Below are 57,671 nucleotides of genomic sequence, written 5' to 3'. Positions count from 1 at the left end.
TGGTTGATCGAAAGCCACCGCCGGTATCGCAGCGCCGTGTTTCCTCACCCCAACCAAGAGGCGTTCTACTAGGTCAACATCAATGAACGGTCGAGCGCCATCGTGAATTAACACGGTCGAAATCATGCCAGTGGCGATGTCGTTGGCGAGGGCCGCTAACCCAGCTTGTTCCGAGTCGGTACGAGTTTGGCCCCCATGAACCACGGTAGTTCGGGCCTGTATCTGGGCAGTTTCGATGGCCTCTTCGGCATTGGTCTCATCGCCGGGTCGAATTACCAAAACCAAGCGGTCAACAGCCGGATGGCTGGCCAAAGTCGCCAACGACCAAGCGATGATGGGGCGACCTGCGAGCTCCAGATAGACCTTGTTTAGGTTATCGTGTCGTTCGAGCCGCGTCCCTGAACCGCCAGCAAGAATAATGGCGGCTGCCGGTGCCGCGGTAGAATTTTGTTCTACTGAAACGCTTTCAACCACCGTGGCACCCTAGCTAGGAACGAAGTTGGATTCAGCATCATCGCAGGAATGGCAATCACCTTATATCGATCTCAATTACTCGTCGTTGCCAACCGTTCGGCAGTTGAAGCTGGCACTGGCGCAGCCAGCGGTCGCCGGTCAACTGCCCGCAAGCGATGCTCGCCAAGAAAAACTTTCACACCAAACCTACGGCGATCGGCTCGACAGTGCCATCGCCGGACAAAATGGCAGCGCCACCACCAGCCTTGAAAGCGGCGTAGATGCCTGGGTGACCCTAGAACCGGTTAACGACGCCGTCCATGAATTCAACGACGACGGTATCGCGGTTTCTATCGTCAATCGTGAAACCCTGGCGTATCTTGGTTTTCCTCAAAGGCTTGAACGACAGGCTTTGGCCGCTGTGCTGGTCGAGCGTGACGAAGCTGAACTGGTGAACCCGGCGCTTGAAATTTTGAAGAGCGGGGGAGTAGTCCGGCGCTTGTCATAGCCCCAGGTTGGACAGTTGGCCAAGCTGGCATACATACTCAGATTTTCGCTTACTTAACGAAGCTTGCCTAGCCACCCTGGGAACACCATGATCACCCACGCCCTCGACAAACTTGGCGGATGGAGTGAGATTTTCAACTCACTAGTCCAGCTAGAAGGCTTGAGCTTTGCTCAAAGCGCAGCGGCCATGGCTGAAATTTTGAGTGGAAACGCTTCGGACGCTCGCATTGCGGGCTTTATCGTTGCCCTGCGCATTAAAGGCGAAACCGTAGAGGAAGTGAACGGCATGGTCGATGCCATGCTTGCAGCTTCCGAGCTACTTGAGCTTGGCGTTGACGCTGTGGACTTGGTTGGTACCGGTGGTTCCCCAGCTCGGCGTTTAGGGGCCTTGAACGTTTCAACCATGGCGTCATTTGTGGTTTCCGGCGCCGGAGTTCCGGTTTGTAAACACGGAAATCGTCGTGCTTCGTCAACCTCGGGTTCATTCGACCTCTTAGAGGCCTTGGGGGTAGAGATAGAACTTTCGGGCGAGTCGGTGGCGCGCTGTGTGAAAGAAGTTGGTATCGGATTCGCATTTGCCCGTTCTTTCCATCCCGCCATGCGATTCGCGGGTCCGGTACGTGCTGACCTTGGCATTCCCACCGTTTTCAACGTGTTAGGACCGCTGTCGCATCCTTCTAAGATCGATCGTCAAGTGATCGGGGTTGGTGACCCGCGTTCCATTGAACTTACGGCCGGGGTCTTGGCATCACGCCGCCTGCCTCGCTCTTTGGTGGTGCACGGCTCGGATGGCTTAGATGAAATCACCCTTACTGGTCCTACGACCGTTTACGAGATTCGAGAGGGCGAGCTTTCAAAATGGCAGCTTGACCCGACTGAATATGGCTTCGCGTTACGTCGTGGCGATGAGCTGCGTGGCGGAGACCCCCTGGACAACGCCGAGATCGCGAAACGTGTTTTTGCGGGCGAAGCAAGTGCTGCTCGAGACATTGTGGTTTTGAATGCCGCCGCCGGTTTATACGTGGGTGGTGCTGTTGATTCCATCGAAGAAGGAGTCGGTCTGGCGCAAGCATCGATTGACGATGGCAAAGCTGCGGAAACCCTAGAGCGACTTGTAGAGCTAACCTTGGAACTGTCACAAGCCGAAGCAAGCCAGGTTTGAGGCGACTTTAAAGCTCTTGAAGTGCGTGGATGACGGCTTCGGCTCTATGAAACTTTAAGCGGTGAATCCTTAAACGGTGAAACGTCAAGCAGTAGTACCCGAAACACAAGCCGTTATCGATCGGGCTCGAATGGCCGGCCTCGACGTGGCTGGAGTCGCACCAGCCACGGCCTTTGTGCACACCCGTCAACATCTAGAGGATCGCAAAGCCTCGGGCTTGAACGCTTCGATGGAGTTCACTTATCGCCGGCCAGAGCGTTCCACTGACCCCCGGTTTACCCTGCCAAGTGCCGAAGCCCTGGTGGTTGGGGCCTTGGGCTACAACCGAGGTTCACCTGAGCCTGCTACCGAAGGACTAGCAGCCCGCATTGCGCGCTATTCGTGGAGTGACCATTACGAGATTCTGCGGGACGCCTTACGTGAGGTGGCCACCTGGTTGAAATCCGAAGGCTGGAAAGCTGTGGTAGTGGCCGACGATAACGCGTTGGTTGATCGTGAAGCCGCTTATCAGGCTGGCCTGGGCTGGTATGGCAAAAACGCCAACCTGCTCTTACCAGGCCAGGGTTCTTGGTTCGTCTTGGGTTCCATCATCACCAATGCTCCGCTAGAACCAACTGGTCCGCCGATGCAAAACGCTTGCGGTAGCTGTGTGCGTTGTATTGACGCCTGTCCAACCTCAGCCATTGTGGCACCTGGGGTTGTTGACGCCCGACGGTGCTTGGCTTGGCTGATTCAAGCTCCGGGAGTTTTTCCGCTGGAACACCGGGTGGCACTAGCGGACCGAATTTATGGTTGCGATGATTGTCAAGAAGTCTGTCCGCCAAACCGCACCGCGGAACGAAAGGGCAAAGGCCAGGCCAACGAGGTAGTGCGAGGGCAAATTGCCACACCCTGGGCTGATTTGTTGCACCTGTTGGCGCTCGATGATGAAACCTTATTGGCAACCTATGGTCGGTGGTACATCAACAGCCGTAACCCGGCTTATCTACGGCGAAATGCGCTGGTGGCCTTAGGCAACGTGGCCTCGCCCCATGACACTCAAGTACAAGAAGCCTTGGAACAGGCGGCATCACATCCCGATTCGCTGGTGGCGGCCCACGCAGTTTGGGCGGCGAAACGCTTGGGTCTCTTAGAGCGAATTAGACACTTATTGCCCTGCTCAGATGAGCTAGTGAGAAGTGAACTAAGCTACGACGTCGCGATCCGAGATGACCTGATTTGAGACACCTCCTCGTCACCAACGATTTTCCGCCCAAATTGGGTGGTATTCAAAGCTATTTGTGGGAACTGTGGCGACGGCTACCGCCGGAGTCGTTCGTCGTTTTCACCACCCCCTATGCCAAGGCTGATGAGTGGGACCGTCAAGTGGCATTTCGAGTGGTGCGGTCCCGCCAAATGGTCTTGTTGCCAACGCCAGCACTAATAAAGCAGGTAAACCACCTGGTTAAGGAATACCAGGTTGACCTGGTAATACTAGATCCGGCGCTGCCGGTGGGGGCCATCGGGCCATTTCTAGACGTTCCCTATGGGCTTGTTCTGCACGGAGCCGAAGTGACCGTACCAGGCCGGCTTCCCGCCTCGCGTGCGCTTTTGGGCCGAACCTTGCGGGGCGCGAATCGCATTATCGCAGCCGGTGGTTATCCCGCCGCGGAAGCCGAGTTAGCTGCCGGTACAAAATTGCCAATCACAATCGTGCCGCCGGGGGTTGACACCCAACGCTTTGTGCCCCTTAGCGAAGCCGAGCGGACGGCTGCCCGTGCGGCGTTCGATTTCACCGCCGACGATTTTGTTGTCTTGGGCTTAAGCCGTTTGGTGCCCCGAAAAGGTTTCGATATTTTGATCGAAGCGGCTGCAAGGCTTCGTCTAGCGTATCCGCAGCTAGTAGTAGCCATTGGCGGTTCCGGTCGGGACCGTGACCGCCTCGAGCGTTTGGCCCGTTCCAGCGGTGCCCGCACCCGGTTCTTGGGTCGGGTACCCGACGACCACATGCCCGGGCTTTACGGCAGCGCCGATTTGTTTGTGATGATGTGTCGCGGTGACCGTTGGGCCGGTTTGGAACAAGAGGGTTTCGGCATTGTGTTCTTGGAAGCTGCTGCCAGCGGTGTGGCCCAGATTGCGGGCCGAAGTGGGGGCGCGCACGAAGCAGTAGCCAACGAGATGAGCGGTCTGGTGATTGATGATCCCCGCGATGTTGACGGCTTGGCCCAGGCTATCACGACCTTGATCGAAGATTCTGAGAAACGTTTGGCCATGGGGAGCTTGGCCCGAGAGCGAGCAGAAACCGAATTTACTTATGATTTATTAGCGGGTCGTCTAGCGTTGGCTCTTGAGATAGACCAAGAAGAAGAGCCAGCGGAAACGGAGCTGCCTAATGGCTAAAAAACGCCCCCCTCGCCATGGTGTAACTCGGGGCTCTAGCTCTGCTCCCACTAATTCTGGCTCTGATCCCTCCGACGCTGCAGCGAGTGAGCGGCCTGCGAAGCTTCCCGACCGAGAACGTCCGGTTGGTCGCCAAGCTTCCCGACCTAAGAACCCCGGAAAACAAAATCTCGGCGAAGGTTTGGCCAAATCATTTAAAGACCAGGGCAAAGAGCTAGTTTGGGCCACCTGGGCGGGAACCGCCCTGTTGGTAGTGGTCTCGGTGTTGGGTTTGGTGGCGATCGACGCTTTTGCTCCGGTAGTGGTCGGCGTTTCGGGTGTCATGTTCTTGGCGGGTTCAGCGCTATTTTTTGTGGCTTATGCGAAAGCTATTGGACGAAGCCGTTTCGAGTTGATTGGCATCGGGGGGTTGTATTTTCTCTCTGGTAATACCGCTCCAAAACATATCCGAACTTCGATGATGTGGTCGTTTGGTCTCGAAGTGGCCCTAGTAATTGGGCTGATTGTGGCGAAGCCGTTTAGCTCAATGGTCTTCACCGCTCTAGCGCCGGTTTATCCGATTGGCTTGGCGGGTATGTGGGCGGCCTTATACGGCCAGTTTCCAGCGCGCCCGGCCAAATAGCTGCGCCAACACGTATCTGCAGCTGGCGACAAGTACACTGGCGACTGGCGCAACTTCGCCCAATCAATCTCATAGCCAGCCCCTACAAGCTGCCCTACAATTAAGACCCAAGGAGGCGTCGGTCGATGTCAGAGCAGGCAACCGAGCGTACGACAATAAATGCAGGTGCACTGCGGTGCTATGAAGTAGCAGCCGACATCGAACGCTATCCGGAATGGGCTGAAGATATTAAGGAGGCTCAGGTTCTCTCGCGTGACGACGAAAATCGGCCCCTTGAAGTGGCGTTTCGCACGGCGGCGATGGGTCGAAGCACCAATTACACTTTGAAATATGATTACGCTCAGGCCCCAAAACAGCTTTCCTGGTCGCTAGTTGAGGGCGATTTGACCGAGCGTCTCGACGGTACCTATACCTTTAACGACCGCGACACCACACCGGAAACCACCGAGGTTACTTACACCCTTGAAGTGGGTTTGGTGGTGCCGCTGCCGGGCTTCGTCAAGCGTCGCGCTGAAGCCAAAATCCTTCGCACGGCTTTGCCTGAGCTCAAGGCGCGAGTCGAGGCGTTGGATAGTTGAACCTTCAGCAGACTCTCTAAATCTGACAGGATTCTGAGACACGAAATGCGAGTTATCGCTTTAAGAATTGGTGATCAACAAGTTGACTTGCACCCTGGGGTGACGGTCTTAACCGGTCTGGTACCAGCTCAACAAAACTATGTGGTGGCTTCGCTGGCTCGAATGTTGAATGGCGATGGTAAGGCCGTGGAAGGGCAATTTGAATGCCATCAACTAATTGGCGATATTACCCCGGAAAACGTTGATGCTTTGGCGCTGCCTAGCGGTTTGGCAGTTGTGGTACGAGCCGAAGAGCTACCCGGGTCGTCCTTGGGTCAGTACGAACCGGCCTTTGAAGTTCGCATTAATGAGCTAAGAGCTGCTCTCGATGCTGCCTATCACGAATCTAGCGAGCTTGACCTGCGCGGCGACCAGGCGCGACAACTCACCCAATCAGCCAGCGCCGAGTTAGAGGCGGCTTTGGCTCAACTCGATACCGCAGCTCCAGCAAATATGGCCGAAGCTCAGGCTCGTCTTGAAGCCTTGATGACCGAGCGGGAACGCCAAGCCAGAGCTCAGGCAGGAGTGTCGACTACCAATGTCGATGAGGTTGAATCAGCCTTGGAAAAATTGGTGGAGCGGGTCGAGGCACTCAATGTAACGCTAGAACACGATCGTCTAGCGCTGTTGGAACAGTTTGAATCGTTGGAAGATAAGCAGCGATTGCTCGACGACTTGTTACTGCCCGACTTGTCATTGGACGACTTATCACTACCGTTAGACACCTCTGATTCCAATTCGAGCAAAGACGAGACTCAAAGCGCAGAGCTTGTGGAAACGGTCAAGTCCGACCTCGAACCACCCACGGCGTCTGAGCTTGATCAAAATCATGAGCCAGAAGAAATCACGGCGTGGTTAGGTACCGGTGTACTTAACGATGGTGCCGTAGTCGCGGGTCGATTCACTGAAGAAGAACTTGAAGAACTGGAAGGTTTGGTCGATGCGGCCGAAGGCTACGCACCCAGCGTTGATATGGTGCCGAACCCCGAGGCAGCGGCTTTAGCCGATCGATGGGATCATCTGGAGCGGGCCCAGGCCAAGCTAAGAGTGGAGCTCAAGTCGCAGGGGCTAGACCTGGGTGACCTTGAAGCCCAAATAGCCGACGCCCAGACCCGAATTGAAGCGATTGATAAGCAGACCAGGCGAACGCAGGTGCCGCCCGAGTTGGAAGCCGAAATTGAGCGGCTGTATGAAGCAATCGACGATACGCAGGGTCGGCGGTTTGGCCGTAGATCAAAGCGGAATAGCCAGCAAGCTAGGGAAGAGCTCGACGCGGCGTTAGCGCAAGCCGGTTTTCCCACCTACGCCGCCTATGTGATGGGACGGGTAGCACCAACGATTAACCATGCGGCCTTAGAGCGGTTGGCCGCAGCGCAAGAGCAGCTGGAAAAACTGCAGAGCGAGCGCGATGAAATTGCTGCTCAACTTGAACAGGATCAAAGAGTACAGGCCTTGCGAGCCGATCACGCCGAGATTCGAAGAGCCGCATGTGAACTGTTGTCCGAGCCTGAAGTTGACCATGCCATCGCCACTGACAGCCTGACCGCAACCTTGCGGGCACTGCTAATAGAGAATCCACTGGCAGCCAAAGAGCCCAACCCGGTCGATGTGCTGAAGCAGCGTTTGGTGGAGCTGAACGTAGATTTCGACACTGAATCGCCTGAGACCAAGACATTGCTTTTGGCTGCGAACCAAGCCATCAACGCGGCACGGATGGAGAAGTTGGCTTCGCTTGCCAAGAAGTCTCCAGCCCAAGAGCCATCGGCTGTCAAGTCCCCAGCCCAAGAGCCTCCGCCTAAAGAGCCTCTGGCCAGACAATCATCGGCCAAGAACGCACCAGAATTAATAGTGAAGAACCCACAAGTCGCTGCGCTACAAGCTGAAATTGATCAGCTACAAAACGAGATCATTGTGGCCGACGCCGACTTAGTGGCTAATGAAGAGCTCCAAGATGAACTGCTCGAAGAGATTGCGAAGGCGGAAGCCGAACTCGATGAGCTTCGCCAAAACGGTGATCCGGCGGCCGGTCTGGTGGTGAAATTGTGGGACGATGACGTGGCGGTGCAACAGGCTATGAACGAGCTAAGTCGTGCCAAGGCTCGGCTTGAGACTCACGAAGCAGCCAAAGCCAACATGCAAGAGGCCGAAGACCGACTGCAACAAGCTCGTCGGGCTGAAAGTATGAACCTTACGGTGAAGCGAAGTGCCGATGAGAAGCGACAGCGCCTAGAGCGTGAGCTCGACGAGGTTTTAGAACGGGCACCTCTGCCGACAGTGGTGTGGCACAACGACGGCAATCTGCCTGGTGAAATTGAGTGGTATTTGTTGGGCAAGGTTTCAGCGCTGCGCAAAGCCTCTTTCGTCGGGTCGATTCCTCTAGTAATAAACGATGCTTTTCGAGGCCTTGATAAAGCAACTGTTGATCAGCTCGGAGCTGCGTTGAACAAGGTCAGCGATACCTCACAGGTGATTTATGTTGGTAACTCACCTGAGGTTGTGGCGTGGGCGGCGGCACAACCCATCGAGTCGGCTGCTCTAGTCGAAGTGTAAATACAAAAGCACATGTCCCAAGAAGCGGTTAAGTCAGCCGAAGCGCGGAAGCCACAAACAAACGGGTTAACAACAATTGGCCTCGACTTGGGTGGTACCAAGATTTTGGCCTTGGCTGTGGAATTGCCATCCGGAGAAATCGTGGCACGGCGGAAAGTGGCGACGCCGCGCCACGCTGCTGCCACTGTCGAGACTCTCTATGAGGCCGCCATGGTGGTGGCCACCGACCTTGGGTACCTGCCCAATGCGGTCGGCGTCGGGGCCGCGGGTTTGATCGATATTGACGGTTTCATCCGAACCAGTCCCAACCTTCCCGATATCGACAACCTGTCTCTGCGTGAACCGTTCGCGGCGCGCCTGGGCGTGCCAGTAGCACTCGAAAACGACGCTACGGCCGCAGCTGTTGCCGAAGCCCGTCTAGGAGCGGCTAAAGATAGCCGAAACAGTTTGTATGTAGCGTTTGGAACTGGGATCGGTGGTGGCCTAGTGATAAACGGCCAGGTTTATCGCGGTGCCCACGGTTTTGCGGCCGAAGTGGGTCACATGGTCATTGACCCCAACGGACCGGTCTGCGGTTGCGGGCAAAAAGGCTGTTGGGAGCAGCTTGCGTCTGGCAATGCCCTTGGACGCTTGGGCCAACAAGCGTTTCTCGAGGGTCGTCTGAAACTTGCTGGCGGAAGTGACCGGCTGACGAACGCTGAGGTCACCGGCGAACTAGTGGGCCGCGAAGCTTTGGCAGGCAACACCACCGCCCTCGGACTGCTAGACATCTTCAGCGCCGAGATTGCTCGTGGCTTGGCTAATCTCACCAATGTCTTTGACCCCGAAATCATTGTGGTCGGCGGGGGAGTGATGGAACTTGGAGAGATCTTGCTATCGCCAGTCCGAAACCATTTCCAGAATCTTCCCATGGGGGCGCAGCATCGACCCCGGGTGCCGATCATGCACGCCCATTTTGGTGAAGACGCCGGTGCTATTGGGGCGGCGTTGTTGGCTGCGGAGTTGTGCGAACTCGCCTGAGCGCATCTAACCAAATCTGATGGGCAGCGTTGGCTGAAGCTTGAGACTGGACTGGGAGTGCCGTGAAGTCGTTTTCGGCTAATGCGCTCAATTGGGCCAAGGAATCCCAAACTCCTTCGGCAAGCCCGGCCAGGAACACTGCGCCACGAACCGTAGTTTCGGTGTGGGTAGCTCGGGTGACCGAAACTCGCAGTTGGTCGGCTTGCATTTGGATCAGGGTGTTCATCACCGAAGCACCACCATCAACCCGAAGCTCATGTATTGGCATTCCAGTAGCCAAGGTCATGGCATCCACCACGTCGCGAGTTTGAAAGACCATCGATTCGATGGTGGCACGAGCTAGTTGTGCTTTGGAAGTACCTCTGGTTAAGCCAAAGAGCGCGCCTCTAGCATCAGGGTCCCACCATGGGCTACCAAGGCCTGCAAAGGCTGGCACTAGCACCACGCCATGGGTGTGTTCACACTTCAAGGCCAGCGACTCTAGCTCTTCGGCTGAATCAATAATTTCTAAACCATCGCGGAGCCATTGCACGGCGGCACCGGTTGCAAAAATAGAGCCTTCTAGGGCGTAGCTAGTTGTGATGCGCCCCTCGCTTTGGAGCAACGACCAGGCCACCGTAGTTAATAGCCCCTCAGCCGGTACGGGCCGCTTTTCGCCCACGTTCATCAACACGAAAGAGCCAGTGCCATAAGTATTCTTGGTGAGACCCGGATAGAAACACGCTTGACCAAATAGGGCCGCTTGTTGATCACCTGCGATACCGCTTATCGGCACCCCTGCGCCCAAGGCAGTGGTATTGGCCGTCACGCCCACTCGCTCATTGTTGGCAACTATCTTGGCCAAGGTTTCAGATGGAACTTCAAAAAGCTCGAGCAGCTCATCGTCCCAGGCCAAGCTATCGAGGTTGAAAAGCATGGTTCTAGAAGCATTAGTTACATCGGTGACATGGGTTTTGCCCGCAGTGAGGCAAAAAATGAGCCAAGAATCGATTGTGCCTACCCGAAGGTTGCGATTGGACCTAATTTGATCATCTCGAAGAAGCCATTGCAGTTTGGTAGCAGAAAAATAAGGGTCCAAAACCAGGCCAGTCTTGGTTCGAATTGTGTCCAAAAGGCCAGCTTGGCGTAGCTCAACACAAATTTGGCTAGTGCGCCGATCTTGCCAAACAATGGCTGGTGCTAAAGGACTACCAGTTTCAGAGTCCCAAACTACGATCGTCTCTCTTTGATTGGTGATCCCAATTCCAGCCACCGGCTCAACAATGTGTTGCGAGACCGACGCCAAGGTTTCTAATGTTGCGCTCCAGATTTCACGGGCGTCATGTTCCACCCAACCGGGCCTGGGAAAATATTGGGGGAACTCACGGTAGGCAGAGGCTAACATCCGGCCGTCTTCGTCAATTAGAACCGATCGCACCCCTGTGGTGCCCGCATCAATACCAACCAAGACTGCCATGCCACCCGAGCCTAGGCGGCCCGCTAGTGTGGATGAAGATTATCGAGTCTGTTCACCGGCGAAGAGGAGGAAACGTTGCGGGTTGGAATTCTTACCGGTGGCGGCGATTGCCCAGGTCTAAACGCTGTTATCCGTGCCATCGTACGCAAAGGCATTGTTCACTACGGAGACAGCATCGTAGGTTTTTACGATGGTTATCGAGGCATTCTAGAGAACGATTGGATCGAGCTAGACGTCGAGAGCTGCCGCGGAATTCTGCCTCGCGGTGGAACCATCTTGGGTACAAGTCGTATTCAACCGTATGCCTTTTCCGATGGGGTAGAACGGGTGAAGTTACGACTTTCTGAGATGGGCGTTGATGCGCTGATCGCGATTGGTGGCGATGGATCACTAGGCGCTGCTCGTGATCTACATGATGATGGGGTGAAGATTGTCGGGGTGCCCAAAACTATTGACAACGACATTTCGGCCACTGAAATGACTTTCGGGTTCGATACCGCCGTACAGATCGCGACCGATGCCATCGACCGCCTGCACAGCACCGCCGAGTCTCATCATCGCGTCATGGTGGTGGAGGTAATGGGCCGACATACCGGCCACATTGCCATCCGTTCTGGTCTGGCTGGGGGTGCGAGCCTCACCTTGATTCCTGAATATCCATTCGACATTGAAGCTGTGTGCAATTCGGTCAATCGTCGTCACCGTGAAGCCAAAAAATACGCCACAATAATCGTGGTAGCCGAAGGGGCAGTGCCCAAAGAAGGCACGCTGAAGTTACCCGATGCCGAAATCGACGAGTTTGGTCACGTACGTTTGGGCGGTATCGGCCAGCGAATTGCCGATGAGGTGCATGCTCGTACCGGTTATGAGACCAGGGTGACCATTTTGGGTCACGTGCAGCGAGGTGGCACGCCAACGTCCTTCGATCGAGTGTTGGCTTCTAGATATGGAGTGGCCGCAATTGACGCCGTACACCACGGTAAATTTGGTGAGATGGTGGCTCTTGATGCTGACCAAATTGTTTCGGTGCCGCTACACGAGGCCACTGGCAAACTGAAGCTGGTTGATACTGAGCTGTACGACGCTGCCAGCCAGTTTTTCTCGTAGCTCTTCGAACCCCTATCTACGGGTCGGGTGGAAGTTGCGGCTCGGGCATTGGTGGTAACAACTGCTCGACCACACTGGTAGTGGTGTTTGCCGAGCGACCATTGTCCGGCGGGGCAGGGCAAAAGCCTTGCGGATAGAACTGACGAAAATCGCAAGCAGTAACCGGTTCGCGGGTGTCGTTACCTTCTTCACCAGCGGGAACACTTTGCACTTTGTCGTCGATTAAGAAACGTACTTTTTGAATTTCTGAACTGAGATGGGTGGCAGTGACTACCAGCTGGGCCACCGCACGAGTCAACTCGGTGCCTTCCACCGCATAAAGCTGATTGTCGGCCAATTGGATGGAAAGCACACCGTCACTCGAAAGTTCAGTGCCCACCACCGAGACATCAGGTGGCACCGAGTTTCGCAGGTCACTTTTTGGGCCTTCTGTTAATGCGTTTAGAACCTCGGCCAGGCTCGTTGATACGGGCAGTTCACGAGGTTCTGGAATCAGCACGTCAGAACTAAAGAAATACAACTGCCAGGTGTTGGTATCACCCACCACAGTGGTGGTTGTGGTAGCGGGCTCTTGGGTTAGGTCATCGACACGATCATTTCGAAACACTCGGGCGTTGTTGTCACTTGGCAATGAGCAAGCCGAGATCATCATGGCCGCCAAAACCAAAACACTGAGTATCCAGCGGTTGGTATTGGTCATGTATCGAGCCCTTCTGGGTAGTCACTTTCGGCAATTTCGCGCACGGGAAGAACAACGACAAAGCGCGCCCCGGTCACAACCGCAGCCTCGGTGTCCAACGCAGAGTCAACATCAGCGTCAACCGCAGGTTTCACCTCATTGTCCCGCTCAGCAGGATTACTGGCGGTATTCATACGGTTCTCAACCCGAACGCGGCCACCATGCAGTCGTACGTGCTCAGACACTAAGGCTAAACCGAGACCAGAACCGCCATCGCTACCGCGTGCCCCGGCGCTCCTTCCTCGGGCGAAGCGTTCAAAGATTAGTGTCTGCTCGGCGGGGTCGACACCTGGGCCTTCATCCTCAACTATCACATCGACTTCGGCTTCATCGGGTCGGTATTGCACCACTACTGCGCTGGCACCGTTGGCATAGCGTGCTGCATTGTTCAAAAGGTTCGCTACTACCTGTGCCATACGGCGTTTGTCGATAGCCACCACTAAATCATCGCTGTTGGGAGACGAAATTACCGGTACGTGACGATGGGAGGTGTGCCTAACCGCTTGGCGCAGGAACTCACTTAACACCACTGGCTCTAGCTGAAGATCAGCAGCACCAGAATCGAAGCGTGAAATCTCTAGCAGATCGGAAACGAGTTCTTGGAAGCGCTCGACATCTTCAATTAGAAGGTCGAGAGCTGAACGCGACCGTTCAGGCAGCTCTTCACGGCGAGTATGAAGAACCTCGGCAGAAGCGGCCAGGGTCATTAGCGGCGAGCGCAGCTCATGGCTTACATCGGATGCAAAGCGAGCATCGCGTTCAACTCTTTGCTGTAGTGCCTGCGCCATCTCGTTGAACGATGACACCAATATGGCAAGATCGGGGTCATGTTCGGCTTCTAGACGGGTGTCTAGGAAGCCACCGGCAATAGCTTCGGCGGCTTCGCTGACTTCGCGTAACGGTGCCAGAGTACGGCGACTAGCCCACCAACCCACGCTTGCACCGGCAGCTGAAGCCAAGACGGTGGCCGTGGTTAGGTAAACCGCCAAACGCTCGAGCGAATGTTCCAACTCGGCCAAATCAAGAATTTCATAATATTCAGCGTCGACGGAAGGTATTGGGATACCTATCCCCAGGTAGGGAACATCATCGGCTCGAAAATGCATTTTGGCAGCTGAACCAGCGCCTACCGTTGATCGAAGAGACTCGGGCAGATCCTCAAATGGACCAACTGCAGGGTTGGAAGAGGTGGTCGGAGGTTCGGGCGAAGTGGAAACTTGTTCTCGCACCACGCTACTTAGGGCACCGGTAGGTAGCGCCGCCAGAAAGTCACGCATCTTTTCAGGGCGTGAGCCGCCGGTCAGGGTGCCTCGCACCACACGGGCGTTGCGAACAGCGGTGTTCATCTGGTCGCCTTCACGCTGTTTTAGCTGGGTTTGACGTGTAAATGCCCAAGTGGAGGTGGAAAGAGCCACCGAGATTAAAAGTGCCCCCAACCCAAAAGCCAAGGTCATTCGTGCCCGTAGCCCCAGGCGGTACCGCGGCAGAGCCGAATTCACGGTTGCAGTTTGTAACCTAACCCACGCACCGTTATCACGTGACGTGGATTTGCCGGGTCATCTTCAATTTTGGTGCGGAGTCGCCGGATATGAACATCGACTAAGCGGCCGTCACCAAAGTATCCGTAACCCCAAATTCGCTCGAGTAACACTTCACGGCTGAAGACTCGGCCCATGCTGGAAGCCAATTCAACCAAGAGGCGAAATTCAGTTTTGGTCACGTGCACCTGTTCGCCGCGTTTGGTGACCAAGCCATCATCGGGCGTGATCTCAAGATCACCAATTCGAATGTGTGGGCTGGCCGGATCGGCGGTACGTACGCGACGTAAAAGGGCTCTGATACGAGCTGATAGCTCTTTGGGTGCAAACGGTTTGGTTAAATAGTCGTCGGCACCAGCTTCAAGCCCTGCTACTACATCATGGGTGTCGGCCCTGGCTGTGACCATAACAATTGGCACATCGGAGGTTCTGCGAATCGAGCGGCACACCTCGAAACCATCGATTCCAGGCAGCATAATGTCGATCAAAACGACATCTGATGGGTTGGCCCCGAAGCGTTCAAGAGCTTCTTCACCAGTGGCAGCTTCGTCGACGATCCAGCCTTCGTCTTCTAAGGCCAGCTTTACTGCACTTCGTATTCTTTCATCGTCTTCGACGGTTAAAATTCTGGTGCCCACAGGGAAAATGCTGCCTTAGCTCCAACGTCTACAATTAATACTTGAACAGGTTAGCTCTAAAGCCATTCCTTAGTTGCTTTCATTTGAGGTCACATTCAACAATTGACGTAATGGCCCAAACAATTCCGGCGGCGCGGCAATAATATATTCGCCCTCGGGCCACTCATGATCGGAATCGAAAGTCCAGCTTCCGGCTAACCCGCCAACGCTCAAGCCAGCTTCGCTGGCAATAATCGCTCCACCTGCCATGTCCCATGGGGCTAAGCCAAACTCAAAGTAAGCGTCGACACGCCCGCACGCCGCTGAACATAGGTCTAAAGCTGCCGAACCCATTCGTCGAATATCGCGGACTTGGGGGAGTAGTGAATTAATTATGTGGGCTTGTTCTGCTCGTCGTTGTGCAGAATACGAGAAACCTGTGGCTACCAAGGCCAACTCAAGTGACGAGACTTGTGACGGCCTGGCAACTTGCCCATTCCGGTATGCACCCTCACCACGCTTCGCCGAAAAAATGTCGCCGTGGAGTGGGTCGTGAACCACCCCGACGCTTGGAACATTGTCGATTGAAATCCCTATAGAAACCGCGAAGCCCGGATGGCCATAGACGAAATTGGTGGTGCCATCGAGCGGATCGATCACCCAGTCAATGCCGGAGCTTCCCTGCACGCTGGTGCCTTCTTCTCCCAAAATTCCATCGTCGGGGCGTTTCGATAAGATGGCTTCGCGCAGGAACTCCTCAGCGGCCCGATCAACTTGGGTCACAAGGTCGGTAGCGGAACTTTTTGTCTCAATTTCAAGCCCAACCTGATGTGTTCCTGATCTTTTATGTGCTTCTAACAAAATTGCTGCGGCACCGCCAGAAGCCCACAAGGCAAGTTCTTGCAGCTCGCGATGCAAGCGCGTCCGGTCGGGGCTATTGAAGTTGTCGGTCACCGTTGGGGGTTTGATCGTGTGTCACGTTTACGTTGCAAAGCACGTTCTCGTTCTTCAAGAGTATGCCACTCGGTCATAGCCCGTAATGCCAAAACCGACACCACGGCAACTCCGGTAGCTGCACCTAAGGCCCCTACGACACCGCCGATACCAGCAGCCACGCCGCCGTCGCCGGATACCTGTAAATCGGTTACCGCGTAGCCAATAAGGCCGCCGCACAAACCCGCCACCAGGATGGCCAGGAAGGCTAGCGCCCGAGCGAACCGTGATGGCAAAGCCGCTTCCACGGTCATTTGGCTTTGGTTCTCGCCTTTGGGGCGCTCATCAATGGAACTCATTAACCACCATGCTAGGCGGAATCGCCCTAGAGTTGGCAGCGTGCGCGCCCTCATTATTTTGCCGACCTACAATGAAGTAGAAAACATTGTTGAAGTCCTCGAAGCGGCGCGTGAAAACCTGCCTCAAGCCGACATCTTGGTGGTCGATGATAACAGCCCTGACGGCACGGCTGATCTAGCCGAGGCCACCGGCCAAATCCTGCAACAAATCACGGTTATGCGGCGCAGCACGAAGGCCGGTTTAGGTTCGGCTTATCGAGCCGGATTCCGTTATGGGTTGGAAAATGGCTATGAGGTCATGTTTGAGATGGATTCCGACTTCAGTCATCCTCCAGCGGCGCTACCCGAGCTCTACGGTGCCATTGAATCTGGTGCCGACTTGGTTATTGGCTCGCGCTACGTACCAGGAGGGTCAATTCCCAACTGGTCGTTCCACCGTTTGCTGTTGTCACGTTGGGCCAATAAATACGCTTCCTGGGCATTAAAAATTCCGGTGCAAGATCTCACCGCTGGCTACCGTGCCTACCGGGCGAGCCTCCTGCGCGAAATCAACTTGGACACGATCAGTGCTGAAGGTTATGCCTTCCAGGTTGAGATGACCTACGCCGCGGTTCGTAACGGTGGAGACGTGGTGGAAGTTCCGATTGCCTTCACTGATCGTCTCCGGGGCGTATCAAAAATGTCGGGAACCATTGTTGTGGAAGCCATGCGGTTGGTCACCTGGTGGGGTATTCGTGATCGCTTTAGGGTTGGGCGGCGCACCGCTTCGCCTGAGACATGAAAGAATGGTGTTATGCGTGAATGGCTGGTAGGTGGTGCCATCATCATGAGCTCGCAAGGGCTGTTGTTGGTACACAACAAACGTCGAAACGGTCGATCTGATTGGAGCCCGCCGGGGGGAGTAATCGATGAAGGTGAGAACCTAATCGAGGGTCTCGCTCGTGAAGTCTTTGAAGAGACGGGCCTTACGGTCAATAACTGGCTGGGCCCGCTGTATAGGCTTGAGACGGTGGCGCCGGACATGGGTTGGCGAATGCGCTTTGAAGCCCACCTAGCCATTGGTTATGAAGGTGACCTCCGTATCGATGATCCCGATGGAATTGTCATTGACGCTGATTGGGTGCATGTTGAGGCTTGTAGCGCACGTTTGGCCACCAACCACCCGTGGGTTCGTGAGCCCTTAGAGGCCTGGTTGGAAGAGCGATGGGATGACGGTCGCTGGTTTAATTACCACGTACATGGCGCTCACCCTGGCGAAACTGTGGTCAAGAGAATGTGAATCGTTCGATGCCTGAGAGCCCTCGGGTCATTTTGCATGTGGACATGGACGCGTTCTACGTCTCAGTAGAGCTGCTGCGTCGGCCAGAACTCATAGGTTTACCAGTGGTGGTGGGCGGAACCGGCGCCAGGGGTGTAGTAGCGGCAGCTTCCTATGAGGCACGCAAATACGGCGTATTTTCGGCAATGCCATCGGCGCGTGCCAAGAAGCTCTGCCCTCAGGCGGTGTTTCTGGCCGGCGACCACGCTTTGTACCAGCAGGTTTCCAAACGATTGTTGGCCATCTACCGGAGCTATTCCCCTTTGGTAGAACCACTGGCGCTCGACGAGGCTTTTATCGATGTGAGCGGAGCGGAACGCTTGCACGGCAATGGTCATCAGATCGCCACCAAAATACGAGAACGTATTTTTGCTGAGGAAGGTCTTCAGGCCTCGGTTGGCGTGGCCTCATCGAAATTTGTAGCGAAGCTGGCCTCGGTGTCCGCTAAACCAAAAGTGAATCACCACCAGGTAACGCCAGGGCTTGGGGTTAAGGTGCTTGCCCCGAGTGAAGAACTTGGCTTCGTGCAGGCCCTGCCAGTTGAACGGCTGTGGGGGGTTGGACCAGCGACCTTGGCCAAACTGCGGGTATTGCACATCACGACCGTTGGTGATTTGGCGGCTGTTCCGCTAGTCCGTTTGACGGCTGCGGTTGGCCGAGGGGTGGCTGAACAGCTTAATCGACTGGCCCACGCCATCGATGACCGTGAGGTCGTTCCCGACGCCCCTGCCAAATCGGTGAGCCATGAAGAAACCTTCGCCACTGATATCCACGATTTTGATGAGCTTCGACGGGAGGTCTTGCGCCAAAGCGATGCCGTGGCAAGGCGTTTGCGCAAGAGCGATCTAGTGGGTCGGACGGTGCAGCTAAAGCTGCGCTACGGCGATTTTGAGACCTTGACCCGCTCTCAAACCATTAAAGAGGGAACTAATTCGGCTCGTGAAATAGCCCAGGTGGCCCAACAATTACTGCGTCGAATTTATCCGGAGCGTGGGGTAAGGCTTTTGGGGGTCGGTGTTTCGAATTTGTTGTCGGCCAAAGCACCGATGAATAGCCAACTGTCGTTTTTTGACGATAGTTTTGCTTTGAATCCACCTATCCTTGCGACCGGGCAACCCAATCTGGCCGACACCGACCAAGTGTTAGATGCCATTCGAGATCGTTTTGGGGAAGACGCCATAGGCTCGGCCGCAACCATCACAGATGAAGGTCTGAGGCCTATTCGAAGAGGCTCACAACAGTGGGGTCCCAATGAAAAATAGGGTTTGGCCATCTGGTGCGTTGTGAATTGATCACTCGTGTGCGAGACTGAAGCTCAGAGATGTAGGGGCAATCGTGCCTCGGGTAAAGGGAGTAACCGTGCCGCTTTCAGAAGAGGAGCAACGCATCCTCAAGCAAATTGAGGCGCAACTCTATGAGAGTGATCCTGCTTTAGCTCACGAAGTTGCTACCACCACTCTCTACACGCATGCCTTTCGCAACCTCAAAATCGCTACGGTGGCGTTTGTTGCTGGCGTAGTGGCCATGGTGCTGACCTTGTCAATTTCGTTCTGGTTCGCGTTCTTGGGCTTCCTAGTCATGCTGACCTCGGCACTGTTCTTTGAACGCAACGCCCGCAAGCTGGGCCGCGCTGGCCTAGAGCAAGTTACCGGTGCGGTGAGAAACGCTGGCGTGCGAGATTACTTTGGTAACACCAGTCAACGGATGCGGGAACGCTTCCGAGGCGAAGATAACGACCGCTAATCGCTGCGCTGCGATCACCTAAAGTCACACGCGGTGGTGAGCCCTCCGAACTACGGCGAATCATCCCCATAAAGCGCGTTAAATATTTCGGCTAATTGAGCCGAGGTCGTGCCGCGTCTAGCAAGCGCTCTGGCCAGCTTCGGCGGTGTCGTAACTCGCGAACTTCTTCATCCGAAAGTCGCTGCATAAGCGCCACATCGCTGCCTTCGGGTGCTAGCGGGGCAAAATGGGCCTCTGTCGCCAAATTGGCCAAGGCTTCTAATCGTGGCTGTGGCCTACGCTGATCACTAGCAATCCGGTTGGCAAACTCGGCATAGGTTTCTGATTGGTCGCGATGACTATCGCGGCGGGCATAGCTGCGTTCCACCCGTTGCCAGGCACGAAGAATTTTTGCTTTGGCGGTACGGTCTTGGCGGTCTTGCCACCATCGATGCAAACGCCGCACACCGCTTGTGGCGATTACCCAACCCACAACCGTCGCCAACACCATGGCCAACAATCGCAGGCCACTATTAGTCGTTGATCTTTGTGCGTCGTCGGGGGTGTTTACCGCTCCGGTTTCAAATTCGGGAAAAATGTCTTCGGGAAGAAAGAAATCATCGGAGGGCAGCGCTGGCGGTGTTTCGACCTCGGTATTGATGGCCTCGTTCTCTTCTTCGGCCACTTCAGCACTTAGCGCGGTCCAAGCTTCGCTTCCAGGAGAGTAACGTCCGGGCGTAGGTTCAAAAGGTACCCAACCGATTGACGGAAAATAGACTTCGGGCCACGCATGTGAATGTTTGCCGCGCACTATGAACTGCGTAGGGTCGGTGGGCGACTGGTCACCCTCGGTGAAGCCCACCGCTACCCGAGCTGCCAGGCCAATACTTCTTGCCATGGCAGCGTAGGAAGCTGCAAATTGTTCGCAATATCCCCGGCGGTCTTCAAAGAGAAACTGAGTTAGCGCGGTTTCGCCGGAGCCAGAGTCAATATCGATATCGTAGGCAAACTCGGTTCTGAAGAAATTCTGTAGTGCTAACGCAGCATCGTAGGGTGTGGCCGATTCTTGGGTGAGTTCGGTGGCCAGTTCGTAGATTCGAGGATCAAGTTCGGGTAGTTGCAAATAGCGTTCCGCTAAAGCGCCGGGCAGATCGGTTGGGGCGGTCCGTAAAGTTTCAGAATCGAAGGTGGGTAGTACCGAGTTCACCACGTACTCGAAGCCAGCTTCGGTGCGATGTTCTAACAGCAAAGCGGTCGAATGGTCGTCAAAAGCCACTTGGCGGTTGGCGGTGAATACGGCTACCGGTCGAGCAGCGGCGGGTAGGTAATCAGAACTGAGCGTTTCAATGCGTACCTGTTGCATAAGCTCGTCGCCGCGTTCTAGAGCCAGGTCGAAGCGTCCGTTGACACTGCGAAATCTCGAGGTTGCTTGCCAGGTTTGTCCGTCGAATTGGTCAAGTGCCATGAGCCGCCAGTACGCGCCCTGGGGTGATTCTACGGTGAAGGCAATCTCTCGAGATTGGTTTACTAGGCGACCCTGTATGTCCACTAGAGGACTGATTATTTGTCGGTCTCCCTCGGCTCCCAAGCTGGCGTTTGGTTCGTGCCAGCTCCACCAGGCGCGTTCTAAGGTGTCGGGCAGTGCGGGACCGACGACTGCGATTACTGCCAGGGTGATGGTGGCTAAGATTACGCCGCTTCGTAGCAGGGTGGAGTTAGTTTCATCGGCACTGTGGTTTACCCAACGAGTTCGTTTGACATCGAACAACGACCGGTTGTAGCCGAGGAAAAACATGGTGGCCGAGGCCACGAACATGAGGGTGAAGAAAGTGGCATTACGTCCATTTCCCAACACCGAGGTCAAGCCAAACAAGGTGACCATTGGAATGATGGCCTGTAGTGGCGTGAAGATGGTGAAGGTGCCAATTTCAGCCATCAATCCGACTACTACCACACCCACAATGGTGGCTAATACGAATCCATCGGTGGCTTCAATTGGTGCCCGCGCCTGGGTGTATTGATGTGCAGCTTGGTTCAATAGTTCGCCGAAACGATGGAAGGTGTTGGCGCTTGGTAGCCAGAACCTCATGGTTTCAGGTGCTAAAAGCCATGCGGCGGCGGTCGTAGTCCCAACCAGAACGGCCGCTATCTGGATAGATGTAGGTGCGGGGATGTTACGCCAGGTGGCCGAAACCCAGTGGGTTAAAACGGCCGTGATTATTAGGGGCCATAACCAATCTCCGCCCACGAAGATTCGGCTGAAGCTGAATATGACCGTCAAAGACATGCATAACAGCCCCATTTCTGCCAAAAAGGTGTATTGCGCGCGGGTGGTCACAATCTCACCCACCCATAATTCGACCAGAGCGGGAACGCGCTAAGGTCTGCGCCCAAAGCTGGGGAAAATTGGCACCTGGCGGCACGAGCACCATGGCAGCACCATAAGTTTTATTATCCTGCGTCGAGCCTGGTAGTTCCGGGTCTTGCGCCATCAGATAGGTAATGCTGGCGAATTGATGGGCCATGGCTTGAATCCGAGTGCGGTCGTGGCTGACAAGGCGGCTGGAAACTATAACCAAGGCACCACCGGCACCCTGAACCGAAATGGTGTTAAGAATTGTGCCCAGGTTGGTGTTCCGGCCTAATTCAACCGTAGCCAAATAATCTAAAATCGCGTTGTGCGAAACACGGTCCGAAATGAAACCCGAATCGGTGCCGTCCGTGGCGACTAGCCGTACCGGCATACCCCGTGCTTCGGCTGCGGCACAGATGGAGGCCGCGAAACCCACGGCTCGGTCGAGAGAGCTTGCGCTTTGCGATTCATTTCGAAGATCGAGAAGCACGGTTATCAGCTCTTGGCTCGGCATATCGCTTTGGCGTACGTGAAGCTCATCGAAACGGGCTGTGGAAGGCCAATGTACCCGGCGCATTTCGTCACCAATTTCGAAAGGTCGCAAGGCATAGAATTCTTCACCCCCGCTGGCTGCTGAAGAACGACCACTGCTCGTTGCTTCTAGGTTTCTACCCGTCGCCACGGGCAGTCCGGCCAATCGTTCAATCTTCGGGTAGACCACCACCTCACTAAGCACGTCGAGAGTCCGGCTGGCTTGAGTTAGGACAAAGGGATCAAGCGCCGTGACCTGAAGTGGTCCAATAACAATTCGCCCGCGCTGATGAGTCGAGAGCTGATAGGGAATAGTCAGCGACGTTCGAGGCCTGACCAGAGGTATCCCAAAGGTAATGGGGGTCGAACCTTCCATCTGATCAGTTACGCGCAAAGGTGGGGTTTTACGACGGGTGTGATTGGTAAGGGTTAATTCCACTCGACACGGTGCCCCCTGGAAAATTCTCTGTGGCGTAACGACTCGGTTGGCGTCTAAGCGCAGACGGTTCGTTAGCGCGCGCACGATCGAAAGCACCAACAAGATCAAGGTGGCGGCACCTAAAAGCATCAGTTCTAGTGCGCCCAATGCACGGCCGATTAGGAATAAAACCAATGAAGCTAGACCCAGCATCCACCCTTGGCGGGTGAGAGCGAATCGTTTGGACAACTTTTAACCAGCCCAAACTGGAGTTGCTACCTGCGCCAGGACTTCGTCGATAATCTGACTCTCATTTCGGTTCTGTAGTTGTGCTTCTGGGGTGAGGATAATTCGGTGGGTGAGAATCGGGTGGGCCAGCGCTTTTACATCTTCGGGAATAACAAAATTACGTCCCGCCAGAGCAGCTACGGCTTTGGCCCCCCGCTGCCACAACAACAAGGCGCGAGGTGAAACACCAAGGGCGAGATGGGGATGATGGCGAGTGGTGTTAGCCAGGTTCACCAAATAGCTGGCTATTTCCGGTGCCACGTGGATATCGCGGACTTCATTGATCAGCTGAATCATCTCGGCGGGCCCAATCACTGGCGCCAGGTCGTCGAGGGCGCTGTGTTGGCCATGGGTGCGCAACATCATGATCTCGCCGTCAGGGGAAGGATAACCCACCGAAATTCGCATTAAGAAGCGGTCAAGTTGGCTTTCGGGCAGCGGGTAAGTGCCTTCATATTCAATTGGGTTCTGGGTCGCAATCACCATGAACGGATGGTGCAGCGGATAGGTCTTGCCGTCGACGGTGGCTTGTTCCTCAGCCATGGCTTCCAGCAGGGCGGCCTGGGTCTTGGGCGACGCTCGGTTTATTTCGTCACCTAAGACGATGCCGTTGAAGATAGGTCCGGGCCGAAATTCAAACGAGTTGTCGTTGCGGTTCCAAATACTGATTCCGACGACGTCTGAGGGCAGTAAATCGGGGGTGAATTGGATGCGCCCGAAAGGTAAATCGATCGATTTGGCCAGGGCCTTGGCCAAGCTGGTTTTACCGACCCCGGGCACATCTTCCAAGAGCACATGGCCTTGTGCCAAGATAGCGACCATGATCATTTCGATCACGTGACGCTTGTCTTGTATGACTTGTTCAATATTCGAAATTACGGCCTCTGCCATGGCCACGAGGCCTGACAGATCTTCTTTTGGTGAATTGCTCACTATGTTGCACTACCCCTCTGGCGCTCTGGTGCCCACCTCGGCCACCCTCCGTGGCTTTAAGCAATAAACCACAGAATAGAGGGTTTCCTTCCCAAAGACGGGCCGCTTAGTGGCTCGTGTCTACGCTCTCTTGGCTTGTGCGGGCCTAAGATAACTTCGGTGGAACCCCATTCAACAGCACAGAGAGGATCTTGGCTCGCCTCGGTAAAGGCGGTCTTGTCGCGACCGGATTTATGGCTCAGCTCGTTGCGGTTGATGTGGTCACTGGTGCCCAATCGATGGTGGGCGAAAGCTCCGTTCTTGCCACTGCCCGACCGATCTTACTGGCGTTTTAGGGCCGTGACCGCCTACGGCGACTCAGCTCGAGCTCCTTCGGCCAGAGACACGGTTACTTATATAAGCTGGTGCCGCGATTGGTACCGCACCAAGCGGTAATAATGACTAGCTTGACGCCAGAATCAAGGTGTAAAAGGACTCATCCATGCCGTTTCCGCCACGGCTGATTTCCACTATGCCATTGCATTTTAGGTTAATAGCAAGGCTGCTTTGGCCATGGCTGCTATCGGATCGGCTGCCATGAGGAATGACCGTGGCTTCAACAACGGGACGTTCGAGGGTTTCGAAGAATTTCTTAGTGGCAATCACAGCCGGTTTGTCTCGGTTGAGGTTTTGAAACTTGATGTACCAATGGTGCGCCCGCAAGAAGCCGCCCACGGCACGCAGCCGATTCGCCAGTCGATCTTGTTGCGGATTCGTGATGTCGCCGGACGGATTGGGATTGGGGAGTGTATGGCGCTCGCAGCGCCGACCTATACCAGTGAGTGGCGCGATGGTGCTTGGGCGGTTTTGAACCAGTGGCTGGTGCCACAACTCTTGGAGCATCAGGTCCTACCTAATCAGAATGTCACCGGGCACCCAATGGCGTTGGCCGCGATCGAGATGGCCTTGGCCGACCTTTACACCCAGACCCATGCCGTGTCTGTGGCAAAACTGGTGGGGTCAAGCACCAGGTCAATTGTGCCGCGGGCCGTAGTGGGGGTTGGTGTTGGCCAAGCTGACCGGGCTCAAAACGAGCGTATCGATGACCTGGTGGATGAAATCGCGCTCCGAAGGGATCGCGGCTATCGAGCCGTCAAGATCAAAATCTCGCCCCAGTGGAGCACCCGGCCTTTGGCGGCATTGCGTTCGGTATGGCCTTCGCTAGACCTAGCCGTAGATGCCAACGGTAGTTTTTCTAATCACGCTGCCGACTTGTTGGAGCTTGAAGAATATTCGCTTAGCTATATTGAGCAACCGTTTAAGGCGCATCAAATTAAACTTCATGGCTTATGGCAAACTCGACTTGAGACAATGTTGGCTCTTGACGAATCGATTTCAAGCCCCGAGATGCTGCAGCTGGTAATAGAACTTGGCATTGGTGGGCTAATTAACATCAAGCCAGCTCGTTTGGGGGGTTTAGTACCCACCATGGACGCCAACCATTTGTTAGGAGAATTTGGCGTCGACGGGTTTTGCGGAGGGATGTACGAACTGGGTTTGGGTCGCCGGTTGGCCTTAGCAGTGGCTGGCCTTGCGAACCTGGCGGGAAGGCCGAGTGATTTAAGTCCTACCGAGGAATACTTAGAAAACGACATCGCTCCGCAGCTGGTTTTGGGGGCAGATGGCACGGTCGCTATACCCGACAGTATTGGGTTAAGTAGCAACCTACTTGACGATGCGATCATCAATTTCACCATCGAACAAGCCGTTTTTCAGGCCCGTTCTTAAACCATTTTGAAACGGCTATGAACTCCGAACCTTCCACTAACGTCAACCCCGACCTTGCTCGGGAATGGAACTTGGCGGTGATTGTTGGAACGGCTGGCGAGCTGCATGGTCGTGAGTTTCCTACCGACGGGGGTCGTTACGCCTGGTTTATGCGGCCCACCGCCAAAGCGTTGGTATTAGGCAGCACTCAAAATGAGAAGCAGCTGAACATGGACGCCATTGAAGCCGACGGGGTGGAGTTGGTGAAACGCCGAAGCGGCGGTGGTGCCGTTTTGGTGCTTCCCGAAGCGGTAACTTGGCTTGACCTTGTGATCCCAGTCGGTGATCCGTGGTGGGTTGATGACGTTGGTCAGGCCATGTACCCAGTGGGGGAGCTGTGGCGTCAGGCCTTAGAGACTCTGGGTGTTTACACCACGGTGCATCGTGGTGCGTTGATGTCGACTGGTTGGTCACGTGAGGTGTGTTTCGCGGGTATTGGTAGTGGCGAGGTACTCGCTGCTGACGGGCGAAAACTGGTGGGTATCTCGCAACGTCGTACTCGCTATGGTGCTCGTTTTCAAACCATCATGTACCACCACGACACGAGTAATGACCTGCTGCGATACTTCAATGCCTCCGCAGATGAGGCCAACTCGCTGATTCAGGTCCTCACCGGTACCACCAGCTACCGCGCGCTGGATCAGAAGCGGCTCGCGGATGCTCTTAAGCATGTCTTGCGACGCTCAGGCGACGGGAATAGGTAAAACCCGCCACTTCCATCCCCAAAATATTTCCTTAAGCAGCTAAAAGCGCTTCTAGCTGGGGAAACATGCTCGAATCTTCTTAGATAGCTCTCCTCCGGCGAGCCTTAAGTGTCTCAGGCTGTCGTTACTCTGGGGCAAAGTGGTGCAAAGTGGGTTGACGTGGGGGGGAATGGGGCATACTGTGTCACCCAGTGGAACGGCAAGGCTTGTCTATTGCCAATCCACGAAACATCCACAGTCAGGCTTTATTCTCCGAAACCAGGTAGGAGCACCGTGTTCGTTGGGACGTTCGAGCATTCGCTCGACGACAAAGGAAGAGCAGTTCTTCCCTCAGCGTTTCGCGGCTACCTCGTCGAAGGGGGAGTAGCAGCCAACCTTGGCGACTGCATTGGCGTGTGGACACCCGATGAGTTCAAGAACATTGCCAACGAATGGAACTCAAGGGTGAAACAAGGTCAGGCCACCCTCAAGTTTTTCCGGGTGTTTATGGCTTCAGCCGCCGAAGTCCGACCCGATAGCCAAGGTCGAATCTCATTGCCCCAACACCTGCGTGATCAGGCGGGACTTGGGAAAGACCTAGTGATTAACGGCCGCTTCGATCGAATTGAAATCTGGGGTGCCGACAACTGGCAGAACCTCACCGAAGATTCGGAAACAAGCCTGGCAGAAGCGGTTTCAGAATTAGGAATTTAAATCAGCGAGTAACGAAACAGTCAATGTAAAAAGAACCCGAATCTCCGCCCATGTATCCCACCACCACCCACACTCGACCCACAGATAGCTCACGAGCAACCTCCCGACCGTTGGGATGGCTTGCCCCTACTCCACCCGCTTCCCATCTTGTTTATTCGGGGAGAAATCCCGAAGAACGTTCGACGGCCGGGGGGTTGCTGGTAAGCGCATCTGATCGAGGAAACCGTGGTGAAACGAACGGCAACAATCACCAAGATCAACCATTGCCTGATTCGGTACCACCAGCCCTAACCAACTCCGAAGACACTGCTGCGGCCTCGCATGAACGTCGAGCGGCCATGGAAAGCTCAGCTTTCAATCATCAACCGGTCATGTTGGACGAAGTGGTTGAACTATTCGCTTCCGTGCCAAGCGGTGTGGTCATTGATGCCACCTTAGGTGGTGGTGGTCATGCTCAAGCCTTACTTGAAGCTCACCCCAACCTGCGTCTCTTAGGTATTGACCAAGATGAGGTGGCCTTAGCAGCGGCGGGTGAACGTCTCGGCAAATTCGGTGATCGCGTTCAAACGGTACACGGTCGTTTCGATCAGCTTGAAGAACTGTTTCACCGCCTCGAACCCTGGCACAACCAGGTGGATGCCGTTGGTGTCCTTTTCGATCTTGGTGTCAGTTCACCACAGCTGGATGTCGCCGAGCGGGGTTTTAGCTACCGCAGTGAAGGCCCCCTCGATATGAGGATGAACCCTTCTCAAAGTCTGAACGCTGAGGTAGTGGTAAACACTTATTCCTTGGGCGAGCTGACCAGCGTTTTGGCTCGTTTTGGCGAAGATCGCCATGCTCGTCGTGTAGCGCAAGCCATTGTGGCCGCCCGGCCAATTACCAGCACCACCGAGCTAGCTGAAATCATCAAGTACGCTATTCCCGCTCCGGCACGGCGACGTGGTGGTCATCCCGCAACTCGCACCTTCCAAGCTATTCGCATTGAAGTCAACGCTGAATTGGATATTTTGGCCAGCTCGCTTCGACAGGCGATTGAGGTGTTGCGAAGCGGTGGTCGTTGCGCGGTGCTGTCGTATCACTCCGGTGAAGACCGCATCGTCAAACGTGAATTTTTAAATGCTGAGTCGGGTGGGTGCCAATGCCCGCCTGGTTTGCCTTGTGTATGTGGTGCCGAACCGGAAGTCCGTATTTTGCGCCGGGGTGGTTGGACTCCGTCGGCCGTAGAACTTGAACGCAATCATCGTGCAGCTAGTGCGCGTTTGCGTGCAGTAGAAAAACTTGAAAGGGGCCACGCGTGAGCGTCGTCATTGATCCCAGATCAGCCCTAGCGGTTGCGCCGTTAGAAGAATTTAACCCGGGTGTGGTGCCAGAACGGCCCACACTGCGCCTGGTTGAGACCGCCCCCCGCAAACAGATCCGGGTTGGCCTCTGGTCCACTCTTTCCCTAGTAGCCATTTTTGCGGGATTGCTGGCTTTAGCCGCCATGCACTCCTTGGTGGTACAAGCGCAGTTCGAACTGGAACATGTTCAACAACAAGTGTCTGAAACCAAGGGGTTGATTGAGGCCCAGCGCGTAGAACTGGCCCGTTTGGAAGCCCCGGTGGCCGTTACTAGTGCGGCTCGCGACCTGGGCATGATCGAACCTGAAGAGCGGCTGTACCTAGCGACTGGTAAATGAGCTTGCGAGGTTGGGGGGACATCGACACAGCCGATGCCCGAAACGTAAACTCAAACGCTGATCGACTGCTTCGCTCCCGGCCTCCATCGCGCCGCCTCGGCGTGTTGCTGCTGACTTTAGCTTTGTTGTTCGCTGGAATTATGGGTCGACTGATTGACCTTCAAGTGATCGATTCGGCGGGTTTAGTGGCGTATGGAGAATCGCAGCGCATGCGCTCGCAAACCTTGCCAGCCAGCCGCGGTTCCATTCTTGACCGCAGCGGTGCCGAGTTGGCTTTGTCGATCCCGGCCTACAGTGTGATTGCTGATCCGCGAACGGTTGACCCCAGTGTCAATCCGGCTGCCAAGCTGGCCTCGGTTTTAGAGCTTGAAACCGATGTGGTGCAGGCAAAACTCGATCGAGATTCAGCATTTGAATATCTGAGTCGCCAGGTCAACCTAGATATCGCCACCCAGGTTCGTTCGTTGAAGCTTGACGGCATTTACGTACAGCCAGAACCAAAACGTATCTATCCGGCGCAAGCCATGGCTCGTTCTATCGTGGGCCAAGCCGACATTGACGGTCTTGGAATTTCCGGCTTAGAAGCACAATTTGATGATGTATTAACTGGCGATCCTGGCGAGCTGTTTTTCGAGCGGAGCTTGGCTGGCGTCGCTATTCCGGTTGGGGAACATGAAAGTAAACCGGCGCGAGCTGGGGATAGTGTTCGTTTGAGTCTTGACCGAGGCATGCAGTTTATGGCCGAAGAGATTCTGCAGGAACGAATCGAGGAAACCGAGGCCCAGGGCGGGACACTAATTGTTATGGTGCCCGGTACCGGTGAGATTTTGGCCATGGCCAATATGTCGCGCAACAAGGAAACGTCTCTGGTCGAGCCTTCTAGCTACAACCGGGCGTTGATCGATACCTTTGCGCCGGGTTCTGTTATGAAGCTGGTTACCTTGTCGGCTTCATTGGAAGAAGGGCTGAGTACACCTGATCGGCTTATTGAAGTGCCGTACGGAATTGAGGTGGGCGGCCATCTCTATCAAGACAGCACTTTGCATGGAACCGAAACCTGGCCGGTGTCTAAAGTCCTGGTTGAGTCTTCCAACGTGGGTGCCATTCGGTTGGGAATGGAGCTTGGACGTTCTCAAGTGGCGCAATATGTAGACAGGTTTGGCTTTGGCAAGTCCAGCGGTTTGAACTTTCCCGGTGAATCGTCGGGCGTGGTACGCCCGGTCGAATCGTGGCACGGGTCGGATATCGCTGGTGTGATCATAGGTACCGGTGTGGGAACCACGGCGCTACAGGTGCTCTCGGCGTACAACGTTATTGCGAATAAAGGTGTCTATGTGGCACCGCGACTAGTCGACGCTCGTATCGATGCCGATGGTCAAAGTATTCCCTTAACTACACCCGAGCCGTATCGGGTTATCTCGGAAGCAACCAGCAGCCAAATGGCCCAAATGTTAGGCCAGGTCGTGACCGAGGGGACCGGAACCTTGGCGGCCGTTCCTGGCTACAACGTGGCCGGCAAGACTGGCACCGCTTGGAAAATGCAATCCAATGGCACCTTTGAAAAGCCTGGTGGTGGGCGAGACTACATGGCCACCTTTGTGGGTTTTGCCCCGCTGGAAGACCCGAGGGTTTCAGTGATTGTGGTGCTGGATGGGCCACGCAACGTGCATTCCGGTGGTTCAGCCGCGGCGCCAGCATTTTCACGAATCACCGAACATGCTTTAACCCAACTAGACATTGCGCCATCGGAAATTGCAGGTAGTAACGATGCCAACACCGTGACAGTTGGTGCGGCATCGTCATCCAGATTGCGAGCCCGGGCTGCTACTGCCAACGCAACTAACACCTCAAGTGTCTCCAGCGGTGGTGACCGCAATGAAGCTGCGGCAGGTTCTACCCTTGGTCGTGACAATGGTTGAGAGCCAGCCTTATCAGGCGCCCTTAAGTGAGTTGGTCGACGCCGTGGCTGCCTTAGATGGCGGAATTTTAACTACTGGCGTTGACCAAGAGGCAGCTCAGCTGGTCGTTGGTGGGATCAGCTACGACTCGCGGAGTACTGGCCCTGGTGACCTGTTCATCTGTGTGGTGGGCGGCGGCCATGACGGGCACGATTTCGCAGAAGCGGCCATAGCAAATGGTGCCGTGGCGCTCGTAGCTGAGCGCCAATTGCCCCTTCCCATTCCGCAAGTTGTGGTAACCGATGCTCGCCGGGCTATGGCAGCGGTGTCCAATATTTTTTATCGGGTGCCCAGCCGTCGCTTGTCGGTGATTGGAGTTACCGGGACCAATGGTAAGACCACGCTGACTCACATGTTGGCCGCTATTTTTCGGGCCGCGGGGAAAAAGGTTGAGGTTTTAGGAACACTATCTGGTCCCCGCACCACTCCGGAAGCCCCAGAGTTGCAGCAACGTTTGGCTAGTTTTGCCGATGCTGGGGTAGAGGTGGCAGCCATTGAGGTTTCATCACATGCTTTGGCGCAACATCGGGTAGATGGCACGTACTTCGATGTGGCGGTCTTTACCAACCTTGGACGCGATCACCTCGACTATCACGAGAATATGAACGACTACTTCAAGGCCAAAGCGCGTCTCTTTGAGCCCGATATGGCTGCGGCGGCGGTGGTTAATCTTGATGATCCATATGGTCGGTTGTTGCGTGACGCTGCGCTAATCCCGACCCACACCTATTCGATGGCCGATATTGGCGAGGTAGAGCTCGCCCCGTCGTCATCATCGTTCAAGTGGCACGATGAGAAGGTATTGGTGCCATTGGGCGGTCGGTTTAACGTGTCAAACGCCCTGGGCGCGGCCACAGCAGCGAAATTAATGGGAGTTGAGAACGCGGCGGTGGTGGCAGGGTTGGCTAATTTGGCTGCGATTCCAGGCCGTTTCGAAACGGTTCCGTTATCAGCGCCGTTTTCGGTCATAGTAGATTTCGCGCACACTCCCGATAGTCTTGCCGGAGTTTTAGAAGCAACCCGAGAGTTGGCCCTCGGACATCAACTGCACGTGGTGTTTGGCTGTGGTGGCGATCGCGATAAAAGTAAGCGGGCCCCGATGGGTCGCATTGCCAGTGAATTGGCCGACAACGTCATCGTGACTAGTGACAATCCTCGTTCCGAGAATCCAGCTGAGATTATGGCCAGTATTGTGGAAGGCACCGTTAATCAAGATTCAGTTACCGCCGAGGTTGATCGCCGCCGCGCTATTGCGTTGGCCTTGAAACGAGCGGCACCCGGTGATGTTATTTTGATCGCCGGTAAGGGCCACGAATCAACTCAGGAAATCAACGGCGAATTTTTCCCATTTCGGGATAGCGCTGTGGTGGAAGAGGAATATCTTCGGCTCGGGAAGGCTAATTGATGGTTAGGTTGTTGCTAGCGGCCGGAATTGCCATGGCAGTTTCACTAGCGGCCAGCCATTTTTTGGTGCGTTGGTTCAAAGCCAAGCACATTGGTCAACCTATCCACGAAGATGTTCCCGACGGGCACATCATTAAAGCTGGCACCCCGACCATGGGTGGCATTGGCATTGTATTAAGCCTGTTGGTGGCCTATTTCTTCACGAACATGGTTCGTGGAACCTACACGCGCACCGGTTTAATCATTGTTTTCACCATTGCTGGTGCCGGATTTGTAGGCTTTTTAGACGACTGGATCAAAGTTCGCAGCGAACGCAATCTAGGTTTGAGCAAGCGGGCCAAGTCGGTTGGTCTTTTGGTCGTTGCGGTTTCCTTCATCGTCTTGATGCTGGCTTTCACTAACGTATCTACCACTTTGTCATTCACCCGCGCCGGTCAATTCGGAATCGATTTGGGTAGCGCTGGTTGGGCGGTGTGGGCGTTGTTGCTCATTGTGGGTAGCACCAATGCCGTGAATCTTACCGACGGGCTTGACGGGCTGGCCGCTGGTTCCGCCATTTTGGGTTTCTTTACCTTTTTAGTAATTGGTTTTTGGGGCTTCAGAAACACCGACTTTTATGGCTATAGCCATGCCCTTGACTTGGCGGTAATCGCGGCGGCCATGGTGGGCGCCTGTACCGGATTCTTGTGGTGGAATGCTGCTCCAGCTCGAATAATTATGGGTGACACTGGTTCACTGGCCATTGGGGCTGCTTTTGCCACTTTGGCGTTGGCTAACAACACTCAACTACTGCTCCCCATAATCGGTGGCCTCTATGTAATGGAGACCGTGTCGGTCATTTTGCAGGTTGGTTCATTCCGTCTCACTGGCAAACGAATCTTTCGAATGTCGCCGATTCACCATCATTTCGAGCTGCTTGGTTGGCCCGAGAGCACCATTTTTGTGCGGTTCTGGATTCTGGCTGGCTTATCATCGGCGTTAGCGCTTGGGTGTTACTACGCCGATTTTCTATCTAGCACCGGGCTTGGTGAATTGGTGGTTGGTTCCTAATGAACTCCACCGAAATTACGACCACCGAAATTACGACCGCTGAAATGAAGCCCGGCAATGCCACCATCGCGAATCTGATCATCGGGCTTGGGGTGACGGGGCGTGCCGTGGCCCATGCATTGCTAGTGCGTGGGTTTGAAGTGACTGCTATCGATGATTTTCCTACCGACGCGGCCCGCAACTTTGCGATCGCTGGTGGTTTTCAGCTCTTGGAAACGCCAACGCCACAAGAGGTAGCCGATTTGGTGGCCCGGAGTGAGCGAATTTTGCCGAGTCCCGGTATCCCCGATGCTCATCCGGCCATGGTGGCTGCACAGCGTCACGGGATACCGATTCGATCTGAATTCGACTTGGCACAGCAATGGGACACGAGACCGGTGGCCGCTATTACCGGTACCAACGGCAAGACTACCGTCACCACTTTAGTGACCGAGATGCTAAACGCGAGCGGAATCGAAGCCGCTGCGGTGGGCAATACTGATGTGCCTTATATCGCGGCTATTGATGACCCAAACTTGAAGGTCTTTGTGGTTGAGGCGTCGTCATTTCGACTTGGACATAGCGCTCATTTTGTCCCGAAGGTGGCTACTTGGCTGAACTTTGCTCCCGACCATTTAGACGTGCACGACTCGCTGGCGGCTTATGAAGAGTCAAAAGCCCAAATCTTTCGTTGGCAAGCGCCTAGCGACATCGCGATTTACAATGCTGCCGACCCTACGGTAAGAAAGCATTTGGGTGCTGCCCAAGCGGTTTCGTTCGATCTGGAACAGGGTGATTTTCACCAAGAAGGCGACTACTTGGTTGATGCGAGCGGCCATGCAATTGTGGCGATTTCAGAACTGCCCCGGCGTTTACCACATGATCTTGCCAATGCTTTGGCGGCGGCCGCCACGGCCCAGGCCATGGGTGCTTCGGCACCGGCAATTGCAGCCACCCTTCGTAACTTTCATGGTCTAGACCACCGGATGCAATTCGTTGCTGAACTGAATCACATCAGGTTCTACAACGACTCGAAAGCTACGGTGCCAGAAGCTGTGCAAACCGCTACTGATGGGCTGGGTACTATCGTGCTGATCGCCGGTGGCAGGAACAAAGGTCTTAGCTATAAGCCAATTGTTACCCATGCCAACCATCTTCGTGCAGCAGTTGCCATTGGTGATGCCGCAGCCGAAGTAACCGAACTGATGGTCGAGCATCAAATTCCGGTGGTCAACGCCACCACTATGGAAGAGGCGGTTAATAAGGCTTTTGCGGCGGCCGAACCCGGTGACGCTGTTTTATTGTCGCCCGGCGGTACCTCACACGATTGGTATCGCAACTACGAAGAGCGAGGCCATGATTTCATCGCCTGTGTGAATGCTCTCATTCATCGACAAACCACCCGAGTTGGTGGAAAAACCAAGCAAGAACGCCACGTCAACAGCAATGAGGATCGGTCATGACCGCCATAGTTGAGTCATCGCCTAGCGCCAGCGTTTGGGCCAGCCTTGGCCTTAGTCGCCCTACCGGTCGGCGAACCGGTTTATTCCTCGGCCTCTTAAGCGTGGTCACACTGTTGTGTGTGATTGGTTTGGTGATGGTGGTCTCGGCCTCGAGCGTGGTGGGGCTTTATCAGTTCGGTTCTACCTGGTATTTCGCCAAACGACAGCTCATCTGGCTGGCCATAAGTTTCGCCGTGATGTTCATCACGATGCGGATTGACTATAGGTTTTGGCGCAAGTTAGCTACTCCCATATTGCTGGGCTCGATTGGGGCTTTGATATTGGTTCTGGTCCCTGGCATCGGGGTCAATGTGTATGGGTCAACCCGTTGGATCGGCGCAGGTCCCATCCAGATCCAGCCAAGCGAGTTCGCCAAGTTCGGATTAATTCTCTTTTGCGCCGACTTGTTGTCACGTCGGGTGCACAAGCTGGGGAACTGGAGGCTTACCCTTCGACCTGTGCTGCTGATGACTGGCGCCGTGGCGTTCTTGTTGATGCTCCAACCCAACCTGGGCACCACATTAGTAACCGGTGCCATCGTGGCCGCCATCTTGTTTGTGTCGGGCATGCCGCTTTTACCATTAGGGGTTACCGCCATGACTGCTGGCGGTTTGGCCACCGTTTTGGCTTTTGCCGCGCCGTATCGGCGGGCGCGAATTGTGGGTTCGTTACGTCCTTGGGATGACCCGCTGGGTGATGGTTATCAAACTATTCAGTCAATGGTGAGCATTGCCTTGGGCGGCTTAAGTGGGGTAGGTCTAGGGGCCAGCCGTGCCAAATGGGGTTTCTTACCTTTTGCTCATACCGACTTCGTCTTTGCCATTATCGCCGAAGAGACTGGCATATACGGTGCCGCTCTTGTGATCCTTTTGTTTGTTTTGCTCTGCGTGGTTGGCATTTTGATTGCGCTTCGTGCACAGGATCGCTTTGGTACCCTGGTAGCGACCGGAATTACCACCTGGTTGGCCGTCCAAGCATTTGTCAATGTTGGTGCTGCCATCGCAATCTTGCCCGTCACCGGAGTCCCTTTGCCTTTTGTTTCTTTCGGCGGGTCCTCAATGGTCTCAACCATGGCCGCCACTGGAGTTTTGCTAAACATCGCTCGCCAGGCCCGTCCGGTTGGTCGTCAAATGGCGGCTGAAGTACCTACCTCGGCCTAAGCGGGCCGGAATAGAACGATGGTGACTACCTCAGAACTCAGGCCTTCCAAGCCAACGGCCGCAATTTGGTGCTTGGTCGCTGGTGGCGGTACCGCAGGCCACATTATTCCGGGTCTGGCAGTGGCCCAAGCGCTAGTAGAGATGGGGCACACCCCAGAGAGCATTCACTTTCTAGGCGCTAGCCGAGGTGCCGAGGGCGACATGGTTCCCGCCGCGGGTTTCGAGGTCACCTTGTTACCGGGGCGCGGGCTGAACGGCCGTAAATTGAATTTCGCCAACTTAAAAGCCGCCTGGGGCATTGTGCGAGCGGTTATTAGCGGCATTCGTTTCGTCGGCCGGATACGACCCAAAGTGATTTTGGCACTTGGTGGCTTTGCCGCGGTACCTGGTGTGGTAGGCGGAATCGTTTGGCGAGTGCCAATTATCGTCACCGAACAAAATGCGAAAGCTTCGCTGGCCAATCGACTGGCCGGTCGCTTCGCTAAACGCTGTGCACTGCCTTTTGAAGGCACCGATTTACCCAACGGCGTGGTCACAGGTAACCCCATCCGCCACGAGATTGTGAAAGCAGCCGAAGTTGCCGATGATCCAACACAACGCCGCAGCCTGCGTAGCGAATTTGGCGTTGGTGATGATGACATTTTGGTGGCTGTACAAAGTGGCTCTTTAGGAGCACGGTCCGTTAATCGAGCGGTGATCGAACTGGCCGAGCGTTGGAGAAGCCGGAGCGACGTCGTTATCTACCACGTCATTGGCAGGCGGGACTGGCAAAGTGAACACGCCCGTGTTCCTCAATTGGACGACACAGGCTTGCGTTACCGCCAGGTGGAATTCGAAGAACAGACCCCCAAACTAATGGCGGCCGCTGATGTTTTCGTGGGCCGGGCCGGGGCTTCTACCGTGGCCGAGCTGGCGGTGGTGGGTTTGCCTTCGGTGTTGGTTCCGCTTCCTATTGCACCCCGCGATGCTCAACGCGCTAATGCCATGGTTCTAGAAGCTGAAGCGGCAGCGGTAATTTTAGATGACCACAATGTTTCTGGTGAAAGCCTCGAGTCTGCTTTGAACCATTTCCTACTTGATGAGAATCACCAGAAGGCTGCCCGCGTAGGCGCACGACGAGTTGGGCACGGTGATGCCGCAGCGCAGGTGGCACGGTTGGTGGAAGAGTATGCCCGTGACTAGTACCGCTGTAGATCTCGATCGTCCAAGTGTCATTCACATAGTGAATGTGGCGGGCAAAGCCATGAGTGCCATGGCGGAAATTCTCTTGGCTATGGGCCATACCGTCTCTGGTTATGATCCTAAAGAATTGCCGGTACTAAATCGTCTCCGTGCCCTAGGTGTCACCATTACCACCGGCGAAGATTTTGTGCTGCCGCCCCAGGTAGAGCTGGTCGGGTATTCAACCGCTACGCCGTTGAACCATCCAATTCTAGATGAGGCCCGTCGTCGTGGGATTCCAATGATCGCCAGGCCAGCCCTCCAGGGTGCAATAGCTCACACGCGGCGAACCATCGCGGTGTCGGGTACCCATGGAAAAACCACAACCACTGCCATGCTGGTTCATATCCTCTTGGCCACAAATCAGAATCCGTCGTACATCGTGGGCGGCGACTTTGGTCGTGATATTGGTGGGGTTGCCTGGTCAGATGGCGAGTGGCTGATTATTGAGGCCGATGAAAGCGATGGCACTTTCTTGGGTTTAGGTGCCGAGCATGTGGTGGTCACAAATGTCGACGACGATCACTTAGATTTCTACGGCAGTCGGCAAGCCTTGAAAGAGGCGTTTGCCACCTTTATTTCCAATGCCCCTGGTACCAAAATCGTAGGGACTAACAGCGATACGGCACGGGAATTGGTGCAGAACCTGGCAGTGCTGAGCTTTGGTACTCGTAGCGATGCCGAGGCACGCATTGAGAATCTACGTCCGAGTGGTGCCTCAATATCTTTTGAGCTGGCGATGCCGGATCGCCAAGTGGTACCGGTAACGATTCCTGAACCTGGCCTGCATAACGCCCTGAATGCTACGGCCGCCATTCTTGCCGCAGGGGTAGTGGGGGTTGACCCAGCCGATGCTGCTAGAGCGCTTGTCACCTATCCCGGGGTGAGTCGCCGTTTCGAACGCAAAGGTACGGTCGGCGGAATCGAGGTGGTCGATGATTACGCCCATAATCCTGGCAAAGTGCAAGCTGTGGTGGAAGCCGCCGCCCAAGGGGACTGGCGCCGGGTGGTAGTGGTTTTCCAGCCCCACCGCTACAGCCGAACCGCCGACTTGGGGCATGAATTTGGCCCGAGCTTTGCGGCCGCCGATGTGGTGGTTGTGACGGCCATTGACCCCGCAGGTGAACCGGTTCGCGAAGGGATCACCGGGGCTTTAGTTGTAGACGCTATTCAAAACTCCAACCCTCAAGTAGAGGTTTATAGTGTTGAAGAGCCTGGGAATGTATTACCAACAGTTATGGGCATCTTGCGCCCAGGTGACGTCTGTTTAACCTTGGGGGCGGGGTCTATTACCTATTTTGGCGATGAGCTTTTGGCGTCGTTAGAAGCCGAGACTCCAAGGCAGTTGCATCATGGCTAATACCAGTGGCGAGAACGAGTTGCGCGAAGTTGGCCGTGAAGCCGATTTGGTGGCCTTAGCAGACGAACTAGGCGAGTTGGCACAAATAGATGTGCCGCTCAGCCCGCGCTGCACCTATCGAGTTGGTGGTTCGGCCAAGGTTCTGGTTGAGGTAACTTCGTGGGACCATATCGAGCTGCTTTTGTCAGTCACGGCCAAATATCGCCCCAAGGTCTTGGCGGTGGGTAAAGGCTCGAATCTCTTGGTCTCTGATGATGGGTTTTTGGGCTTGGCGGTGGTCCTTGGCCACGGATTCGACCACATTGAAATCGAAGGTGATGTCATCCGAGCTGGAGCAGCGGCCGGTTTGCCGGTAGTTGCACGTCGTAGTGCCGGGGCTGGCCTGACCGGATTTGAGTGGGCGGTGGGTGTACCGGGTTCAGTAGGTGGGGCGCTGCGAATGAATGCTGGCGGCCATGGCTCCATGATCTCGAACGTGTTATTCCGGGCAAAGGTGGCCGATTTGTATTTGGGCACGATCAGCGAGTTCACCGTTGATGAACTTGATTTGTCGTACCGTCATTCCAACCTGGAGGCCCACCAGTTGGTGCTTGAAGCCGAGTTCCAGTTGCGGCCTGGCAGTGCCGAAGCCGCTGAAGCCGAGATCCACCAGATCGTTAAATGGCGGCGAGAAAACCAGCCCGGCGGACGCAACGCTGGATCGGTTTTTACCAACCCACCCGGAGCGTCGGCCGGAGCCTTAATTGACGCGGCTGGTGCCAAAGGGTTGCGAGTTGGCAGTGCCGAAGTTTCCACCAAGCATGCCAACTTTATTCAGGTTGACCCGAACGGCTTAGCCGCTGATGTAGTGGCATTGATGAGGTTGGTACGCCAAAAGGTTTATCAGCATGCCGGGGTGGTATTAGAACCGGAGACCCGTTTAATCGGTCTCGAGTTGGGCGAGCTTGAAATCGACGGCAACGCTGAGGCTGATTAGTGGAACCTACGCCTGTAACAACACCAATGCAGCCGGTAGAAGCACCGAGCATGGATGCGCGATTAAGAGCTCGACGAATAGAGGTTTTACGTTCCCAAGGGCGAAAGCGCCTACGACGCTTGGTGGTTGCCTTGGCGCTAACCGTGCTGTTAGTGGCGGCATGGGGTCTCACTCGCAGTCCGTTGCTTGATGTCGACGAGTTTGTGATAAGCGGAGCTACAAGCACCGCTGAGGCTGACATTATTTCTGCCAGCGGTATTAGCTTGGGCGATGCGTTAACCGACGTGAATTTGGAACAAGCCACCCAGGGGGTAGCTGCTTTACCTTGGGTTCAAAACGCCCAGGTTGAACGCAGCTGGTCGGGCAAGATTTTGGTGAATGTTAATGAACGGGTGCCCGCGGCCATCGTGGAAGATGGACGTTCACAAACATGGTTGATTGATGCTTCGGGCCAAGTGCTCGGGTTGGTAAGCGATTATAAAAGCCCTACCAATGCCACCAATGCGGTTGAGCTAGCGGCGCTAACCACAATTTCGGGTATCGAATCACCAACATTGGGCGAGAAGCTGGAAAGCGTACCGGATCAGTTAATTTCATTGGTTACGGCTGTGCCCGATGATCTAGCTGCCATGGTGCATAGGGTTTACCTCGACGCCGCCGGTGAGATTTGGTTCGAATTGGTGGGCGAGTCGAATGACGCTCCACCCGACAACCCGAGCACCGAAGAGTCCGAGACCGCGGTTGCGGGTCGAATTCGTTTCGGTGATGCTCGTAACCCGCATGAACAGCTGCGTTCAGCATCGCTGGTTGTGGCACAGGTTGACCTGGTCGATCTCGATGTAATTGACGTTCGAGTTCCATCCGATCCGGTGGTTACCAGAATCGATTCCAGCATGGCTGGAAGCAGCGGCGAACAAGATTGAAAGTAGTTAGATAACACTAAATGACCTACGCGCATTCCCAGCCCAGAACCTTGGCTAGACTTCCGTGAAACTAATAGAGTCTGATTCAGTACCTGAGGTTGAGGCCCATAGTGGCCTATATTTAAACCTAAGATTTAACCTTCGTTTGATGCTCGGTTGTCGGCCGGTTCAGGCGAGCCAGCTTCGTCCCTGTCCCCATTCTCCGTGGAGGTAGCCCCCGACCATGGCCGATGTTTCCAGTAATTACCTAGCAGTCATAAAGGTCATAGGTGTCGGTGGCGGTGGTGTTAACGCCGTAAACCGCATGATTGACGCCGGTTTGAAAGGTGTCGAATTCATAGCCATCAACACCGATGCCCAGGCCCTCTTGATGAGCGACGCAGATGTCAAACTTGATATCGGACGCGAGCTCACCCGAGGGTTGGGCGCTGGTAGCGACCCCGAAATTGGTCGCCAAGCAGCTGAAGACCATCGTCAAGAAATTGAAGATGTCCTTCAGGGCGCCGACATGGTGTTCATTACCGCCGGTGAAGGTGGTGGTACCGGAACCGGTGCCGCGCCGGTGGTTGCCGAGATAGCGAAATCGCTCAACGCGCTAACCATTGGTGTGGTGACTCGACCCTTCACCTTTGAAGGTCGTCGCCGTTCGGTGCAGGCCGAGGCGGGTATTCAGCGGCTGCGTGAAAAGGTTGACACCCAGATCGTTATTCCCAACGATCGGCTACTCACCATTGCCGACGATAAAACGTCGATGCTCAACGCTTTCAAGATGGCCGACGAGGTGCTCTTGCAAGGTGTGCAAGGTATTACCGACCTGATTACCACCCCGGGCTTGATCAACACCGACTTTGCCGATGTGAAAATGGTGATGAACGACGCCGGTTCGGCTTTGATGGGTATTGGCTACAGCTCGGGTGAAGGGCGAGCTTTGGCCGCCGCCCGAGCCGCGATTTCCTCGCCATTGCTTGAAGCGTCAATCGAAGGTGCCCGCGGAATTCTGTTAAACATCTCGGGTGGCTCCGATCTTGGCTTGTTGGAAGTTAATGAAGCCGCCGAAGTAATCCACGCCGTGGCACATCCCGATGCCAACATCATTTTCGGTGCGGTCATCGACGATGCAATGGGCGACGAAATTAGGGTGACCGTAATTGCCGCCGGTTTCGATCGTTGGGATGAAAAGAAACCAGCAGTTTCTGAATCTCGAACGCCGTCATTTCTAGAACAAACGTCAAGCTCGCCGAATCAGCCCACTGATATTTTCTCGGACGCCGACGATGATGACGACGACTTTGACAGCGATGACGATTTCGACGTGCCGTCGTTCCTGCGCTGATAAAATATAGCTGACCTTTAGCAACGATCTATGCAGTCTTTTGAACCGCGACCGCTAAGCGATGGCCGGTTTGTGCATTTCGGTTTCACTAGCCGCTCCGATGGCGACTTCGCACCATCAAACGATCCAGCCCGCTTGGCGCAGCTTCGTGACCAGGTGTCAGCTGGAGCATGGACGTCGTTAAACCAAGTTCACGGTGCCAATGTGATATGGGTCGAAACCCCCGGCGCAGGTACCGGTGCCGATGCCGATGTCGCGATCACGGCTACCAGCGATGCCACCCTTAGCATCCACACCGCCGATTGTGCGCCGGTCATTTTTGTGGCGGAGGAAGGGCTAATCGGGCTTGCCCACGCCGGATGGCGTGGTATGGATGCGGGTGTGTTGGAAGCCACGGTGGCCGCTATGCGTCACCGGGGTGCAGCTCAAATCACTGCCTATGTTGGTCCTTGTATTCACCAAGAGTGCTACGAGTTTTCAGTTGACGAACTTGATCGTTTGAGCCAAAAGTTTGGCCGCACGGTGGTCGGTAAGACTGCCTGGGGAACCCCGGCCTTAGATGTGCCCGCGGCGCTGAGCGTGGTGTTAGAGCGCTTAGAGGTGACCAGCGACTTTTCGCAGTGTGTTTGTACGGCTTGTGATGAGGGCTGGTATTCACATCGTGCTCGCCAAGATCAGGGTCGGCAGGTTGCTTATGCACGCATCACAACGCATCCATGAGGTGTGAAAGGCAAAATCCCCAATGGCACCTCATGTTTTGGCTAGCCTTTGACATAACCTGATCTGCTACAGCATTGCTGGGCGGTTAAGCTGGTACGAGAGTTTGAGAGGAGCCGTATGTCGAGCATGTGGCGCAAAGCGATGGTCCATTTGGGCCTCGGTGACGACGACGAATACGACGGCTATGACCCAAAGCCACTTAATTCGGGTCCCGCTGGGCCGAGCGCGCCCCGACCTGAACCTCAGCCGTCAAACATCCATCAGGTGAACGTCACGCCGGTCGCTCCTGTGCCAGAGTCTCGCGCAAGTGGTGTCACTCCACTGGGCTCGGCCCGTACGTCCCACGGTGGTTCCGTGCGTTTTCCACAAGATTCAGGTCCACCTAGCCAGCCCACGGTGCGACCTATCTCCGCTGAAGAAGAAGGGGTCCGCACCATTCCAGCACCAACTTCGACTACTAGTTCAGCTAGCGGGGTTCGAACCATTCCACGCCCTAGCGCCAAACCATTAGTGGTTTCTCCCCGGCATTTCCAAGATGCTCAGCTAGTGGGAGATACCTTTAAGTCGAAGCAACCGGTCATCATAAACCTCCAAGGTGTTGATCGTGATTTGTCCCGGCGTTTCGTCGATTTCACTAGCGGACTTTGCTATGGCTTAAGCGGACAAATGGAAAAAGTTGCCTCCGACGTGTTCTTGTTGACCCCAGCTGACGTTGAAGTGTCGCGTGAAGAACGTCAACGTTTGCAGGAAGACGGCTTATATGAGTCGTAGGTTGGCACTTTGAACGATCTGGTATGCACGCTTCTTGGTTACTATCTCATCATCCTCTTAGCCCGGGTTGTGCTGAGCTGGTTTCCGATTTCGCGGGGGTCTTTTCTAGAAGGGGTAGCGTCACTTCTATACGCACTCACCGAACCACTGTTAGGGCCACTGCGCCGAGTGCTGCCGCCAGTTCGACTTGGTGGAATGGGTCTCGACCTGTCACCGCTGATCGTATTTTTTGGCATCAATATTTTGCGCGAAATTTTGTGTTACTGAGGCCGTAGCCGCCTTTCATCTAGTTTGGAACCTTAATCTTATGGATCTCACGCCAGAGCTTTTACGCAATGTCGAGTTTGCCGACGCCCGCAAGGGCGGATATGTGCATGACGATGTTGATCATTTCCTAGATATGGCCGCCGATGCTCTTGCCGAACAGCAACAGCAACGCCAGGTTCTGGAAGCCCGTTTGCGAGCGGCCGAAACACGTTTAGCCAATACGCCAACCACCGTGGCGGCTGAACCTTCTGACACCGAAGAAACACTGCGACGCACCTTGGTTTTGGCGCAACGTACCGCTGATGCCGCGATCGAGGAGGCGAAAGCTGAGGCTGCCAAGCGCATCGCCAACGCCGAGGCCGACGCCAACAAAATCGTTCGTGACGCTGAAGAGGCCGTGGAACGTGATGTTGGTGCAAAACGTGACCAGCTTCGTAGTGAAATCGCCGCCCTTGAAGTGGAGCGTACCGGACTACACGATCGAATCTCACGCTTGCGCAGTTACGTTGAATCCGAGCGTTCACGTCTAAAGGCCCAGCTAGAGTCAGTCGCTCGGGCCATTGAGCAGGAAGATTTCGAGGTTGAACCGGCCAACACCATTGACGAAGTGCCTCTGGTCGACACACCGTCTTCTGCTGTGGCCACCTCGGTATCTGCTCCAACCGATGAGCCTGCAACAAGGGAAGACACCCAAGCAGTTTCCACTCGAGCGGAAGTGAGGCCAGAATCAACGCCTGAAATAACACCCACCGCTTCTGAAAACGACCTTTCGCAGCTTCCACCACCTCCGGAAGAAGAATCTCTAAGCGAAACTGGTAGCAGCGCCAATAATCGTCACGATCGCAACCTTGATGATGCTGGACCGCCAACCGAAGCAACGCCGGTAATTGTGGCGGGTAGCGGTGCGGGGGCACCTCATCTGGACGAGCTGCGCCGTGCTGTTAGCCAAGGCGAAGATGCCTTCGATCAAGACGACGCCGCCATGGCCGCCTTTTTTGATCAGGACGAAGGTGGCGATGAAGACAAACGCCGCTTTGGGCGTCGCCGTTAAATCATCGTGTGGCTACGTCACGGCGCCATTAAACAATGGCGCCGTGAAACCCAGGCGGCGTTAAACCACTTGGGTGGTCATCGTTGGAGCTCACCCTTGGTTGGAAGCCACCGAGAAGGCAATGCTGACCGCCATGTCATCAATTGATCCTGTAGCGGTGGCCGTGGGAGCTTGAGTTCCAGCCATCGCTTCATCCCCGTAGGTGGTGGCGGTCGCTAAAACTTGAGCTGCAATCCAGGCTTCATGCGCCCTCAAGGCTTCCTCAAGTGAGGTATCAGCCTGAATATTCAGCGCAATCCGGTCGGTCACGTTCAGGTCGGCATCTTTGCGAGCCTGTTGCACCAAACGGACGAGGTCGCGTGCCTGGCCTTCGGCCTTAAGCTCGGCTGTGATATGGGTGTCAAGGATAGCTACGGCGTCATTGCTGCGTAGGGCCTGGCCCACGCTGCCTTCTTTGGGCCGTAACGAAAGGTCGAACTCGGTTGAACTTAAGGTGTGGCCCGCCACTTGAACGTCATCACCGACCTTGGTCCATTCACCGTTTCTGGCTGCCGCCATAACCTTTTGCACATCACCGCCCAGTTTTGGTCCCAAGATGCGCCCAATGGGCTTCAACACAAATTCGGCGTGCTCGGCCAAGTTGTCACTCAGCAGCACTTCTTTCACGTTGACTTCGTCTTTGATGAGATCAACATAGGGCGCCAAACGTTCGGCGTTGCGCCCGGCCACCACTAGTGAAGCCAGGGGCAATCGAGTTCGAAGGCCATTTTCTTCTCGTAGGAACAGGGCTGCGGTGCAAACGTCGCGAACCCGGTCCATGTCTTCCACCAAGGAAGTGTTGGCTGGCAGTGTTTCGGCATCGGGCCAGTCGGTTAAATGCACACTTTCTTCACCGGTGAGACCCTTGTAGATTTCCTCGCTGACCAGTGGCAACAGCGGTGCTACTACCCGCATAAGCACCGTTAACACGGTGTAGAGGGTGTCTTGGGCATCGCCAGAACCGGCACCGTTATCGCTGCCCCAGAAACGTTCTCGCGATCGACGGATGTACCAATTGTTGAGCGCATCAATGAAGCTTGAGACGTCTTGGGTGGCGGTGGCCAAATCGAGGTTGTCAAGATGCTTAGTAACCCCAACCACTAGTTCATGGGTCTTGGCCAGAATGTAGCGGTCAAGCACATGGTTCGAGTCGGTACGAAGGCTTGCTCGACGGCCATCGGCGTTAGCGTACAAAGTGAAGAATAAATAAGCATTCCAGATCGGCATCATCACTTGACGCACCACTTCGGCGACGTCTCTACCGTCTTCGGCAATACGTAGGTCGCCGCCCCGCAAGATTGGTGACGACATTAAAAACCAGCGCAGGGCGTCGGCCCCTAGGTCTTCAAATAGGTCTTCTGGGTCGGGATAGTTGCGCTTAGATTTGGAAAGCTTTTTGCCTTCGTGGTCGAGCACCACGCCGTGACATATCACATTCTTGAAGGCCGGGGTGTCGAACAGTGCTGTGGCGAGCACGTGCAACGTGTAGAACCAACCTCGGGTTTGGGCCACATATTCAACAATGAAATCACCGGGGTGATGATTGTCGAACCATTCTTTGTTTTCGAAGGGGTAGTGGACTTGGGCAAATGGCATTGAGCCCGACTCAAACCAGCAGTCCAAAACCTCCGGCACGCGACGCATCATCGATTGACCGGTTGGGTCATCGGGATTGGGCCGAACCAACTCGTCAATAAAAGGCCGATGTAGGTTATCGGGGCGCACCCCAAAGTCACGCTCTAGTTCGTCGAGCGATCCGTACACGTCGACCCTTGGGTAACGCGGGTCATCGCTGCGCCAAATAGGAATAGGAGAGCCCCAGAAGCGGTTGCGACTGATTGACCAATCACGAGCGTTGGCAATCCACTTGCCAAACTGGCCTTCTTTCACGTGATCTGGAATCCAATTGATCTGCTGGTTTAGTTCAACCATGCGGTCACGAAACTTGGTGACCTCCACATACCACGAACTTATAGCGCGGTAGATGATTGGGGTACCGGTGCGCCAACAGTGGGGATAGTTGTGTTCATAAGTTTCGTGTTTAACTACCCGGCCCTGATCTTTTAGGTAGCGGATAATGTCGGGGTTGGCGTCAAAGACATTTACGCCAGCCCATTCCGGCACTTCAGTGGTGAACTTTCCAGAGTCGTCTACTGGCACCACCAGCGGGATACCAGCTTCTTGCGCGATTCTTTGGTCGTCTTCACCGAATCCGGGCGCAATGTGAACCACACCGGTTCCATCGGTGGTATCGATAAAGTCGCCGGCGATTATCTGAAAGGCGTTTTTAGTATCAGCAAAATAAGGGAACAGAGGTTGGTATTTTCTACCCAGCAGCTCGGCACCCATGACCGTGCCCACAGGCTTCGCGTCTTTAAGTTGAGCTTGATACTTCTCGAGGGTTGCCGCCCCTAATATGTAATATTCGCCTGCTTCTTCTAAGATAGTGTATTCAATATCGGGGCCAACGGCCAGAGCCAGGTTTGAAGGTAATGTCCACGGCGTGGTGGTCCAGGCCAGCACTTTGGTGGGGCCAAGGTCACCGGTGTCGGGCACCAATGAGAAAGCCACCGTTAAGGCGGGGTCCTGCCGAGGCCTAGTGGCATCATCCAAACGGATCTCAAAGTTCGAAAGTGGAGTTTCGGCACCCCACGAATACGGCATAACCCGCAGGGCCTCATAGATGAGACCTTTATCCCATAGCTGCTTAAATGCCCACATCACCGATTCCATAAAGGTGATGTCCATCGTTTTGTAATCGTTAGTGAAATCTACCCAGCGTGCCTGACGGGTAACGTAACGCTGCCATTCGTTGGTGTAGCGCATAACCGACGTCTTACAGGCGCTATTAAAGTTCTCGATTCCAAAATTGGTAATCGCATTTCGACCGGAAACATCAAGTTCTTTTTCAACTTCTATTTCTACGGGCAACCCGTGAGTATCCCACCCAAAGCGGCGTTCTACCCGAAGGCCTCGCATGGTCATATAGCGGGGCACCACGTCTTTTACATAACCCGTTAAAAGGTGCCCATAGTGGGGCAGGCCATTAGCAAAGGGTGGACCATCGTAAAACACGTATTCGTTGGATCCGTCGGGGCCAGCGTCTCTACTTTCAACCGAACGTTCAAAGGTTTTGTTCTGCGCCCAGAAATCCAAAATTCGTCGCTCGATAGCAGGAAATGAAGGGCGAGGATCGACGTTTGGATAAGGCTGATTGCTCATGAAAGGGCCTCAGAAAGTAGGAATGAACGACTAGCCAGCATAACGGCTCTGAACTATATAACCCTCATGAGTGCCGCAACTCTGGTTTCGGGGGCTAGTATCCCACAACCATCGCTTTTCGCTTAAAGGCCTTTCTCCAACCTGATCAATATGAACAAAGAAGCTACAGAGTCTCCATTTAGCGCTGAATTCTTGGAACGGCAGCACGAAGTACTGCTTGAAGAACGCGCTCGTTACCTACGTCAATCCACCATGTTGCGTGAAGAAGCAAACGCCATGATGGAAGACGCTGATCCCGGTGATGTTCAATTCGACGAAGAGTCGGGTGAAGGCACCAACTTGGCTGTTGAACGTGACCGCGACCTGGCCCTTAGTGCTCAGGCGATGGACATTGTAGATGCCATTGATGCCGCTCTTGAACGCTGGGAATCGGGCACCTACGGTATTTGTGTGGTCTCGGGGAAACCCATTCCCGAAGAGCGTTTAGAGGCAATACCCTGGGCCGCTGAACGTGTGGAGTACAAAGTTGGGGGTTTTGGACCGCGGTGAGCAGTGCTCCATCAGCCACCCGGCGATGGGTATACATCACATCGGTAGTACTGATCTGGGTGGTTTTCGATCAAACCACTAAGGCATGGGCCTATCATCATTTAGCCGACGGCCACCCGATTGATATTTTTTGGACCTTACGCTTACGCCTAACCTTTAACACTGGCAGTGCCTTTAGCGTGGGCGCTGGTGCTGGTCCATTCATGGGTCTGGGGTCGCTGTTTGTAAGCGGGGTGCTGGTTTATTTCGCTCGTCGCTTGGACGGCTGGTTGAATCTGACTGCGGTGGCCCTGGTGCTTGGGGGTGCTATTGGCAACTTGCTCGACCGAATTTGGCGGGAGTCTGATGGTTTTCTCCAGGGTGCCGTCGTCGATTTCATTGATCTGCAATGGTGGCCGGTTTTCAACGTAGCCGATATTGGCATCGTGGTTGGAGCGGTTTTCTTAGCTCTTTCAATGTGGCAACGCCAGAGCGGTCCCGTCGACGTTTCGACCTCTGCTTAAGGGGCTGTATCACATGAATTCGCCAAACCAAGATGCTGCCTCGGGTTCGATTACCCATACCGAAGAGGTTCCAGCGGCGCTGGCCGATGAGCGCCTTGACAGGGTGGTTTCAATGCTGACCGATCTCAGTCGATCCGCCGCGGCACGCCTAATTGTAGAAGGCCAGGTGCGCCTCGATGGTGAGGTTGCCTTCGTACGTTCAATCAGATTGTCCGAGGGCCAACGGTTAGAAATTACGGTGGAAAACGAAGCCACCCAGCCGAAGCTAATTGCCGATTCCAGTGTTGTCACTACTGTGGTGTACTCCGATGAGCATGTGATTGTGGTAGACAAACCAGCTGGCTTGGTAGTGCATCCCGGCGCTGGTAACACTTCTGGCACGCTTATCCACGGGCTGTTGGCGCAGTTTCCCGAGTTGGCTGAAATTGGGGCACCGGAACGCCCCGGTTTGGTGCATCGAATCGACAAAGGCACTAGTGGACTTATGGTGGTGGCGAGAAGTGCTGTCGCCTATGAAGACCTCAGTGAACAATTTTCTCGTCATTCCACGACCCGCGACTACCAAGCTTTGGTGTGGGGTGAACTTGAGAACTCTGAAGGTCTCATCGACGCCCCACTCGGGCGCTCGGGTCGTGACGCTACCCGCATGACGGTAGCGGTAGGTGGGAGGGAAGCCCGTACCCGCTATCAGGTACTGAAGCGCTTTAGTGACCCGCTAGTCACACTGTTGCAGTGTCATCTCGACACCGGGCGGACTCATCAAATCAGAGTGCACCTCAGTGCCATTAAACATCCGATCGTGGGCGACGGCGTATATGGCCGTCTGCGACCTGCCATTGCTCTTCCGCGGCCCTTCTTGCACGCGGCCCGCCTAGTGTTCACCCATCCTGGCTCTGGGGACGAGATGGCATTCACCTCGGCCTTACCCGTCGAGCTCGAAGCCGTGTTACAAACGCTTAGCTAAGCGTGCTGACCGTTGCCCGGCCAATCTCGTTTGCCTCGGGCCATCTCGGCAATGTCGGCCAAGGTGGAAGCTTCTAGGTGGCGGCGCATGTGTTCACCAGCTTCGGCCCATATTGCCAACAAAACACACTGACCCTCGTGATCGCAGGCACCATCTTTGTGAGGTTCGCCAAAGTCACCGGCCACGATTGGCCCATCAACCGCGCTCACAATGTCGGCTAGAGAAATTAGCTCGGGCTCTCGGGCTAACACGTACCCTCCGCCAACGCCACGCTTAGACCGAACAAGGCCAGCGCCTTTTAGGGCCAAGAGAATTTGTTCTAAGTATGGTTGGGGCAGCCCAGTGCGCAGGGCGATGTCACGCACCGAGGTTGGCTGGGCGTCCTCGCCAGCATGCAAGGCCAAAGAAAGAAGCGCTCGAGAGGCATAATCGCCCCGGGTGGATACCTTCACTTAAGCCAGTCTATGACTTCTTCGCGCACTCATGTTTGCCCACGGTCTCTTAAGGTGGTGGAGTGATGGTAATGACTTCGACTAAATCCCCGTCGACAGACTCGAATGCGGGAGACGAACCGTCACCAGTTTTGCCTGATTATGCTGGTGGCTGCATATCAAACATCATTCCCGCACTGCTTGAATGGGATACCGCGCCGGCTTGGATACCCGAACCTGCTCGTGAGGCGAACCAAGTGGTGCTTTTGATCGTTGACGGCCTTGGTTGGGAGCAGCTCCAACAGCGGCGTGCGATGGTACCCACCCTGGCCGCAATGGTGGGCGGCGCTATCACCAGCGTTTCGCCAACTACAACCGCTACTGCGCTGACGTCTATCACCACTGGGACCGCCCCCGGAGAACACGGGGTGGTTGGCTATCGAATGGCGTTAGAAGGTGAGGTTTTGAATGTGCTGCGTTGGGCCACCCAAGAAGGTGATGCTCGCCGGCGCTTCATTCCCCAAGACGTGCAACCGTTGGAACCATTTGGGGGTCAACGCGCTCCGGTAGTGACTAAGGCACTGTTTGAACGCACGGGCTTTACTGGTGCTCATTTAGCTAAAACCCGGTTTCACGGGTATCGCATGACTTCAACACTAGTGGTTGAGGTCGATCGGTTAATGCGCCAAGGAGAGCCCTTCGTGTACGCCTATTATGACGGCTTAGATTCGGTGGCTCACGAATACGGTTTTGGCGAGCATTACGATGCTGAGCTACGAGCAGTCGAAGCTTTAGTAAACGATGTTCTGGCGGTGTTGCCCCGCGGGGCCACGTTGTTGATTTCTGCTGACCACGGTCAGATTCAAACCGGCGACAACCTGGTCGAACCTCATCCCGAGGTCTTGACGGAAACAGCTATGCAGTCGGGGGAAGCTCGTATGCGGTGGTTTCATGCTCGAGCTGGTAGAAGTGGGGCGCTACTTGATGCTTTGCGCACCCACCACGGTCACCAAGGCTGGATTAGGACCCGCCAGGAAGCGATAGCGGAAGGCTGGTTCGGTCCGGTAGTCTCGGGGGCGGCCGAGGGTCGTTTAGGTGATGTCGTGGTAGCGCCATGGGGGACCGAAGCTTTCGTTGATCCTGCCGACAGTGGTCCTTTTGAACTTGTTGGCCGTCACGGTTCGCTAACCTCGGCAGAAATGCTGGTGCCGTTAATCGCGGCTGGTCGATGACTTTGAGCCATGGCCCAGTCGGACGTTATTCGCCTTCGAAACTATATAGTGAGCAGCCTTGAGTGACTCGATGATTCCAGAAAACAATATGCCAAATGATTCCGCGGCCAATCCGGCTGCTTCCAACACCGATCGAGTGAGCGAACCTCTCGTTGAGCGGGGCGAGCTGGTTGACGCCGGTCAAAATGAGGCCGGTGAAGCCTCCGGCCGTCCACGCCAAGAGTCGGTGGATGAACCCGCAAAGGTTATGCGAATCGGTTCCATGCTGCGTCAGCTCTTGGAAGAGGTTCGTAGCGCCGAGCTCGACGTCGCGAGTCGTGGTCGTCTACGTGACATTTACGAGCTTTCGGTGAACGAGTTGGGCAGTGCGGTCTCCACTGATTTACGTGAAGAGCTGGAGCGCATTGCTTTGCCTTTTAGCGACGAAGCCACCCCCACTGAAGCCGAGTTGCGCATTGCCCAGGCGCAATTGGTGGGCTGGTTGGAAGGCTTATTCCATGGAATCCAGGCCACGCTCTTTAGCCAGCAAATGGCGGCCAGGCAACAGCTTGAACAGATGCGCCAAGGTCAGCTTCCCCAAGGCGGTCAAACCTCGGGTGAACGCCCGGGCACGTATCTCTAGGCAGCAATTTCTCTAAGCCTCACCTTTCTATGGTGGGGCACCGGTTATTAGTGGGTCTTTAGTTTTAGGGTCAGGGAGATTAGTGGCTAGTCGTGATTCGTTCACACACCTGCACGTTCACACCGAGTATTCCATGCTGGATGGTGCTTCGCGATTAGGTGAGGTGGTGGCGGCGGCGGCCGCCGATGGTCAGCCCGCCTTGGGTATGACCGACCACGGCAACATGTATGGGGTGCTCGACTTCTATCAGGCCTGCCAAGACCAAGGCATTAAACCGATTATTGGTACCGAGGCCTACATGGCTCACGACACCCGATTTGAGCGGCCTTCGAGACGAGGCCGTGTTGATGACTCGGGGGGCGAGACCGAGGGTGGTAAGAAAATCAACTACCACCTCACACTGCTGGCGGAGAATAACGCTGGCTACAAGAATCTAATTCAGCTGGCCAGTCGGGCGTTTTTGGAAGGCTACTATTTCAAGCCCCGCGTGGACTGGGAAATTCTCGCGGAACATAGCGAAGGAGTAATCGCAACCACTGGGTGTCTAGGTGGTCATGTGCTGCAATCTTTGCTGCATGGTGATTTTGACGGTGCGCTAGCCAAAGCGGGACGTCTTCAAGACATTTTTGGTCGCGACAATCTCTTTGTAGAAATTCAAGATCACGGCATTCCAGAGCAACACAAAACCAACCCCGAACTGCTAGAAATCGCGCGACGTATTAACGCCCCGATTCTGGCCACTAACGACACCCACTACACCCATCAAGATGACTCGGTGGCCCATGATGCGCTGTTGTGTGTCCAAACTGGGTCCAAAATGAGCGATCCCGGGCGCTTCCGTTTCAGTAGTGACCAGCACTATCTCAAGAGCGCCGTGGAAATGCGGCAGCTTTTTGATGAACTTCCAGAAGCTTGCGACAACTCCCTTTGGATCGCCGAGCGTAGCAATGTTGAGATTGAGTTCGGTAAACCCAAACTTCCTAATTTCGAATTACCCGATGGTTTTACCAATGACGATGAATACCTAAAACATTTAACCTTTGAGGGTGCTAAACGCCGATGGGGTTCGCAGCTAAGTGATGCCGTAGTTGATCGTTTAGCTTTCGAGTTGAAAGTGATCGGCGATATGGGCTTTTCTTCATATTTTCTGATCACATGGGACTTAATCCGCCATGCTCGAGATAGTGGTATTAGGGTCGGACCGGGTCGTGGAAGTGCCGCTGGTTGTGCGGTGGCTTACTGTCTTTGGATCACTGACCTAGACCCCATTAAATACGATTTACTGTTTGAGCGTTTTTTGAATCCGTCTCGTATTTCGATGCCTGACATCGATATGGACTTTGACTCGCGTTATCGAGACGAAATGATTCGTTATGCAGCGCAACGCTACGGCCGAGATCACGTGGCGCAGATTATTACCTTCTCAACTATTAAAGCCCGAGCGGCGGTCCGTGACGCGGCACGAGTGCTGGGTTACGAATACGGTCTAGGCGACAAAATCGCCAAGGCCATGCCACCTTTGGTGTTGGGTCGTGACACTCCGCTTTATGCCTGTTTGGAAAAGCATCCCAAGTTTGAAGATGGCTACCAAATGGCGGCCGAGTTGCGCGACATTTATGCCACTGACCCCGACGCCAAGAAGGTTATCGATGTAGCTCGTGGGCTCGAAGGGCTACGCCGCCAAGACAGCGTGCACGCTGCGGCGGTGGTGATTACCAAAGAACCGCTGACCGAGTATTTGCCGATTCAGCGGAAAGCAGCGTCGGGTCAAAACCCTGAAGACGCGCCCGTAGTGACCCAATACGAGATGAACGGTGTTGAGGGTTTAGGCCTCTTGAAGATGGACTTCTTGGGTCTACGTAACCTAGACGTGATTCAAGACACTCTCGAGCTCATCCGCAACGTACGTGGTGTCGACCTCAATATCGATGAGGTTGATCTCGATGATGAACCAACCTATGAACTGTTGCGGCGCGGAGATTCCATTGGGGTGTTTCAGCTTGAAGGTGCCAAAATGCGCGCTCTGATGCGAGCCTTGGCACCCACAGGTTTTGAAGATGTGGCGGCCCTAGTAGCGCTTTATCGGCCGGGACCAATGGCCGCCAACATGCATTACGATTACGCCGACCGCAAAAATGGGCGCAAGCCGATCGCGTATTTGCATCCTGAAGCCGAAGAGATCTTGGGTGAGACCCAAGGCCTCATGATTTACCAAGAATCGATGATGCGAATTGCCCAGAAATTCGCTGGTTATTCGTTGGCTGATGCCGACAACCTTCGTAAGGCTTGTGGTAAAAAAGTACGTGAGCTGATTGCACTAGAGCGTGAAAAGTTTGTTGATGGTTGCGACGCTAATGGTTACGGCCGCGAGCTAGGGGAAGCCTGGTTCGACATCATTGAACCGTTTGCTGATTATGCGTTTAACAAAAGCCACTCGTATGGCTATGGTTTTATTGCTTATCAAACCGCTTATCTGAAAGCCAACTACCCGGTTGAGTATTTGGCAGCGCTATTAACGAGCGTAAAAGACAATTTAGACAAGGCGGCCATCTATCTGAATGAATGCCGCCAAATGGGCATTACGGTTTTAGTACCCGACGTCAACGTCTCTGATGTTAATTTCACGGCAGTACCAGGTTTAGGCAGCGACATTGGCAGTATTCCGTTTGGTCTCTCGGCGGTGCGCAACGTAGGCGAAGCTTTAGTGTCGCTAATCGTTTCCGAGCGGGAAGCCAATGGCGTTTTCCAAGACTTCTACGATTTCTGTGAGCGTGTTGAGCTTTCAGTTCTGAATAAGCGAACTATTGAATCGCTGATCAAAGCCGGTGCCTTTGATTCTCTCGGTCATCCCCGTGAAGGACTTTTAAGCGTTTACGACGACATCATTGACGCCACTGTTCGTCGTCGCCAAGAACAAGATGCTGGCATTTTCAGCCTCTTCGATAGTGAACCAACAGCGGAATCTGCCAAGGTAGATATCGAAATACCAGACGTTGAGTTCGATAAGACTTCGTTGCTTCGGCACGAAAAAGAAATGCTGGGTTTGTACGTTAGCGATCATCCCTTGGGGGGCTTAGAGAATCTGCTGGCCAAACAGGTTGATGTTTCGCTCTTAGATTTAGCCGAAACAGACGATGGCAAGTTTGTGACCGCTGGTGGTGTGGTGACAGGTCTTTCAAGGAAATGGACTCGCCGCGGTGATCTCATGGGAACCTTGATTCTTGAAGATCTGCACGGCGCGGCCGAGGTAATGGTCTTTCCTAAGACTATGGAAACCTATGGGCATCTCTTGGACGACGACCGAATTGTCATAGTCAAGGGTCGGGTCGACAAGCGCGAAGATATTCCCAAAATTATGGCCATGGAGATTGAGGCCTTCGACGGCGTTAACTTGGGAGACTCGCCGCCACTACGTCTACAGCTGCCCGAGGTGGGCCTGCCACAAGAAACCTTGGCCTCTCTTCGTAACCTGCTCGACACGCACGGTGGCAACTCCGAAGTGTTTCTTCACCTCGGTGAAACCAAGGTTTTACGCTTGGCCGATGAGTACTGCGTGAACGTCGAGAGCGGCGTCGTGGCGGAATTGAGGGTGCTGCTTGGTCCCGACGCGGTGATGCTGTAGCGCACCTCCAAGTTGCAATCACAGCCGCTTTACACTGGACTAGTAGGTGCTACCGTCGACTCATCATGGGGGAAATAGCAGCGCCATGGCGATTGAGACCGAAACTAGAGACTGTACCTCACTAAGCGACGCCGATTTCGCGGAAATGGCCGATGTTTGTACCGAATCCGCCAATGATTTTGGTGTAGGAGCGCTTTCGAAACAAGCTGAGGACTGGGTCTTGGTAACCCTGGTGCGTGAGAACGAGAAGATCCAGGCTTTCGCTTTTTCCACCTTGGAACGTATTGGTGGGACGCCGTGCGTGTTGATCGGAATTGCTTCTATCAAACGAACTTCTAAGCGTGACTCATACTTAAGGGCGATCGTGGGCGATCAACTGCGTCGAGCGGTAATGGCATTCCCCGATGAAGACGTTTTGGTTGGTGCCCGTCTGAATGATCCGGCGGCTTTCGAGGCCTACCGCAGTTTGGACGACATTGTGCCCAGGCCAGGCTATAAACCAAGTGGTGAAGAACGGGCCTGGGGACGTCGTTTGGCGAAACGTTTTGCGGTGCCCAACAGTTTGTACAATGACCGCAGTTTCCTAGCTACCGGCGATTCCAGCCAGCCTTGTGTGGTTGATCACACGAGCGCCAAGCCCGAAACGCTCGACCCCGAGGTCGTGGCTCTGTTCACCGATATTGACATTGAACGGGGTGACACTTTGGTGGCTTTTGGTTGGGCTATGGCCGAAGATCTTGCCAAGTTGGCCTAGGCCGCACTTCGGTGCAATAGCCGCTTTGCGAGACGGAACTTAAGCGGGTTCGCCATGGAATTTGAGCGGGTGGTCGCCAAACGGGCCATGGTGCGCGCTTTTAGTGATCGCCAAGTTGACCCGGACTTGGTTGACGAGTTGATCGACCTAGCCACTCGAGCACCTTCGGCTGGCAACACCCAGGGTTGGCATTTTTTGGTTCTAGAAGGTGCCGAAGAGACCGCTCGGTTTTGGGATATTTCGTTGCCGTCTGAAAAGCGCCAAAGTTTTCGTTGGCCTCATTTGCTCGACGCTCCGGTGTTGATAATTCCGTTGGCCGATCCAGCAATGTATGTGGGTCGCTACGGCGAAGCTGACAAGGCTAAAACTGGCCTTGGTGCTGGCACCGAACACTGGCGAACCCCTTATTGGACGGTCGATACCGCATTCGCCACTATGACCTTGTTGCATGCGGTGGTGGACAAAGGTTTAGGGGCCTTGTTTTTCGGCCTCTTCGATCGTGAGGACCAGATATTGAAGGCCTTTGCCGTGCCTGAGCACCTAGTGGCCTTGGGTGCCATCGCGATTGGCTATCCGGCACGGCAACAAAGTCCGGGCCGGTCGGCGAAGCGCCGCCGACGATCCACGGACGAAGTGATCCATCGAGGTAATTGGTCGAATTAGCCGACGCGGGGCATCTATGCTCTAGCAGATGGACAAACTTCTTCAAGGTAAAGTTGCCCTCGTAACCGGGGCTTCCAAGGGCATTGGATTGGCCATTGCTTCCATGTATGCGGAACGTGGGGCCAGTGTGATGTTGTCATCGCGCAAACAAGAAGCCCTCGACGAGGCGGCTGCTGGGATTGAAGGTGAAACTTCGACCTTTGCTGCTCACGCCGGTGACCCCGAGGCTGCCGAAGCCTGTATCGAAGCCACAATTGACCGCTTTGGTGCCGTTGATATTTTGGTCAACAACGCCGCCACTAACCCCTATATGGGCCGGTCGGTGGATATTGATATTGATCGCTGGCAAAAGACCTTTGAGGTGAACCTGCGTGGCCCTTTGGTTTGGTCGCATCACACTTGGCACAAGTCGATGCAAAATCGCCCGGGTAGCACGATTATTAACATCGCGTCGGTGGGCGGCTTCAGTGCTGGTTCCTCCATTGGTATCTACAACAACACCAAGGCTGCCCTGATGCACCTAACGAGAGTTTTGGCCGGTGAATTGGCACCAAGCACCCGTGTGAATGCAATTGCCCCCGGTTTAGTTAAGACTGATATGGCACGTGCTTTGTGGGAAGCTAATGAAGCCGAACTAGCCAAAGGCACTCCACTGGGCCGACTTGGTGAACCAGATGACATTGCGAATGCTGCATTGTTCCTGGCCAGCGATATGGCCGCTTGGATTACCGGACAAACAATTGTGGTGGATGGTGGTTCACTCCTAGGCGGGCGTGGTTAGTGCTGCGTTTACGTCGGCGTTAGCTCCACTAAACAGCTAATCGCAGCCTGAACACAGGTCAGCTTCTGGCCTAGTTTGAACGTGACGGCAGACTGTGGCGGGCCAGTTTGC

General features: G+C 54.8%; 54 protein-coding genes (2 of these 54 cut by a window edge). 41 read left to right on the top strand and 13 right to left on the bottom strand.

Annotation, left to right across the window (positions count from 1 at the left end; all coding sequences use genetic code 11):
• Window positions 1-474, bottom strand: partial view of an IspD/TarI family cytidylyltransferase gene (locus WC184_02850; GenBank protein ID MFA7476820.1) — the 5' portion only. The gene continues 270 nt to the left of window position 1, outside the view; the window shows 474 of its 744 coding nt (coding positions 1-474); its start codon is at window positions 472-474; the stop codon falls past the left edge of the window.
• 25 nt (window positions 475-499) lie between these two features.
• Here WC184_02850 and WC184_02845 point away from each other — a divergent pair, with 25 nt between their 5' ends.
• The 8 genes from WC184_02845 to WC184_02810 all read left to right on the top strand — a co-directional run bounded on the left by WC184_02845 (window position 500) and on the right by WC184_02810 (window position 9,310).
• Entirely contained in the window at window positions 500-961 is a 462-nt protein-coding gene (locus WC184_02845; GenBank protein MFA7476819.1) for a hypothetical protein, read from the top strand.
• A gap of 87 nt (window positions 962-1,048) precedes the next feature.
• Window positions 1,049-2,122: an anthranilate phosphoribosyltransferase gene (gene trpD / locus WC184_02840; GenBank protein ID MFA7476818.1), complete on the top strand. Its 1,074-nt coding sequence runs from the start codon at window positions 1,049-1,051 to the stop codon at window positions 2,120-2,122.
• A 76-nt stretch (window positions 2,123-2,198) separates the two neighbouring features.
• Window positions 2,199-3,344 carry a tRNA epoxyqueuosine(34) reductase QueG gene (gene queG / locus WC184_02835; protein ID MFA7476817.1) on the top strand — a complete coding sequence of 382 codons (1,146 nt, stop codon included), beginning with the start codon at window positions 2,199-2,201 and terminating at the stop codon, window positions 3,342-3,344.
• On the top strand, window positions 3,341-4,501 hold the full coding sequence (locus WC184_02830) for a glycosyltransferase family 4 protein (protein ID MFA7476816.1): 1,161 nt from the start codon (window positions 3,341-3,343) through the stop codon (window positions 4,499-4,501). Before queG ends, WC184_02830 begins: the two co-directional genes overlap by 4 nt.
• Entirely contained in the window at window positions 4,494-5,123 is a 630-nt protein-coding gene (locus WC184_02825; GenBank protein ID MFA7476815.1) for a hypothetical protein, read from the top strand. The genes WC184_02830 and WC184_02825 overlap by 8 nt, the downstream gene beginning before the upstream one ends.
• Window positions 5,124-5,248: 125 nt before the next feature.
• The gene (locus WC184_02820) at window positions 5,249-5,701 is read left to right on the top strand and encodes an SRPBCC family protein (protein MFA7476814.1); all 453 of its coding nucleotides are present in this window, start codon (window positions 5,249-5,251) and stop codon (window positions 5,699-5,701) included.
• A 45-nt stretch (window positions 5,702-5,746) separates the two neighbouring features.
• The gene (locus WC184_02815) at window positions 5,747-8,290 is read left to right on the top strand and encodes a hypothetical protein (protein ID MFA7476813.1); all 2,544 of its coding nucleotides are present in this window, start codon (window positions 5,747-5,749) and stop codon (window positions 8,288-8,290) included.
• A gap of 12 nt (window positions 8,291-8,302) precedes the next feature.
• A complete protein-coding gene (locus tag WC184_02810; protein MFA7476812.1) occupies window positions 8,303-9,310 on the top strand; it encodes an ROK family protein in 1,008 nt (335 codons plus the stop codon).
• On the opposite strand, the gene glpK is transcribed toward WC184_02810, so the two are convergent.
• Window positions 9,264-10,766 carry a glycerol kinase GlpK gene (gene glpK / locus WC184_02805; protein MFA7476811.1) on the bottom strand — a complete coding sequence of 501 codons (1,503 nt, stop codon included), beginning with the start codon at window positions 10,764-10,766 and terminating at the stop codon, window positions 9,264-9,266. The genes WC184_02810 and glpK overlap by 47 nt on opposite strands.
• A 75-nt stretch (window positions 10,767-10,841) precedes the next feature.
• On the opposite strand from glpK, the gene WC184_02800 reads away from it, so the two are divergent.
• Entirely contained in the window at window positions 10,842-11,873 is a 1,032-nt protein-coding gene (locus WC184_02800) for a 6-phosphofructokinase (protein ID MFA7476810.1), read from the top strand.
• A gap of 16 nt (window positions 11,874-11,889) precedes the next feature.
• Here the strand turns inward: WC184_02800 and WC184_02795 are convergent, their stop codons facing one another.
• The 5 genes from WC184_02795 to WC184_02775 form a co-directional block, all read right to left on the bottom strand.
• Complete coding sequence (locus WC184_02795) at window positions 11,890-12,573, bottom strand: GerMN domain-containing protein (GenBank protein MFA7476809.1); 684 nt, start codon at window positions 12,571-12,573, stop codon at window positions 11,890-11,892.
• Window positions 12,570-14,111, bottom strand: coding sequence for a HAMP domain-containing sensor histidine kinase (locus tag WC184_02790; GenBank protein ID MFA7476808.1), 1,542 nt, complete (start codon window positions 14,109-14,111; stop codon window positions 12,570-12,572). Before WC184_02790 ends, WC184_02795 begins: the two co-directional genes overlap by 4 nt.
• A complete protein-coding gene (locus tag WC184_02785) occupies window positions 14,108-14,788 on the bottom strand; it encodes a response regulator transcription factor (GenBank protein MFA7476807.1) in 681 nt (226 codons plus the stop codon). Before WC184_02785 ends, WC184_02790 begins: the two co-directional genes overlap by 4 nt.
• Window positions 14,789-14,857: 69 nt before the next feature.
• Window positions 14,858-15,721: an inositol monophosphatase family protein gene (locus tag WC184_02780; protein ID MFA7476806.1), complete on the bottom strand. Its 864-nt coding sequence runs from the start codon at window positions 15,719-15,721 to the stop codon at window positions 14,858-14,860.
• Window positions 15,718-16,059 (bottom strand): hypothetical protein, encoded by a 342-nt coding sequence (locus tag WC184_02775; GenBank protein MFA7476805.1) that lies wholly within the window; start codon window positions 16,057-16,059, stop codon window positions 15,718-15,720. Before WC184_02775 ends, WC184_02780 begins: the two co-directional genes overlap by 4 nt.
• A gap of 40 nt (window positions 16,060-16,099) precedes the next feature.
• Between WC184_02775 and WC184_02770 the strand changes: the two genes are divergently transcribed.
• The 4 genes from WC184_02770 (at window position 16,100) to WC184_02755 (ending at window position 19,120) form a co-directional block, all read left to right on the top strand.
• Window positions 16,100-16,840: a polyprenol monophosphomannose synthase gene (locus WC184_02770; GenBank protein MFA7476804.1), complete on the top strand. Its 741-nt coding sequence runs from the start codon at window positions 16,100-16,102 to the stop codon at window positions 16,838-16,840.
• A gap of 12 nt (window positions 16,841-16,852) precedes the next feature.
• Window positions 16,853-17,338 (top strand): NUDIX domain-containing protein, encoded by a 486-nt coding sequence (locus tag WC184_02765; protein ID MFA7476803.1) that lies wholly within the window; start codon window positions 16,853-16,855, stop codon window positions 17,336-17,338.
• 8 nt (window positions 17,339-17,346) lie between these two features.
• Window positions 17,347-18,639, top strand: a complete 1,293-nt coding sequence (locus WC184_02760; GenBank protein MFA7476802.1) for a DNA polymerase IV — start codon at window positions 17,347-17,349, stop codon at window positions 18,637-18,639.
• A 73-nt stretch (window positions 18,640-18,712) separates the two neighbouring features.
• The gene (locus tag WC184_02755) at window positions 18,713-19,120 is read left to right on the top strand and encodes a DUF3040 domain-containing protein (protein MFA7476801.1); all 408 of its coding nucleotides are present in this window, start codon (window positions 18,713-18,715) and stop codon (window positions 19,118-19,120) included.
• 91 nt (window positions 19,121-19,211) lie between these two features.
• Here the strand turns inward: WC184_02755 and WC184_02750 are convergent, their stop codons facing one another.
• The 3 genes from WC184_02750 to WC184_02740 are packed head-to-tail and all read right to left on the bottom strand — an operon-like array spanning window position 19,212 to window position 23,622.
• Window positions 19,212-21,437, bottom strand: coding sequence for a DUF3488 and transglutaminase-like domain-containing protein (locus tag WC184_02750; GenBank protein MFA7476800.1), 2,226 nt, complete (start codon window positions 21,435-21,437; stop codon window positions 19,212-19,214).
• A gap of 4 nt (window positions 21,438-21,441) precedes the next feature.
• On the bottom strand, window positions 21,442-22,650 hold the full coding sequence (locus WC184_02745) for a DUF58 domain-containing protein (GenBank protein ID MFA7476799.1): 1,209 nt from the start codon (window positions 22,648-22,650) through the stop codon (window positions 21,442-21,444).
• 3 nt (window positions 22,651-22,653) lie between these two features.
• Window positions 22,654-23,622 (bottom strand): MoxR family ATPase, encoded by a 969-nt coding sequence (locus WC184_02740; protein MFA7476798.1) that lies wholly within the window; start codon window positions 23,620-23,622, stop codon window positions 22,654-22,656.
• A gap of 552 nt (window positions 23,623-24,174) precedes the next feature.
• On the opposite strand from WC184_02740, the gene menC reads away from it, so the two are divergent.
• The 19 genes from menC to WC184_02645 all read left to right on the top strand — a co-directional run bounded on the left by menC (window position 24,175) and on the right by WC184_02645 (window position 44,178).
• On the top strand, window positions 24,175-25,389 hold the full coding sequence (gene menC, locus WC184_02735) for an o-succinylbenzoate synthase (GenBank protein MFA7476797.1): 1,215 nt from the start codon (window positions 24,175-24,177) through the stop codon (window positions 25,387-25,389).
• Window positions 25,390-25,406: 17 nt separating this feature from the next.
• Window positions 25,407-26,132, top strand: coding sequence for a hypothetical protein (locus tag WC184_02730; GenBank protein MFA7476796.1), 726 nt, complete (start codon window positions 25,407-25,409; stop codon window positions 26,130-26,132).
• A gap of 273 nt (window positions 26,133-26,405) precedes the next feature.
• Window positions 26,406-26,825, top strand: a complete 420-nt coding sequence (locus WC184_02725; protein ID MFA7476795.1) for a cell division/cell wall cluster transcriptional repressor MraZ — start codon at window positions 26,406-26,408, stop codon at window positions 26,823-26,825.
• 263 nt (window positions 26,826-27,088) lie between these two features.
• Window positions 27,089-28,123, top strand: coding sequence for a 16S rRNA (cytosine(1402)-N(4))-methyltransferase RsmH (gene rsmH, locus WC184_02720; GenBank protein ID MFA7476794.1), 1,035 nt, complete (start codon window positions 27,089-27,091; stop codon window positions 28,121-28,123).
• The gene (locus tag WC184_02715; protein MFA7476793.1) at window positions 28,120-28,503 is read left to right on the top strand and encodes a hypothetical protein; all 384 of its coding nucleotides are present in this window, start codon (window positions 28,120-28,122) and stop codon (window positions 28,501-28,503) included. Before rsmH ends, WC184_02715 begins: the two co-directional genes overlap by 4 nt.
• Window positions 28,500-30,422 carry a penicillin-binding protein 2 gene (locus tag WC184_02710; protein ID MFA7476792.1) on the top strand — a complete coding sequence of 641 codons (1,923 nt, stop codon included), beginning with the start codon at window positions 28,500-28,502 and terminating at the stop codon, window positions 30,420-30,422. Before WC184_02715 ends, WC184_02710 begins: the two co-directional genes overlap by 4 nt.
• A complete protein-coding gene (locus WC184_02705) occupies window positions 30,379-31,866 on the top strand; it encodes a UDP-N-acetylmuramoyl-L-alanyl-D-glutamate--2,6-diaminopimelate ligase (protein MFA7476791.1) in 1,488 nt (495 codons plus the stop codon). Before WC184_02710 ends, WC184_02705 begins: the two co-directional genes overlap by 44 nt.
• Window positions 31,866-32,915, top strand: a complete 1,050-nt coding sequence (mraY, locus tag WC184_02700; GenBank protein ID MFA7476790.1) for a phospho-N-acetylmuramoyl-pentapeptide-transferase — start codon at window positions 31,866-31,868, stop codon at window positions 32,913-32,915. The genes WC184_02705 and mraY overlap by 1 nt, the downstream gene beginning before the upstream one ends.
• The gene (gene murD / locus WC184_02695) at window positions 32,915-34,357 is read left to right on the top strand and encodes a UDP-N-acetylmuramoyl-L-alanine--D-glutamate ligase (GenBank protein MFA7476789.1); all 1,443 of its coding nucleotides are present in this window, start codon (window positions 32,915-32,917) and stop codon (window positions 34,355-34,357) included. The genes mraY and murD overlap by 1 nt, the downstream gene beginning before the upstream one ends.
• Complete coding sequence (gene ftsW / locus WC184_02690; protein ID MFA7476788.1) at window positions 34,354-35,556, top strand: putative lipid II flippase FtsW; 1,203 nt, start codon at window positions 34,354-34,356, stop codon at window positions 35,554-35,556. The genes murD and ftsW overlap by 4 nt, the downstream gene beginning before the upstream one ends.
• 18 nt (window positions 35,557-35,574) lie before the next feature.
• Window positions 35,575-36,738, top strand: a complete 1,164-nt coding sequence (locus WC184_02685; protein ID MFA7476787.1) for a UDP-N-acetylglucosamine--N-acetylmuramyl-(pentapeptide) pyrophosphoryl-undecaprenol N-acetylglucosamine transferase — start codon at window positions 35,575-35,577, stop codon at window positions 36,736-36,738.
• Entirely contained in the window at window positions 36,731-38,137 is a 1,407-nt protein-coding gene (murC, locus tag WC184_02680; protein ID MFA7476786.1) for a UDP-N-acetylmuramate--L-alanine ligase, read from the top strand. The genes WC184_02685 and murC overlap by 8 nt, the downstream gene beginning before the upstream one ends.
• Window positions 38,130-39,113, top strand: coding sequence for a UDP-N-acetylmuramate dehydrogenase (gene murB, locus WC184_02675; GenBank protein MFA7476785.1), 984 nt, complete (start codon window positions 38,130-38,132; stop codon window positions 39,111-39,113). The genes murC and murB overlap by 8 nt, the downstream gene beginning before the upstream one ends.
• Entirely contained in the window at window positions 39,113-40,036 is a 924-nt protein-coding gene (locus WC184_02670) for an FtsQ-type POTRA domain-containing protein (GenBank protein MFA7476784.1), read from the top strand. Before murB ends, WC184_02670 begins: the two co-directional genes overlap by 1 nt.
• 223 nt (window positions 40,037-40,259) lie before the next feature.
• Window positions 40,260-41,369: a cell division protein FtsZ gene (gene ftsZ, locus WC184_02665; protein ID MFA7476783.1), complete on the top strand. Its 1,110-nt coding sequence runs from the start codon at window positions 40,260-40,262 to the stop codon at window positions 41,367-41,369.
• Window positions 41,370-41,399: 30 nt separating this feature from the next.
• Window positions 41,400-42,089, top strand: coding sequence for a polyphenol oxidase family protein (locus WC184_02660; GenBank protein MFA7476782.1), 690 nt, complete (start codon window positions 41,400-41,402; stop codon window positions 42,087-42,089).
• 117 nt (window positions 42,090-42,206) lie between these two features.
• Window positions 42,207-42,860 (top strand): cell division protein SepF, encoded by a 654-nt coding sequence (sepF, locus tag WC184_02655; GenBank protein ID MFA7476781.1) that lies wholly within the window; start codon window positions 42,207-42,209, stop codon window positions 42,858-42,860.
• A gap of 9 nt (window positions 42,861-42,869) precedes the next feature.
• A complete protein-coding gene (locus tag WC184_02650; GenBank protein ID MFA7476780.1) occupies window positions 42,870-43,127 on the top strand; it encodes a YggT family protein in 258 nt (85 codons plus the stop codon).
• Between the two features lie 40 nt (window positions 43,128-43,167).
• On the top strand, window positions 43,168-44,178 hold the full coding sequence (locus WC184_02645; protein ID MFA7476779.1) for a DivIVA domain-containing protein: 1,011 nt from the start codon (window positions 43,168-43,170) through the stop codon (window positions 44,176-44,178).
• 90 nt (window positions 44,179-44,268) lie between these two features.
• Here WC184_02645 and ileS read toward each other — a convergent pair whose 3' ends face one another.
• Entirely contained in the window at window positions 44,269-47,439 is a 3,171-nt protein-coding gene (ileS, locus tag WC184_02640; GenBank protein MFA7476778.1) for an isoleucine--tRNA ligase, read from the bottom strand.
• Between the two features lie 150 nt (window positions 47,440-47,589).
• Between ileS and WC184_02635 the strand changes: the two genes are divergently transcribed.
• Genes WC184_02635 through WC184_02625 form a run of 3 tightly spaced genes read left to right on the top strand, consistent with a single transcriptional unit; the run spans window position 47,590 to window position 49,455 of the window.
• The gene (locus tag WC184_02635; GenBank protein MFA7476777.1) at window positions 47,590-47,988 is read left to right on the top strand and encodes a TraR/DksA C4-type zinc finger protein; all 399 of its coding nucleotides are present in this window, start codon (window positions 47,590-47,592) and stop codon (window positions 47,986-47,988) included.
• Window positions 47,985-48,491 carry a signal peptidase II gene (gene lspA / locus WC184_02630; GenBank protein MFA7476776.1) on the top strand — a complete coding sequence of 169 codons (507 nt, stop codon included), beginning with the start codon at window positions 47,985-47,987 and terminating at the stop codon, window positions 48,489-48,491. Before WC184_02635 ends, lspA begins: the two co-directional genes overlap by 4 nt.
• A 13-nt stretch (window positions 48,492-48,504) precedes the next feature.
• On the top strand, window positions 48,505-49,455 hold the full coding sequence (locus tag WC184_02625; protein ID MFA7476775.1) for an RluA family pseudouridine synthase: 951 nt from the start codon (window positions 48,505-48,507) through the stop codon (window positions 49,453-49,455).
• On the opposite strand, the gene WC184_02620 is transcribed toward WC184_02625, so the two are convergent.
• The gene (locus tag WC184_02620; GenBank protein MFA7476774.1) at window positions 49,452-49,907 is read right to left on the bottom strand and encodes an Rrf2 family transcriptional regulator; all 456 of its coding nucleotides are present in this window, start codon (window positions 49,905-49,907) and stop codon (window positions 49,452-49,454) included. The two genes, WC184_02625 and WC184_02620, sit on opposite strands and share 4 nt — an antisense overlap.
• A gap of 71 nt (window positions 49,908-49,978) precedes the next feature.
• Between WC184_02620 and WC184_02615 the strand changes: the two genes are divergently transcribed.
• The 6 genes from WC184_02615 to WC184_02590 all read left to right on the top strand — a co-directional run bounded on the left by WC184_02615 (window position 49,979) and on the right by WC184_02590 (window position 57,560).
• Entirely contained in the window at window positions 49,979-51,118 is a 1,140-nt protein-coding gene (locus WC184_02615; GenBank protein ID MFA7476773.1) for an alkaline phosphatase family protein, read from the top strand.
• Between the two features lie 58 nt (window positions 51,119-51,176).
• On the top strand, window positions 51,177-51,740 hold the full coding sequence (locus WC184_02610; GenBank protein MFA7476772.1) for a bacterial proteasome activator family protein: 564 nt from the start codon (window positions 51,177-51,179) through the stop codon (window positions 51,738-51,740).
• An 82-nt stretch (window positions 51,741-51,822) separates the two neighbouring features.
• A complete protein-coding gene (gene dnaE / locus WC184_02605) occupies window positions 51,823-55,362 on the top strand; it encodes a DNA polymerase III subunit alpha (protein MFA7476771.1) in 3,540 nt (1,179 codons plus the stop codon).
• Between the two features lie 85 nt (window positions 55,363-55,447).
• Window positions 55,448-56,116: a hypothetical protein gene (locus tag WC184_02600; GenBank protein MFA7476770.1), complete on the top strand. Its 669-nt coding sequence runs from the start codon at window positions 55,448-55,450 to the stop codon at window positions 56,114-56,116.
• Window positions 56,117-56,170: 54 nt separating this feature from the next.
• Entirely contained in the window at window positions 56,171-56,779 is a 609-nt protein-coding gene (locus tag WC184_02595) for a nitroreductase family protein (GenBank protein ID MFA7476769.1), read from the top strand.
• A 28-nt stretch (window positions 56,780-56,807) separates the two neighbouring features.
• Window positions 56,808-57,560, top strand: a complete 753-nt coding sequence (locus WC184_02590; protein ID MFA7476768.1) for an SDR family oxidoreductase — start codon at window positions 56,808-56,810, stop codon at window positions 57,558-57,560.
• 70 nt (window positions 57,561-57,630) lie between these two features.
• On the opposite strand, the gene WC184_02585 is transcribed toward WC184_02590, so the two are convergent.
• Window positions 57,631-57,671, bottom strand: partial view of an AMP-binding protein gene (locus WC184_02585; protein ID MFA7476767.1) — the 3' end only. It continues 1,099 nt past the right edge of the window; only the last 41 of its 1,140 coding nucleotides appear in the window; the start codon falls outside the window, past its right edge — the gene reads right to left on this strand; the stop codon is at window positions 57,631-57,633.

The organism is Acidimicrobiia bacterium (assembly GCA_041676705.1).
Taxonomy (GTDB): domain Bacteria; phylum Actinomycetota; class Acidimicrobiia; order Acidimicrobiales; family SKKL01; genus Actinomarinicola.
This window is presented reverse-complemented; position numbering and strand designations above follow the sequence as displayed.

Bases quoted from the DNA above. Each gene is read 5' to 3' on its own strand.
- trpD (MFA7476818.1), top strand. From the start codon at position 1,049: ATGATCACCCACGCCCTCGACAAACTTGGCGGATGGAGTGAGATTTTC.
- WC184_02825 (MFA7476815.1), top strand. From the start codon at position 4,494: ATGGCTAAAAAACGCCCCCCTCGCCATGGTGTAACTCGGGGCTCTAGC.
- WC184_02820 (MFA7476814.1), top strand. From the start codon at position 5,249: ATGTCAGAGCAGGCAACCGAGCGTACGACAATAAATGCAGGTGCACTG.
- WC184_02815 (MFA7476813.1), top strand. From the start codon at position 5,747: ATGCGAGTTATCGCTTTAAGAATTGGTGATCAACAAGTTGACTTGCAC.
- WC184_02810 (MFA7476812.1), top strand. From the start codon at position 8,303: ATGTCCCAAGAAGCGGTTAAGTCAGCCGAAGCGCGGAAGCCACAAACA.
- glpK (MFA7476811.1), bottom strand. From the start codon at position 10,766: ATGGCAGTCTTGGTTGGTATTGATGCGGGCACCACAGGGGTGCGATCG.
- WC184_02795 (MFA7476809.1), bottom strand. From the start codon at position 12,573: ATGACCAATACCAACCGCTGGATACTCAGTGTTTTGGTTTTGGCGGCC.
- WC184_02775 (MFA7476805.1), bottom strand. From the start codon at position 16,059: ATGAGTTCCATTGATGAGCGCCCCAAAGGCGAGAACCAAAGCCAAATG.
- WC184_02765 (MFA7476803.1), top strand. From the start codon at position 16,853: ATGCGTGAATGGCTGGTAGGTGGTGCCATCATCATGAGCTCGCAAGGG.
- WC184_02760 (MFA7476802.1), top strand. From the start codon at position 17,347: ATGCCTGAGAGCCCTCGGGTCATTTTGCATGTGGACATGGACGCGTTC.
- menC (MFA7476797.1), top strand. From the start codon at position 24,175: ATGGCTGCTATCGGATCGGCTGCCATGAGGAATGACCGTGGCTTCAAC.
- WC184_02730 (MFA7476796.1), top strand. From the start codon at position 25,407: ATGAACTCCGAACCTTCCACTAACGTCAACCCCGACCTTGCTCGGGAA.
- WC184_02710 (MFA7476792.1), top strand. From the start codon at position 28,500: ATGAGCTTGCGAGGTTGGGGGGACATCGACACAGCCGATGCCCGAAAC.
- WC184_02705 (MFA7476791.1), top strand. From the start codon at position 30,379: ATGAAGCTGCGGCAGGTTCTACCCTTGGTCGTGACAATGGTTGAGAGC.
- mraY (MFA7476790.1), top strand. From the start codon at position 31,866: ATGGTTAGGTTGTTGCTAGCGGCCGGAATTGCCATGGCAGTTTCACTA.
- murD (MFA7476789.1), top strand. From the start codon at position 32,915: ATGAACTCCACCGAAATTACGACCACCGAAATTACGACCGCTGAAATG.
- ftsW (MFA7476788.1), top strand. From the start codon at position 34,354: ATGACCGCCATAGTTGAGTCATCGCCTAGCGCCAGCGTTTGGGCCAGC.
- WC184_02685 (MFA7476787.1), top strand. From the start codon at position 35,575: ATGGTGACTACCTCAGAACTCAGGCCTTCCAAGCCAACGGCCGCAATT.
- murB (MFA7476785.1), top strand. From the start codon at position 38,130: ATGGCTAATACCAGTGGCGAGAACGAGTTGCGCGAAGTTGGCCGTGAA.
- ftsZ (MFA7476783.1), top strand. From the start codon at position 40,260: ATGGCCGATGTTTCCAGTAATTACCTAGCAGTCATAAAGGTCATAGGT.
- WC184_02660 (MFA7476782.1), top strand. From the start codon at position 41,400: ATGCAGTCTTTTGAACCGCGACCGCTAAGCGATGGCCGGTTTGTGCAT.
- sepF (MFA7476781.1), top strand. From the start codon at position 42,207: ATGTCGAGCATGTGGCGCAAAGCGATGGTCCATTTGGGCCTCGGTGAC.
- WC184_02645 (MFA7476779.1), top strand. From the start codon at position 43,168: ATGGATCTCACGCCAGAGCTTTTACGCAATGTCGAGTTTGCCGACGCC.
- ileS (MFA7476778.1), bottom strand. From the start codon at position 47,439: ATGAGCAATCAGCCTTATCCAAACGTCGATCCTCGCCCTTCATTTCCT.
- WC184_02635 (MFA7476777.1), top strand. From the start codon at position 47,590: ATGAACAAAGAAGCTACAGAGTCTCCATTTAGCGCTGAATTCTTGGAA.
- WC184_02625 (MFA7476775.1), top strand. From the start codon at position 48,505: ATGAATTCGCCAAACCAAGATGCTGCCTCGGGTTCGATTACCCATACC.
- WC184_02615 (MFA7476773.1), top strand. From the start codon at position 49,979: ATGACTTCGACTAAATCCCCGTCGACAGACTCGAATGCGGGAGACGAA.
- WC184_02600 (MFA7476770.1), top strand. From the start codon at position 55,448: ATGGCGATTGAGACCGAAACTAGAGACTGTACCTCACTAAGCGACGCC.
- WC184_02595 (MFA7476769.1), top strand. From the start codon at position 56,171: ATGGAATTTGAGCGGGTGGTCGCCAAACGGGCCATGGTGCGCGCTTTT.
- WC184_02590 (MFA7476768.1), top strand. From the start codon at position 56,808: ATGGACAAACTTCTTCAAGGTAAAGTTGCCCTCGTAACCGGGGCTTCC.